Source organism: Sphingobacterium sp. Mn56C (genome assembly GCF_049319645.1).
Taxonomy (GTDB): domain Bacteria; phylum Bacteroidota; class Bacteroidia; order Sphingobacteriales; family Sphingobacteriaceae; genus Sphingobacterium.
Genome location: NZ_JBMOUC010000002.1, coordinates 345,204 through 402,874, shown reverse-complemented (window position 1 = coordinate 402,874; position 57,671 = coordinate 345,204). Strand labels below are relative to the sequence as shown.

General features: G+C 40.4%; 55 protein-coding genes and 1 tRNA gene (1 of these 56 only partly in view). 39 read left to right on the top strand and 17 right to left on the bottom strand.

Annotated elements, in window-relative coordinates; genetic code table 11:
- From ACL9RF_RS09180 to ACL9RF_RS09150, 7 genes are all read left to right on the top strand, one after another.
- Positions 1-2,032: the 3' portion of a TonB-dependent receptor plug domain-containing protein gene (locus ACL9RF_RS09180; RefSeq protein WP_422800314.1), read on the top strand. 311 nt of this gene lie to the left of the window's left edge; 2,032 of the gene's 2,343 nt are visible here — the last part of the coding sequence; its start codon lies off the left edge, out of view; its stop codon occupies positions 2,030-2,032.
- A gap of 23 nt (positions 2,033-2,055) precedes the next feature.
- Positions 2,056-3,279: a DUF4374 domain-containing protein gene (locus tag ACL9RF_RS09175; RefSeq protein ID WP_422800313.1), complete on the top strand. Its 1,224-nt coding sequence runs from the start codon at positions 2,056-2,058 to the stop codon at positions 3,277-3,279.
- Between the two features lie 103 nt (positions 3,280-3,382).
- On the top strand, positions 3,383-5,803 hold the full coding sequence (locus tag ACL9RF_RS09170) for a TonB-dependent siderophore receptor (RefSeq protein ID WP_422800312.1): 2,421 nt from the start codon (positions 3,383-3,385) through the stop codon (positions 5,801-5,803).
- Between the two features lie 118 nt (positions 5,804-5,921).
- Complete coding sequence (locus tag ACL9RF_RS09165; RefSeq protein WP_422800311.1) at positions 5,922-6,254, top strand: hypothetical protein; 333 nt, start codon at positions 5,922-5,924, stop codon at positions 6,252-6,254.
- Between the two features lie 18 nt (positions 6,255-6,272).
- On the top strand, positions 6,273-6,554 hold the full coding sequence (locus ACL9RF_RS09160) for a hypothetical protein (RefSeq protein WP_422800310.1): 282 nt from the start codon (positions 6,273-6,275) through the stop codon (positions 6,552-6,554).
- A 9-nt stretch (positions 6,555-6,563) separates the two neighbouring features.
- Entirely contained in the window at positions 6,564-8,228 is a 1,665-nt protein-coding gene (locus ACL9RF_RS09155) for a PepSY-associated TM helix domain-containing protein (RefSeq protein ID WP_422800309.1), read from the top strand.
- A 60-nt stretch (positions 8,229-8,288) separates the two neighbouring features.
- On the top strand, positions 8,289-8,606 hold the full coding sequence (locus ACL9RF_RS09150; protein WP_422800308.1) for a hypothetical protein: 318 nt from the start codon (positions 8,289-8,291) through the stop codon (positions 8,604-8,606).
- 134 nt (positions 8,607-8,740) lie between these two features.
- Here the strand turns inward: ACL9RF_RS09150 and ACL9RF_RS09145 are convergent, their stop codons facing one another.
- Together ACL9RF_RS09145 and truA are read right to left on the bottom strand one after the other, a co-directional pair.
- The gene (locus ACL9RF_RS09145) at positions 8,741-10,438 is read right to left on the bottom strand and encodes an ABC transporter ATP-binding protein (RefSeq protein WP_422800418.1); all 1,698 of its coding nucleotides are present in this window, start codon (positions 10,436-10,438) and stop codon (positions 8,741-8,743) included.
- A gap of 72 nt (positions 10,439-10,510) precedes the next feature.
- Positions 10,511-11,269, bottom strand: coding sequence for a tRNA pseudouridine(38-40) synthase TruA (gene truA / locus ACL9RF_RS09140; RefSeq protein ID WP_422800307.1), 759 nt, complete (start codon positions 11,267-11,269; stop codon positions 10,511-10,513).
- 71 nt (positions 11,270-11,340) lie between these two features.
- Between truA and ACL9RF_RS09135 the strand changes: the two genes are divergently transcribed.
- On the top strand, positions 11,341-11,916 hold the full coding sequence (locus ACL9RF_RS09135) for a DUF4293 domain-containing protein (RefSeq protein WP_422800306.1): 576 nt from the start codon (positions 11,341-11,343) through the stop codon (positions 11,914-11,916).
- Positions 11,917-12,375 carry a hypothetical protein gene (locus ACL9RF_RS09130; protein WP_422800305.1) on the top strand — a complete coding sequence of 153 codons (459 nt, stop codon included), beginning with the start codon at positions 11,917-11,919 and terminating at the stop codon, positions 12,373-12,375.
- An 88-nt stretch (positions 12,376-12,463) separates the two neighbouring features.
- Here the strand turns inward: ACL9RF_RS09130 and ACL9RF_RS09125 are convergent, their stop codons facing one another.
- Positions 12,464-13,003 (bottom strand): DUF2892 domain-containing protein, encoded by a 540-nt coding sequence (locus ACL9RF_RS09125; RefSeq protein WP_422800304.1) that lies wholly within the window; start codon positions 13,001-13,003, stop codon positions 12,464-12,466.
- Between the two features lie 95 nt (positions 13,004-13,098).
- On the opposite strand from ACL9RF_RS09125, the gene ung reads away from it, so the two are divergent.
- A complete protein-coding gene (gene ung, locus ACL9RF_RS09120) occupies positions 13,099-13,773 on the top strand; it encodes a uracil-DNA glycosylase (protein WP_422800303.1) in 675 nt (224 codons plus the stop codon).
- Here the strand turns inward: ung and ACL9RF_RS09115 are convergent.
- Together ACL9RF_RS09115 and ACL9RF_RS09110 are read right to left on the bottom strand one after the other, a co-directional pair.
- Positions 13,770-14,849 carry a DUF6695 family protein gene (locus ACL9RF_RS09115; RefSeq protein ID WP_422800302.1) on the bottom strand — a complete coding sequence of 360 codons (1,080 nt, stop codon included), beginning with the start codon at positions 14,847-14,849 and terminating at the stop codon, positions 13,770-13,772. The two genes, ung and ACL9RF_RS09115, sit on opposite strands and share 4 nt — an antisense overlap.
- Before the next feature lie 17 nt (positions 14,850-14,866).
- Positions 14,867-15,337: an Lrp/AsnC family transcriptional regulator gene (locus ACL9RF_RS09110; protein ID WP_422800301.1), complete on the bottom strand. Its 471-nt coding sequence runs from the start codon at positions 15,335-15,337 to the stop codon at positions 14,867-14,869.
- 406 nt (positions 15,338-15,743) lie between these two features.
- On the opposite strand from ACL9RF_RS09110, the gene sufB reads away from it, so the two are divergent.
- The 3 genes from sufB to sufD all read left to right on the top strand — a co-directional run bounded on the left by sufB (position 15,744) and on the right by sufD (position 19,502).
- On the top strand, positions 15,744-17,195 hold the full coding sequence (gene sufB, locus ACL9RF_RS09105; RefSeq protein ID WP_422800300.1) for a Fe-S cluster assembly protein SufB: 1,452 nt from the start codon (positions 15,744-15,746) through the stop codon (positions 17,193-17,195).
- A 190-nt stretch (positions 17,196-17,385) separates the two neighbouring features.
- Positions 17,386-18,144 carry a Fe-S cluster assembly ATPase SufC gene (gene sufC, locus ACL9RF_RS09100; protein ID WP_422800299.1) on the top strand — a complete coding sequence of 253 codons (759 nt, stop codon included), beginning with the start codon at positions 17,386-17,388 and terminating at the stop codon, positions 18,142-18,144.
- 50 nt (positions 18,145-18,194) lie between these two features.
- Positions 18,195-19,502, top strand: a complete 1,308-nt coding sequence (gene sufD / locus ACL9RF_RS09095; protein WP_422800298.1) for a Fe-S cluster assembly protein SufD — start codon at positions 18,195-18,197, stop codon at positions 19,500-19,502.
- Between the two features lie 135 nt (positions 19,503-19,637).
- Here sufD and ACL9RF_RS09090 read toward each other — a convergent pair.
- Both ACL9RF_RS09090 and ACL9RF_RS09085 read right to left on the bottom strand, forming a co-directional pair.
- Positions 19,638-19,713: transfer RNA gene (locus ACL9RF_RS09090), tRNA-Gly, on the bottom strand.
- A 59-nt stretch (positions 19,714-19,772) separates the two neighbouring features.
- On the bottom strand, positions 19,773-21,320 hold the full coding sequence (locus ACL9RF_RS09085) for an NAD(P)/FAD-dependent oxidoreductase (RefSeq protein WP_422800297.1): 1,548 nt from the start codon (positions 21,318-21,320) through the stop codon (positions 19,773-19,775).
- Positions 21,321-21,476: 156 nt separating this feature from the next.
- Between ACL9RF_RS09085 and ACL9RF_RS09080 the strand changes: the two genes are divergently transcribed.
- The 4 genes from ACL9RF_RS09080 to ACL9RF_RS09065 all read left to right on the top strand — a co-directional run bounded on the left by ACL9RF_RS09080 (position 21,477) and on the right by ACL9RF_RS09065 (position 24,594).
- Positions 21,477-22,055, top strand: coding sequence for a LemA family protein (locus ACL9RF_RS09080; protein WP_422800296.1), 579 nt, complete (start codon positions 21,477-21,479; stop codon positions 22,053-22,055).
- 88 nt (positions 22,056-22,143) lie between these two features.
- Positions 22,144-22,578: a TPM domain-containing protein gene (locus tag ACL9RF_RS09075; RefSeq protein WP_422800295.1), complete on the top strand. Its 435-nt coding sequence runs from the start codon at positions 22,144-22,146 to the stop codon at positions 22,576-22,578.
- Positions 22,553-23,431 (top strand): TPM domain-containing protein, encoded by an 879-nt coding sequence (locus tag ACL9RF_RS09070; RefSeq protein ID WP_422800294.1) that lies wholly within the window; start codon positions 22,553-22,555, stop codon positions 23,429-23,431. The genes ACL9RF_RS09075 and ACL9RF_RS09070 overlap by 26 nt, the downstream gene beginning before the upstream one ends.
- Positions 23,432-23,466: 35 nt before the next feature.
- Positions 23,467-24,594 carry a redoxin domain-containing protein gene (locus ACL9RF_RS09065; protein WP_422800293.1) on the top strand — a complete coding sequence of 376 codons (1,128 nt, stop codon included), beginning with the start codon at positions 23,467-23,469 and terminating at the stop codon, positions 24,592-24,594.
- A gap of 60 nt (positions 24,595-24,654) precedes the next feature.
- On the opposite strand, the gene ACL9RF_RS09060 is transcribed toward ACL9RF_RS09065, so the two are convergent.
- Together ACL9RF_RS09060 and mfd are read right to left on the bottom strand one after the other, a co-directional pair.
- Complete coding sequence (locus tag ACL9RF_RS09060) at positions 24,655-25,839, bottom strand: trans-sulfuration enzyme family protein (protein ID WP_422800292.1); 1,185 nt, start codon at positions 25,837-25,839, stop codon at positions 24,655-24,657.
- A gap of 277 nt (positions 25,840-26,116) precedes the next feature.
- Positions 26,117-29,461, bottom strand: coding sequence for a transcription-repair coupling factor (gene mfd / locus ACL9RF_RS09055; protein ID WP_422800291.1), 3,345 nt, complete (start codon positions 29,459-29,461; stop codon positions 26,117-26,119).
- Positions 29,462-29,645: 184 nt separating this feature from the next.
- On the opposite strand from mfd, the gene ACL9RF_RS09050 reads away from it, so the two are divergent.
- The 3 genes from ACL9RF_RS09050 (at position 29,646) to ACL9RF_RS09040 (ending at position 31,564) form a co-directional block, all read left to right on the top strand.
- Positions 29,646-30,176: a hypothetical protein gene (locus tag ACL9RF_RS09050; RefSeq protein WP_422800290.1), complete on the top strand. Its 531-nt coding sequence runs from the start codon at positions 29,646-29,648 to the stop codon at positions 30,174-30,176.
- Between the two features lie 109 nt (positions 30,177-30,285).
- A complete protein-coding gene (locus ACL9RF_RS09045; protein WP_422800289.1) occupies positions 30,286-31,152 on the top strand; it encodes a helix-turn-helix domain-containing protein in 867 nt (288 codons plus the stop codon).
- A complete protein-coding gene (locus ACL9RF_RS09040; RefSeq protein ID WP_422800288.1) occupies positions 31,142-31,564 on the top strand; it encodes a DUF983 domain-containing protein in 423 nt (140 codons plus the stop codon). The genes ACL9RF_RS09045 and ACL9RF_RS09040 overlap by 11 nt, the downstream gene beginning before the upstream one ends.
- Positions 31,565-31,789: 225 nt before the next feature.
- Here the strand turns inward: ACL9RF_RS09040 and galE are convergent, their stop codons facing one another.
- The gene (gene galE / locus ACL9RF_RS09035) at positions 31,790-32,818 is read right to left on the bottom strand and encodes a UDP-glucose 4-epimerase GalE (RefSeq protein ID WP_422800287.1); all 1,029 of its coding nucleotides are present in this window, start codon (positions 32,816-32,818) and stop codon (positions 31,790-31,792) included.
- An 11-nt stretch (positions 32,819-32,829) separates the two neighbouring features.
- Complete coding sequence (locus tag ACL9RF_RS09030; protein ID WP_422800286.1) at positions 32,830-33,786, bottom strand: UDP-glucuronic acid decarboxylase family protein; 957 nt, start codon at positions 33,784-33,786, stop codon at positions 32,830-32,832.
- A 59-nt stretch (positions 33,787-33,845) separates the two neighbouring features.
- Here ACL9RF_RS09030 and ACL9RF_RS09025 point away from each other — a divergent pair, with 59 nt between their 5' ends.
- Positions 33,846-35,096 carry a 3-deoxy-D-manno-octulosonic acid transferase gene (locus ACL9RF_RS09025; protein ID WP_422800285.1) on the top strand — a complete coding sequence of 417 codons (1,251 nt, stop codon included), beginning with the start codon at positions 33,846-33,848 and terminating at the stop codon, positions 35,094-35,096.
- 98 nt (positions 35,097-35,194) lie between these two features.
- On the opposite strand, the gene ACL9RF_RS09020 is transcribed toward ACL9RF_RS09025, so the two are convergent.
- Complete coding sequence (locus tag ACL9RF_RS09020; protein ID WP_422800284.1) at positions 35,195-36,643, bottom strand: glyceraldehyde-3-phosphate dehydrogenase; 1,449 nt, start codon at positions 36,641-36,643, stop codon at positions 35,195-35,197.
- A gap of 158 nt (positions 36,644-36,801) precedes the next feature.
- Entirely contained in the window at positions 36,802-37,929 is a 1,128-nt protein-coding gene (hemW, locus tag ACL9RF_RS09015; RefSeq protein ID WP_422800283.1) for a radical SAM family heme chaperone HemW, read from the bottom strand.
- Between the two features lie 183 nt (positions 37,930-38,112).
- On the opposite strand from hemW, the gene ACL9RF_RS09010 reads away from it, so the two are divergent.
- Together ACL9RF_RS09010 and ACL9RF_RS09005 are read left to right on the top strand one after the other, a co-directional pair.
- Positions 38,113-38,289, top strand: coding sequence for a hypothetical protein (locus tag ACL9RF_RS09010; RefSeq protein WP_422800282.1), 177 nt, complete (start codon positions 38,113-38,115; stop codon positions 38,287-38,289).
- Positions 38,286-38,534, top strand: coding sequence for a hypothetical protein (locus ACL9RF_RS09005; protein WP_422800281.1), 249 nt, complete (start codon positions 38,286-38,288; stop codon positions 38,532-38,534). The genes ACL9RF_RS09010 and ACL9RF_RS09005 overlap by 4 nt, the downstream gene beginning before the upstream one ends.
- A 50-nt stretch (positions 38,535-38,584) precedes the next feature.
- Here the strand turns inward: ACL9RF_RS09005 and ACL9RF_RS09000 are convergent, their stop codons facing one another.
- From ACL9RF_RS09000 to ACL9RF_RS08990, 3 genes are read right to left on the bottom strand one after another with little or no spacing between them, the layout of a single operon-like run.
- Positions 38,585-40,456 (bottom strand): M1 family metallopeptidase, encoded by a 1,872-nt coding sequence (locus tag ACL9RF_RS09000; protein ID WP_422800280.1) that lies wholly within the window; start codon positions 40,454-40,456, stop codon positions 38,585-38,587.
- 43 nt (positions 40,457-40,499) lie between these two features.
- Positions 40,500-40,931 (bottom strand): hypothetical protein, encoded by a 432-nt coding sequence (locus ACL9RF_RS08995; RefSeq protein WP_422800279.1) that lies wholly within the window; start codon positions 40,929-40,931, stop codon positions 40,500-40,502.
- Positions 40,932-40,979: 48 nt separating this feature from the next.
- The gene (locus tag ACL9RF_RS08990) at positions 40,980-41,831 is read right to left on the bottom strand and encodes a M23 family metallopeptidase (protein ID WP_422800278.1); all 852 of its coding nucleotides are present in this window, start codon (positions 41,829-41,831) and stop codon (positions 40,980-40,982) included.
- Between the two features lie 128 nt (positions 41,832-41,959).
- Between ACL9RF_RS08990 and mutY the strand changes: the two genes are divergently transcribed.
- The 15 genes from mutY to groL all read left to right on the top strand — a co-directional run bounded on the left by mutY (position 41,960) and on the right by groL (position 56,117).
- Positions 41,960-43,021 (top strand): A/G-specific adenine glycosylase, encoded by a 1,062-nt coding sequence (gene mutY, locus ACL9RF_RS08985; RefSeq protein WP_422800277.1) that lies wholly within the window; start codon positions 41,960-41,962, stop codon positions 43,019-43,021.
- Positions 43,022-43,027: 6 nt separating this feature from the next.
- Positions 43,028-43,471: a single-stranded DNA-binding protein gene (locus ACL9RF_RS08980; RefSeq protein ID WP_422800276.1), complete on the top strand. Its 444-nt coding sequence runs from the start codon at positions 43,028-43,030 to the stop codon at positions 43,469-43,471.
- Between the two features lie 60 nt (positions 43,472-43,531).
- Positions 43,532-44,569 (top strand): phenylalanine--tRNA ligase subunit alpha, encoded by a 1,038-nt coding sequence (gene pheS, locus ACL9RF_RS08975; protein ID WP_422800275.1) that lies wholly within the window; start codon positions 43,532-43,534, stop codon positions 44,567-44,569.
- 130 nt (positions 44,570-44,699) lie between these two features.
- The gene (locus tag ACL9RF_RS08970; RefSeq protein WP_422800274.1) at positions 44,700-45,275 is read left to right on the top strand and encodes a TetR/AcrR family transcriptional regulator; all 576 of its coding nucleotides are present in this window, start codon (positions 44,700-44,702) and stop codon (positions 45,273-45,275) included.
- 91 nt (positions 45,276-45,366) lie between these two features.
- A complete protein-coding gene (gene rlmD / locus ACL9RF_RS08965; RefSeq protein WP_422800273.1) occupies positions 45,367-46,773 on the top strand; it encodes a 23S rRNA (uracil(1939)-C(5))-methyltransferase RlmD in 1,407 nt (468 codons plus the stop codon).
- 11 nt (positions 46,774-46,784) lie between these two features.
- Positions 46,785-47,183 (top strand): hypothetical protein, encoded by a 399-nt coding sequence (locus ACL9RF_RS08960; RefSeq protein ID WP_422800272.1) that lies wholly within the window; start codon positions 46,785-46,787, stop codon positions 47,181-47,183.
- 65 nt (positions 47,184-47,248) lie between these two features.
- A complete protein-coding gene (locus tag ACL9RF_RS08955) occupies positions 47,249-48,007 on the top strand; it encodes a hypothetical protein (protein WP_422800271.1) in 759 nt (252 codons plus the stop codon).
- Between the two features lie 130 nt (positions 48,008-48,137).
- Positions 48,138-48,821, top strand: a complete 684-nt coding sequence (locus tag ACL9RF_RS08950) for an OmpA family protein (RefSeq protein ID WP_422800270.1) — start codon at positions 48,138-48,140, stop codon at positions 48,819-48,821.
- A 153-nt stretch (positions 48,822-48,974) separates the two neighbouring features.
- On the top strand, positions 48,975-50,408 hold the full coding sequence (gene miaB, locus ACL9RF_RS08945; protein WP_422800269.1) for a tRNA (N6-isopentenyl adenosine(37)-C2)-methylthiotransferase MiaB: 1,434 nt from the start codon (positions 48,975-48,977) through the stop codon (positions 50,406-50,408).
- A gap of 36 nt (positions 50,409-50,444) precedes the next feature.
- On the top strand, positions 50,445-51,719 hold the full coding sequence (locus tag ACL9RF_RS08940; protein ID WP_422800268.1) for a sigma 54-interacting transcriptional regulator: 1,275 nt from the start codon (positions 50,445-50,447) through the stop codon (positions 51,717-51,719).
- A 60-nt stretch (positions 51,720-51,779) separates the two neighbouring features.
- A complete protein-coding gene (locus ACL9RF_RS08935) occupies positions 51,780-52,262 on the top strand; it encodes an LptE family protein (RefSeq protein WP_422800267.1) in 483 nt (160 codons plus the stop codon).
- Between the two features lie 17 nt (positions 52,263-52,279).
- Positions 52,280-53,422, top strand: coding sequence for a hypothetical protein (locus tag ACL9RF_RS08930; RefSeq protein WP_422800266.1), 1,143 nt, complete (start codon positions 52,280-52,282; stop codon positions 53,420-53,422).
- Between the two features lie 17 nt (positions 53,423-53,439).
- Positions 53,440-53,799: a preprotein translocase subunit SecG gene (secG, locus tag ACL9RF_RS08925; protein WP_422800265.1), complete on the top strand. Its 360-nt coding sequence runs from the start codon at positions 53,440-53,442 to the stop codon at positions 53,797-53,799.
- Between the two features lie 307 nt (positions 53,800-54,106).
- A complete protein-coding gene (locus tag ACL9RF_RS08920) occupies positions 54,107-54,382 on the top strand; it encodes a co-chaperone GroES (protein ID WP_093364408.1) in 276 nt (91 codons plus the stop codon).
- Positions 54,383-54,482: 100 nt separating this feature from the next.
- Positions 54,483-56,117, top strand: a complete 1,635-nt coding sequence (groL, locus tag ACL9RF_RS08915) for a chaperonin GroEL (RefSeq protein ID WP_422800264.1) — start codon at positions 54,483-54,485, stop codon at positions 56,115-56,117.
- 71 nt (positions 56,118-56,188) lie between these two features.
- Here the strand turns inward: groL and ACL9RF_RS08910 are convergent, their stop codons facing one another.
- Positions 56,189-56,722 (bottom strand): CD225/dispanin family protein, encoded by a 534-nt coding sequence (locus ACL9RF_RS08910; protein ID WP_422800263.1) that lies wholly within the window; start codon positions 56,720-56,722, stop codon positions 56,189-56,191.
- Between the two features lie 48 nt (positions 56,723-56,770).
- Here ACL9RF_RS08910 and ACL9RF_RS08905 point away from each other — a divergent pair, with 48 nt between their 5' ends.
- Positions 56,771-57,562, top strand: a complete 792-nt coding sequence (locus ACL9RF_RS08905; protein WP_422800262.1) for a zinc-dependent peptidase — start codon at positions 56,771-56,773, stop codon at positions 57,560-57,562.
- Positions 57,563-57,671 lie beyond the last annotated feature (109 nt).

Below are 57,671 nucleotides of genomic sequence, written 5' to 3'. Positions count from 1 at the left end.
AGCAATTGAACAGGTAAAAGTTTTAGGACTCACCAAGGTTCAAGAAGTCAATAAGCTGGCTTTTAATGTTACGGCTATTGATGCTACTAAACTTTATAATACCACCTTAGATATTGCTGGGGCTTTGAATAAAACGGCTGGAATAAAGGTTCGTGAAAGTGGTGGTGTTGGCTCTAATTTTAATTTATCACTGAATGGCTTTTCTGGTAATCATGTGCGCGTATTTATCGATGGTATTCCCATGGATAATATGGGAACGGCGTTTCAAATTAACAATATCCCCATTAATTTGGCCGATCGTGTTGAGGTATATAAGGGGGTTGTACCCATTTGGTTAGGTTCTGATGCCTTAGGCGGCGCCATTAATATTATTTCGGGTAATAGATCTCGTACTTATGTGGACGCCTCTTATTCTTATGGCTCTTTTAATACGCATAGATCGGTTATTAATACTGCGGTAACGAGTAAAAATGGTTTTACTATACAGCTTAATGCTTTTCAAAATTACGCGGATAATAATTATAAGGTTTCCATTCCTGCATATGAAAATCGTTTGGATAATTTTCAACGTGCAACTAAAGTAAAACGTTTTAATGACACTTACCATAATGAAACTGTTATCGCAAACCTAGGCGTTGTCGATAAACCGTATGCTGATAAATTGTTAGTTGGTGTGGTCTTGGGAAAAGACTATAAAGAAATACAGACGGGTGCACGTATGCAGTCGGTATTTGGTGAACGGCACCGCAGAGGAAGTCTGGTGATGCCGACTTTAAAATATAGTAAAACAGACCTGATAAAAGGGTTGGATGTACAAGTAACTGCTAACCTGAATCTGGGTTGGAGCCAGAATATTGATACAGCCAATAGGCGCTACGATTGGTTTGGTGTTACGACGGTGCTGAGCCCCACAAGCGGGGAGGCGCAAAGTAAAACCCGCTATAAGTTTCGCAACAACGAAGGGATAGTGACCAGTATGGCGAAGTATAGTATCGGCCAAAGGCAAGAGATCTCCTTAAATAATGTATTTACTACCTTTAATAGAAAAGGGAGTGACCCCTTAAACCCTACAAATGCGGAGTACGAGAAAACAAAAAAGACGCAGAAGAATATCCTGGGCTTAGGTTATATAATCAAAGCAAATGATCAGTTTGATTTTACGGTTTTTGGAAAACTTTTGACACAGAACTTGCTGGCGGAAGGCCTGCGCGATGAGAAAATGAATCGTTTGGGTTATGGTGCTGCCGCAAGTTATTTTATAAACCCTCAATTGCAGGTAAAGGCTTCCTATGAATTGACCAATAGGTTGGCAACAAACGATGAAATTTTTGGCGATTTGGAAATACAGGCGCCTAACCCAAACCTTAAGCCGGAATCGAGTAATAATGTGAATGCTGGGCTTGCCTACAATTTTAATCTAGCGAGTAACCATCATTTTAGGGTTAATTCAAACTTGATTTACAGGTATGCGCACAATTTTATTTTTACACGATTTGAAAGTAATCAGGCACGCATTATTGCCGACAATAGAGATGGGGTACGCACTTGGGGTGTTGATGCAGATATCCGTTACTCCTACAAAAACTTTATTAGTGCGGGAGGTAATATAACCTACCAATATCTGCAAAATATGCAGAAAATTGAACCCGATTACACGGGTATTAGTCCGGTGTATAAAGACCAGATGCCTAATATTCCTTATTTATTTGCCAATGCAGATGTGTCCGTGTTTTTTCGCAATGTTGGCCGTCCCGATAATAACCTAAATATCGGGTATAACTTAATGTACATGAATAAATTCTATTTGTATTGGCCAAGCCGCGGTGGTCGTGCTGCCGAGGATGAAAAACGCGGTATACCCAACCAGCTCAGCCATGATATTAATATGGTATATAGCCTGGCAAAAGGAAAATACAATATTGCTTTGGAGGCTAGAAATATTACCGACGAACTGTTGGTAGATAACTTTAGTCTTCAAAAACCAGGGCGTGCTTTTTATGTTAAACTGCGCTATTTCTTTAGTAAAAAATAATAACACATAAATTTTATTTAACAATGACAATCAAACAATCATTACTAGCCTTAGCCATTTCTGCTTCTTTATTTTCTTGCTCCAAGGATGATAATGCAACACGCAATCCAGGGAACTTTGTTGTCGCCGTTTCTCCAGTTGCTGCGACAGGAGTTGCTGATTATTTGTTAACTGCCGCGAGTTTAGAAGAGGGGACAATTTCTAACGCTGGGCAGGGTGTAGAGCAAGATGGTACGTATCGTTATTATGTAACCACGAATAATAAACTCTATAGCATGTTGTATGGTCAGGGTAACCCTGGCGCCATTACTGTCTATAATATCCTCGGTGGAAATTTAAATAAAATAGCCAATACCGTTACCGAAACGGTGCAGGCATTCACACCTGTAAAGGATGATATCTTAATGATGAAAATCTCCAGAAATATTACCAATCCAGTTACTACATGGTATAGGTTTAATACCAATGGCTTAAAAATCGATGGGCAGGGGGATATTAATACAGCAGAGATTACTAAAAATGGAGAGCTGGCGTTCTTTAGCTGGATTAAGCAAGTAGGCGATAAGGTTTATGCGCCATTTTTCTCCGTTAAAGGCTGTTGTAGCGCTACTTTCGGTACCGCTTTTCCGGATAAGGCTTGGGTTGCCATTTTTTCTTACCCAGATATGAAATTAGAAAAGGTGATAGAAGATACGCGTACGAGTTTTATCGGCCGTTACTTCACAGATGCTATTGAGCCTACAGAAAATGGTGATGTATATACCTTCTCTTCGGCCATTGCTTCGTCGGGAGGTACGGATGCAACGATTAATACCACAAAGCCTTCCGCGGTGACGCGTATAAAAGCTGGAACTACAGTTTTTGACTCTTCGTATTTATTTGATATCGAGGCCGCTACTGGTGGATTAAACATTACAAACTGGAAGTATTTAGGGAATAACAATTTTATTATTTTCTCTAATACTAAGGCAGAAAAGGGGCTTTATAAAACTGGAAATATTGTTGGGGTAATTAATGTGGCGAATAAAACGTATAAAGCTGTTACGGGCTTGCCTGCAGCAGAGGAAATAAAGGGTTTCACAGGAACCAATAATTATGCAGTTAAAGATGGCCGTACAGGGCATATTGGGGTTAACCTAAAATCGGGTGTCGGTTATATTTATAAAATTGATGCTACTACTGCTACGGCAACTCGTGGTTTAAAGGTCGAAGGCGGAACAATTACGGCTATAGAGCATTTAAACTAGAAAATCTATTCTTTTAATTGGTGCTCCTTAGAATGCGTATAGCAAAACCTCGCTTTGTGGGTTTATTCTAAGGGCACCTTATATTTTTAATCCTACATCAGACATGAAAAGATATACTTATTTCGTATTTGTTCTTCTTTTAATAGCGACAAGTACTAATGTATGGGCACAAGTAGGCATTACTATAGATGGGTATTTGCGTTCTAAAAATATGGACCCTATTCGTGGAGCAACAGTTTCTCTTGAAGGAGGAAACATCAAAGGGGTATCGGATAAAAATGGTTTTTTTAAACTGTCGAACATTAAGCCTGGGAAGTATGTGTTACGCATACAGGGGGTAGGCCTACAGCCATATACAGAAAATATAGTGCTCGTAAAGGATGATGTACATCTTAAAACGTTAACCATAGATGCCTTGGGCGTTTCAATAGATGAGGTGGCCGTATCGGGTAAATATTATCAAAATTATAAGTTCGATAGCATTTCCGGATCCTTACGTTTGCAATCGCCAATTCTTGAGCTGCCACAAAATATTCAGGTTATTTCTTCGGATCTTATGGCCGATCAGCAGGTGTTTGATATCCTGGACGGGGTAACACGCAACATCAGTGGTGCTTCCAGGCAAGGGCATTGGGATAATCAATATGCTAATATCAGAATGCGGGGTTCTAAATTGCCTGCATTTCGAAATGGAATGAATATCGAGGCCTCGTGGGGCCCTACTGCGGAGGATGCCTCGGTTATTGATCGTATTGAGTTTGTGAAAGGCCCTGCCGGGTTTATGCTAGCGAATGGTGAGCCTGGAGGGTTTTATAATGTGGTTACTAAAAAACCAACGGGACATCAGAAGGGGTCTGTACAGTTTAATATGGGAAGTTTTAGCACGTATAGAGGCGCCCTCGATCTGGATGGAAAATTAAGTGCGGATGGCAGGCTGTTGTATCGATTAAATGTCGCAGGTCAGAAGAAGGACTTTTTTACGAAATATAATTATAGCAATCGTATATCCATAGCGCCGGTGGTTAGTTATAAGATTGATTCCCTTACAACGTTAACATTGGAGTATACGTTTCAGGGATCTACTTATTTAACAAACGGCAATTATACCTTCTCGCCAAAGCAGTTTGCCGATCCGGGAATTCGTAATGACTTTTTTTATGGTGATCCTTCTTTTGATCCTGGAAAATTACGCGATCATAGTGCGTATGTATACCTGGACCATAAATTAAGTCCGACCTGGAAGTTCCATGGTCAGCTGGCATACTTTAATTTTAAGATGGATGCAACCAGTACATGGTTAAATTATATGAAAGCAAATGGCGATGCTCCTCGTTATTATAGCATTGCCGATGAGGTCGGCGAAAATGCTTTCGGACAGTTTTCCTTTGCTGGTGAAGAATACACCGGAAAAATAAAACATAAAATTTTAGTGGGTGCAGATTTTGGAACAAAGAAATTTTGGGGTGATTTCAGATCGCTTCTAGATTCCATACCCTTTAAAGATTTAAACGTCTATAATCCAGAATATGGTATTCCGGGAAATGTCTTTGCACCGATTGATCGATCGGTAGATACTAAAGTCCGCGCCGGTGGCTCTGGATATGTAAGTTCTGTATCGTATATGTCGTTTTATGTACACGATGAGATGAGTTTAATTCCGGAGAAGTTACGCTTCTCTTTGGGTTTGCGTTATACCATGGCAGAAACCGTTGGTAAGGATAAAGTCGCAGAAATTAAGGATAAGGTCTTCACACCACGTGTAGGCTTAAGTTATTCCCTTAACAAGCAGACTTCGGCGTATGCTTTATTTGATCAGTCTTTTGTGCCTATTTCGGGTACGGATTGGGAAGGTAAAGCCTTTAAGCCTGTATTAGGGGATGATCTGGAGGTTGGTCTAAAAAGAGAATGGTTTAATGGTAAATGGATTTCTTCGATCAGCGCCTATACGATACGTAGAAAAAATGCTTTGGTAGAGGATCCTGATCCTGCACACGTAGTCGATGGAAAAACCTTTCAAGCGCAGCTTGGTGAAACACGTACGAAAGGGATTGAGCTGGATATTACAGGCGAAATTGTGCGAGGGTTGAATGTGGTGGCCAATTATGCATATACTGATGCTAAAATTAGTAAGGCTACGGATAAGAGTACCATCGGAAATATTACGCCTAACACGGCTAAACATATTACTAATCTTTGGTTAAACTACCATGTTTATCAGGGAAGTTTAAGAGGTTTAGGTATTATGGGGGGTGTCCAATCGATGATGGGCCGTGCTATCGGAGTAACGAAAACTTCAAATTTCAAAGATTATTTTAGAACTGACCTTGGTTTTGGATATCAAAAGGGGAGGTATAGTATTTCGTTGTTGGTAAACAACCTGTTGGATAATAGGTTTTTAATGACAGCAGGATCTATTAGTAGGGCCTCACAGAAATTAATCAAAGAGAAAGGTGCTGTAGATTATTACAGTTATATCGTGGAGGCAAGACGTAATATACGTTGTGGTATCGTGTATAAATTTTAGCATGCTCAAGCCCCTTGATTTCTTATACCTTAAATCGCATGTAAGCATTAGGGGTACCTGTATAAAAGGGTACCTCTAATGTGTTTTACAGGCTTAAATTGAAACACTTAATTTTATTATGTATACCGTACTTATAAGCATTATACTATTCGCTGCATATCTCTTTTACAACAGTAGCAAGCGCGTGAAATTTGGGAAACGCCCCGCATGGCTGGAGCAGCTAGCGCGAAAACCTTCTTTATTAAGGGCCCTTAGCTTGGCTTTATTGCTGCTCACGGTGCCCTTATTATTGCTGTATAATGGAATCGGAGCTGGTATTTTCGCGGTGGTTATCTATGCCATGGCTCTACTAAGCACTGTATTTTTGCTGCTTCCGTATCGTTATTTGCGTTGGACACATCTTATCTGTCTTTTCTTAATCGGCTTAGCCTTAGAACTATTTATATGCTAACTTTTATTTTACCAGTTTATGCCTGCTAATAAAAAATATTTAAGTACACCATTCCAGCGGTTTCTGAAAATTACGGCTGGTTTTATCGGTGGATATGCTGTCATGTTATCCTTCCATATTTTAATGACCTTTTTGTTTCATAAAAGTGATGTCATTATGACCGCTGCTTTTACCGGGTATATCCTGTGGGCGGTTTTAATGGTACTCGCATTTTTGGCTAAAAACGGTTGGAAGGTATGGGCAATTTATGTCCTGCTTACGTTGATTTTTTCATTACCCTATATTTTAAAACTAGGATAAATACCTATTATGAATATTAGAAACTATAATATTTTCTTTCATACGCATACCATTAGTGGCATTATTATTTGTGGGCTATTGTATGTTATCTTCTTTGCAGGCTCCTTCTCCTTTTTTAAGAAGGAGATATCAGCATGGCAGAAAAACACATCGTATACTACCTATGAAAAAGATCAGCATAGCTACGATTACCTGCTAGATTCCCTTAAAGGGGGCATGAATATGCATGGGCGTGATATTTCTATCTATATGCAGCGTACGGGTGTTGGCGCTTATTTTAACCTCTCAGCATCCAATGATAGTATATTGAATAAAGAGAATGTTGCCCATCTGGCAGCAAAAAAGAAAAGTGAGGGTGGCCAGCCGACCAAAGGTAGAAGGGGGCGTGGAGGTGAGGATAGCAAATACTTTAATTACGATTTTGTAAAAAAGAGTAGTGGCGATTATGCCACAAACTATGATATGGGCGAATTTCTATATAGACTTCACTTTTTAGCGCAGCTGAATGAGGTTCCTATTCGCATGGGTATTGCCCCTTTTGGGTATTTTGTGGCTGGGGTAACCTCTTTTTTATTCCTTTTTGCACTAATTACGGGCTTGTTATTGCATTGGGATAAAATTGTGAATAACTTTTTCGTCTACCGCCCTTTTAATAAATGGAAAACGGTATGGACCGATATGCATACTGGTCTGGGGGTTATTGGATTTCCATTTCAATTTTTATATGCCGTAACAGGAATATTCTTAATTATAAATTCGGTACTTGTACTTCCGTTTAGTAATCTGCTGTATAAAGGCGATACGGATAAAATGTACCAGGACTTGGGGTACTCCCGCAACGTAACACATGCGTATTCCTATCAGCCTATGGAGCATAATGTCCGTATTGCCGATTACTTAAGTTTGGCTGAACAAAAATATCCCGATGCTGATGTAACGCGTTTTTTTATTAAGAATTATGCCGATTCGAATATGCATATTATTATGGAATTAGAAGCTAAACATCCTAAAAGTTTTGCCGGTGTAGGCATGGTAGATATCCGTGTACATGACCAAAAAATAATGCACGAAAAATCGCCTACCCAAAACCTGACTTATGTCGACTGGATTAAAGCTTTAATCTATAGGTTACATTTTGGAGATTTTGGCGGTCTGCCGTTGCGCGCGCTGTATTTTGTTTTAGGCATCATGGGTTGCCTGGTAATTACCTCAGGGATTTTAATTTGGTTAGTGGCACGCGATAAGAATAATGTGCTGCCGTATAAAAGGAAATTCAATGCTTGGCTGGCAAACTTCTTTATGGCGGTATGTTTAACGATGCTGCCGGTTACTGCATTAACATTTATTGCAATTAAAGTAAGCCCTGTGGTCGATCAAAGTTTTATCTACCGCGTTTATTTTATCTGCTGGCTGCTGTTTACCCTCTATTATACCCTTCGTAAAAGTATAAACCGTACCAACCGGGAGTCTTTATTGCTGGGTAGCGTTTTGGCATTTCTAGTTCCCCTAACCAACGGTATTGTAACAGGAAACTGGTTTTGGAAGACTTTATTTTATAGACAAACGGATTTGTTCTTAATTGATTTTTTATGGATAATAATTGCTGTAATTGCTTTAACGGCATTTATGAAATCCCGACAGTTTTTTAAAAATTTAGCCCAGCAAAAAAAATAATTTAAAAAATTTGGGAATCTACTTTTATATTATTTATATTTGGTCTAAATAAAAACAAAGATGTGCAAGTCAACGACATTAAGCTCTAAAGGAAATACGACAGTAAGTTACTGTAGTGGTTGTCAGAGTCATTATATCTGGCAAAATTCTTTCATATTAACGTTTAACCCAGCACAGTACGATTGCTTTTTAGAAGAAATAAAAAGTAGAATGGGGGTAGAAGATTTTATGAAATTCCCGGATGGCGTTTACCGTATGATGTTGCCCACACCCATGCCTGAGGTTTTGTTCACTTTCTCGGAAGAGGAATGGCAGGATTTTACAAATGCTTTATTTGAGGCTTATTATATGCGCGAGGTATATCAACTGATAAATTAAAATATTAAGCCCTAGGGCCCTCTTCCATTTAGCACAATTTGGTAGAAGGTGTCCTAGGCACGAATTAAGTATCTATTTCACTCTCTTCTTTGTATGCTTAGTTCCCCCGATACGTTATGTATTGGGGGATTTTTTTATATACTGGCCGAATTAAACTGTAGGTCGTATAATTTTTTGTAATACCCGTCGATCGATAATAGCTCCTGGTGGCTACCCATTTCTTTTACCTCCCCCTTATCGAGTACAATAATTTTATCCGCTTTCTGTATAGTCGATAAGCGGTGTGCAATAACAATTGCTGTGCGGCCATCCATGAGGTTGTCTATGGCGGCTTGTATCATTTCTTCCGTTTCTGTATCAATAGATGAAGTTGCTTCATCTAAGATTAATATGCTTGGATTATGTACCAATGCCCGAATAAAAGATACCAATTGTGCCTGTCCAGCAGACAGGGTAGAACCACGTTCCTGTACCTGGTAGTTAAAGCCATCCGGCAATTTCTGGATAAACTCGTAAGCGCCTACTTTTTTCGCAGCATCGATAATTTGTTCCATTCCAATATCTGGGTTGTGTAGCGTGATATTATTGGTTACCGTATCTGAGAATAGGAATATATCCTGTAATACTGTAGCAATGGTATTACGTAAAAAAGTAAGATCATATTCGCGTATGTCTACACCATCCAATAAGATTTGTCCTTTTTGTATTTCGTAAAAGCGACTTAAAATATTAATGGTCGATGATTTTCCAGCTCCTGTAGCACCAACCAAGGCCAATGTCTCGCCAGGTTTTATAGAAAAGCTAGCATCCCGTAGCACCCAGTTTTCATCGTTATAGGCAAACCATACATTTTTAAATTCAATCTCGCCGCGTATTTGTGCGGGTTTATAGGTACCCGTATTGGGGGTAAATTCTTTGGTATCCAAAACCTCAAATATACGTTCTGCCGAGACCATCCCCATCTGTAAGGTATTGAATTTATCGATCAGCTCCCGTATCGGACGAAAGATCATACTGATATACATTATAAAGGCAACGACTACCCCCGGAGATATACTATCTGCAATAATCTGTTTTGATCCGTACCATACCAACAATCCAGTGGCAATAGCCATAATAATTTCAAGCACCGGAAAGAAAATCGAAAAATACCAGTTGGCACGGATATGTGCATTACGGTGTTCTTTATTGATGGTATCGAATTTACGCATTTCCTGTTCCTCACGGGCAAAATATTGTATAATGGCCATTCCTGATATATGTTCCTGTAAGAAGGTATTCAGGTTGGAAACCCAGGTACGTACTGCCTGAAAGGCAGATTTCATAGCTTCCTTAAAAATATAAGTTGCTGCAATCATTAGTGGCATCGGAATTAACACAATCAATGTAAGTTTCCAATCGGTATAAAACATAACCCCGAGAATAACAATTAGCTGCAGCAGGTCGCCAATAATCTGTATCAACCCTTCCGAGAAGATATTAGCAATGGTTTCCAAGTCCGAGATTGTGCGCGTTATTAATTTACCAATAGGCGTATTATCGAAATATTTTAAACGCAATTTCACAATATGGTCAAATATTTGAATACGTATATCCCGAATTACCGATTGTCCTAAAGTATTGGTCATCAGGGTATGGTAGTAGCGCACCGCTGTTTGGATAAGGAGCAAGGCAATCATTAAGATGAGCATGCCGTTTAACCCTTCGTATTGCCCCGCCAGAATATACTTATCCAGGGTATGTTCAATAAGCAAAGGGAGAGCTGGCGCCACTGCTGCCAATAGAATGGTCAAGACCACAGAGATCCAAAACGATGTACTATAGGGGCGCATATATTTAGCCAAACGGTTCAGTAATTTACTGTCGTAGGCAGAGCCGGTCACTTTTTCTTGTTTCAATGTTTTTTAATTAATATAAGGGTATATTACCTGGGTTAAATATAAGCCATGTGCTGGTACAGATACACCGGCTTTTGACCTGCTTTTACTCTCCAATACCTCGTTGACATACGTTATTGGTTTACCTTTCAACCCAACTTCCAATAGCGTACCCACCGTAGCGCGTACCATATTACGCAGAAAACGGTCGGCACTAATATGAAAAACAATAGAATCAGCATTTTGTTCCCAACGGGCCTCCGTTACAGTGCATATATTGGTGAAAACCTGTGTGTTGGATTTGCTGAAACAGGAGAAATCTTTTTTTCCTAATAACAGCTTTGCTGCCGCATTCATTTTTTCTATATCCGGAATATCGCGTATAAACCAGGATTTATGCACTAAAAAAGGGTCCTTTTTAAAGTGCACATGGTACGCATATGAGCGTGCTGTGGCATCAAACCGGGCATGCGCATCGTTTGCTACCGCATATATATTTTTTACAGCAATATCATAAGGTAGTAGCGCATTTAAAGCATGTATACATTTTTCCGGATTTTGCACTATACTTTTGTTGGCCGTATCCAAATGTAGATACAACTGTTTTGCATGCACACCGGTATCCGTTCTTCCGGCACCTAATGTTTCTATCGGCTCTCTAAAGAAGGTCGCTAATGCTTGATTCAGTTTTTCCTGCACCGTTATAGCATTGGGTTGTACCTGCCAGCCATGGTAGGCGGTACCATCATAGGCAATCTCTAAAAAGTATCGTCTTTTATCTTCCACGCAGCAAAGATAAGAATTATACTTTTCGACCTGATATAGATTTCTTGTTGCTATCGTTAGGGGCTTGAAAAATGACAACATTATGGGGTTTTATTGGCTTTACTGCAGAACAAAATCGTGAATTCTATGGTTTATGTTATATTTGTGTTATTATCGAATTATTAAAACAAAGTATGTTACAACGTATTCAGACGATTTGGTTGCTGCTGACAGCCATCACCATCTTAGGATTGTTTTTATTTCCCTATGTAAGCTACATTGATTTGGTAGGTTTAGGGCGCAAAATTATGGTTACAGGCGTTTATTCGGCCGTAAACAACGAAGTAGTAAAACAGGAGAGCAATGTATTGCAAACCATAGCTACGGTAATTTTGGGCTTTATACCGCTATTAACCATCTTTATGTTTAAAAACAGAAAAGCACAGTTGTTGCTTATCTATGTCGAGATTGTTTTAATAGCTCTTTTCGGGGTATGGTTATTTGTTGCTGCAAATCATACTTTAGGATTGATTTCTCAGCAAATTACAGCTTCCAACATTGGCGTAGGTTTGTTTTTATTGCCCGTAGCTATTATTTTTTTAGCTATGGCTATTGGTGGTATCCGTAGGGATGAAAAACTGATTAAATCAGCGGATAGACTACGGTAAATGAAAAGCGCTCTTATTTTCTTTATGTTGTGCTTCGGCATAATGCAAGGCCTGCAAGCGCAGGTTGTGGAGAAGTCTAGTTTGGATGTTGATGATATTGAAATCCTGGTTAAGGACGTTCTTTTTACAGGTAAAAAGGATACCGTTATAGTAGAGCTGTTTCTAAATTCGTATAAGAAGAACCCACGTGAATTTAAGCTTAATACCTTCGCAACGGGGATTATAGGGGTAGATGGAACCCCTCTTTTTTACAGTACAATACAGTTGGAGAAAGTTTTTGTCGACATTAAAGACCGCCAAAATTATATACATTATTTATTAAAAGGTGATGTGCCGGTGCTGTTACGTATTGCAACTGTGGGCTGGCAAAAGCGTTGGGGAAAACCACAACAGTTGAAGCTGACTTTTGAGGATAGTACGGAGGAGGGTAAGTTTCTAGACGTTTTGGTAGACTTGTAGCCGCTGTGTATAACAAATAATGTATAGGCCATAAGCATTACACAATAAAAAAAGGCGGAAGAGAATCTTCTGCCTTTTTTAGTATATATTATCTGGAATATCTGAACTGCTGTTTATCCATAAGTGCCATTTGATCCTTCATCATTTTGATTTGATCGGCAAGCAGTTTGTTTTTATCTGCGCGTTTTGCTTCTTGCAACAGCTTTTCGGCCTCACGTTTATTGTGCTTTGCCATCATGACACCGGCAAGGCTTAGTTTGGCTAAGGCAATATTATGGTCCATATGCAAACCTAAAGAAAGTGCCTTCTTAAAGAATTTTTCGGCCTGCATAGGAGCACGCTGCGACTCGATTAAGCCAAGTAAAAGGTGGTAATAACCATGCTGGGCCGCGACAAGTTGTTTTTCGTAGTTTTTAATTTTACCCAACCATTTTTCGGCTGCAGCGATATTTTGTTTACGAAAGAACCACTGTGCAATCAACATGTTTTCATTGAAAAATACAGTCACCCAAGCAATAATGCTAATCAAAATGCCTAATATTCCCCATCCCCATTGTCCAAACCAAAATAGGACCACAGTTCCGACTACCAAAAGACTGCTAAGTATAATACGAACTAAATTTGACATCTTTTCTTTTATAATTTCAACTGCAAATATCCGTTTATTTGCTAAGTAATCCAATACGTTTAGGCTATAAATATGTAAAATTGTACTTTTGAAGTATGGAAAAGTTATACGACGAAAGTTGGAATCATCTGTTTGAACCTTTGTTTAAGCAGGAAAGCATGCGCAAGTTATCGCATTATATTCAGCAGGAGCGTGCCTCTAAAACCGTTTTCCCCGCACGGGAATTTGTGTTTAATGCCTTCCGTTTGACCCCACTTCCGGAGGTAAAGGTGGTGATTTTGGGGCAAGATCCTTATCACAATTTCGGGCAGGCACATGGTTTGTCTTTTTCGGTTCCTGAAGGAATACCTCTTCCGCCATCCTTACGTAATATTTTTACCGAGCTTGTCACCGATATTGCGGGTTTTACCTATCCCAACCATGGCGACTTAACGGCTTGGGCAAAACAGGGGGTATTACTTTTAAATGCTACCCTTACTGTACGTGCCCACGAAGCGGGCTCTCATCAAAAAATGGGCTGGGAAGAGTTTACAGATGCGGTTATCCAAAAAATCTCTAAGGAGTTGGATGGCGTTGTGTTTTTATTATGGGGCTCCTATGCGCAAAAAAAGGCCGTATTAATCGATCCACAAAAACACCTGATCTTAAAAGCCGTACACCCATCTCCACTTTCCGTATATCGGGGCTTTTATGGTTCCAGACATTTTTCGCAGGCAAATGCCTATTTGGAACATAAAGGAAGAGCTGTAATCGATTGGCAGATCCGTTAAGCATAACGCTCGAAGGTCTGTGCGAACGTAAAGGACGAATTAGGCAGCTGCTTGGTATGCTGTATTTTTATCTTACGGCCCTTTTGTAGGATATGGGTAAACATAAGATGGCTATCGTATGTAATTTCAAATTCCAGTTTAGGGTCAAAATTATCGCTAGTTTCGCCGAGCACTACATATTCAAGCTTACCTGCAGTTGTAAACCTTTTGATGACAAAGTTCTTATTGTTTTCATGTTGTACGGTATACCAGGCACCATCACCTACGCCACCTAAATAAGTCGCCATTTTAGGCACAGTTATCGGTTTAGAGCGGTAGCGCATGGCACCAATGTTATGGTCAGGCGGTAGTAATTCCGCTTTCTTCTGGAAAACATTGTCGCCCAGCTGCTTGATTAAAAACCAAAACGACTGAAAGCGATTCATGGTAAAATTTACTAAACCCTGTTCTGGTGTGTAGCTAAACAATCCGTCGTCGCCTGCTGTATTAACAAGATTGCTTACCGGGCTACTTTTAATGGTTTCCGGTAAATTTACAGCATGCCAATAGGTATATTTTTCGGTAGCCTTGATTAACATCCGGGTAATAAAACGCGAGCAATTGTTGTTATTGCGTGCTACAGCACCATACGGATAGGTACCCTTTTCTACCCAGTAGTCGCCGAAAGCTTTAGCTTGTGTAAAGTCAAGGCCCTTCACCACAGCGAACATTAACTTTCCCTCTCCGTACATAGCCGGTTTTAAGGTTTCAAAGTATGCCGCTATTTCGCGTAGGTTTGTGATTTTACCCTCCTTAATTTCTGCTTTCAGCGTTAAATTTAATAAAGGGTCTGAACTTGCAGAGCGCGCTCTGCCATATCCGCGAGGTGTAATATATCTTCCGAAATCATAAAACTGCATATTACCATTGCGGTGGTCCACAATAACAACCCCCGTATGTCCAACCTTGAAGTTCAGGTTTTTTACAATACCGATTTTTTTGAAAAACATCATCCATTTTTCATCTCCTCGAATTGTAGCATCAGGCCATGTTAATATCAGGGCAAAATCTTGGTATTTTGGACTATCTTGGATCATAAGGTGTTTTTAATCTGCTAATATTCTAACGGTACAATAGGCTCTTTTTTTGAAGTAGACATAATCATCATCGTTTGAAACGTTTTGACCACAGCTATTTTGGATATTTTTTCCATAATGACAGCCTCATAGGCTTTGATATCTTTCACATAAACTTTCAGGATAAAATCGCAGTTTCCCGTAACATGGTGGCATTCCGTAACCTCTGGTATAGCACGTACGGCTTCCACAAAATCAGGAATAGCATTGTGCGTATGAAAGTCAAGTGATATTTGTATAAAAGACTTTATGCCTAAGCCCAGTTTCTCTTCGTCTACAAAGGCATGGTAACTACGTATAAATCCAGAGTTTTCTAGTTTACGCACGCGTTCTAAGGTCGGTGCTGGCGACAAGCCTATATTGGTAGCGAGTTGAAGATTGGTAATTCTTCCATTCTCCTGAAGCAGGCGTAATATTTTTAGATCTAATTTATCGGGTTGGTAAGACATAACACACTAATTTTAATATAAGGAATGTAAATGTACAAAATATTATTTTGTGCCGTACAATAATTATTGGCAATTACAGCTGTATTTGCTGGTATTTTAATAGTAAACCTATAATTAGTAGCTGCAGTCAATCTTTCCTTTTGTCCTGCATAAATAGGACAAACAAGCCGTAAGGGCAAATTGTTTTACGGTCTAAACTTTTCCTGCAGGAAATATGGGATCATATTAGCGTCATAAAAAGAAAATAAATGTCCTTCACGTTTAAATAAAATGATGTTTGTCATAATATTTAGCGAAACCTTGCTATATATAGCTAAAAAATGCTGTTTTATTGCTTTTTATGTCGTAACTTTGTATTCCTAAAAAGAGTTTAGGAATTGCCTAAACGCAAAAGGGAGAGAATGTTATGAGCACCAAAGACGACGAATTACTGAAAGAGCTGGAGCAAGAGGAATATAAATACGGTTTTACAACCGATATTGAAATGGATATTGCACCAAAGGGACTGAATGAGGACACTATTCGCCTAATATCTTCCAAGAAAAATGAACCTGAATGGCTGTTAGCATGGAGGCTAAAAGCTTTTCGTCATTTCTTGACTATGAAAATGCCAACCTGGCAAAACTTTGAAAATCCGGAAGTGGATTTTCAGGATTTGTCGTATTGGGCGGCACCAAAAGCTAAAAAGCAATTGGAGAGTATGGATGAGGTAGACCCTGAATTATTGTCTACTTTTGAAAAATTAGGTATTCCACTTGATGAGCAAAAAATATTAGCCGGCGTAGTTGCTGTAGATGCTGTATTTGATTCGGTATCTGTAAAAACTACCTTCCGGGAGAAACTGAAAGAAAAAGGCGTAATATTCTGCTCTTTTGGTGAAGCAGTTCAGGAATATCCGGAACTGGTTAAAGAATATTTAGGTACGGTAGTACCGCAAACCGACAATATTTATGCCGCATTAAATTCTGCTGTATTTTCGGACGGATCATTTGTCTATATTCCAAAAGGGGTACATTGCCCGATGGAGTTATCGACTTATTTCCGTATCAATGCGCAAAATACAGGGCAATTTGAACGTACGCTAATTGTTGCCGATGAGGGTTCTTATGTTTCTTACTTAGAAGGTTGTACAGCTCCTATGCGTGATGAAAATCAATTGCATGCGGCAGTGGTAGAGCTTATAGCGATGAAAGATGCAGAGATTAAATACTCTACGGTACAGAATTGGTACCCGGGTGATAAAGAGGGTAAGGGTGGTATCTATAACTTCGTTACCAAACGTGGTATTTGTAAGGGCGACAACTCCAAGATTTCATGGACACAGGTAGAAACCGGATCTGCGATTACGTGGAAGTATCCAGGGGTTATCTTAAAAGGTGATAATTCTGTAGGTGAGTTTTATTCTGTTGCTATGACACGGAATATGCAGGTGGCTGATACGGGCACAAAAATGGTTCACCTGGGCAAAAATACCAAGTCGAAAATTATTTCTAAAGGTATTTCTGCAGGACAGAGTCACAACAGTTACCGTGGTTTGGTGCGTATAGGTCCAAATGCTGATAATGCACGTAACTTTACGCAGTGTGATTCTCTGTTGATTGGCGACCGTTGTGGAGCACATACTTTCCCTTATATTGAAAACAAAAATAAAACTGCGAAACTTGAGCACGAGGCTACAACATCGAAAATCGGTGAAGACCAGGTGTTTTATTTAAACCAACGTGGTATCGATTCGGAAAAAGCTGTAGGGCTTATTGTTAACGGTTATGCTAAAGAGGTGTTGAACCAATTGCCAATGGAATTTGCCGTAGAGGCACAGAAGTTGTTGGCGATATCTTTAGAGGGCTCTGTAGGATAGGTTACCTATAGCAGCATCTAGAACGATTAAAACGATTAGAACGAGGTTGTTCCCGATATGCTGCGCTGTATAGCCTAAATTTTAGGCGCACACAGCGGAGAGTTTATAAAAATTATAAAAAAGACGAATAGAAAGGTGAAAATTTAAGGGTTAACGCTTTAGATTTTCACGTTTCCAAATTAATACTAAAATGTTAAGCATAAAGAATTTGCATGCGTCTGTTGACGACAAACAAATATTAAAAGGGTTAAATCTGGAGGTTAAGGCTGGCGAAGTTCACGCTATTATGGGCCCTAATGGTGCGGGTAAAAGTACATTAGGTAACGTTTTAGCTGGGCGTGACTCCTACGAGGTTACAGAAGGTCAAGCTTTGCTGGATGGGGTAGATCTTTTAGATCTTTCGCCGGAAGACCGTGCCCGTGAGGGGGTATTTTTAGCCTTTCAATACCCAGTAGAAATTCCGGGTGTTTCTAATATTAACTTCTTGAAAACTGCGGTAAATGATATTCGCGAGTACAAGGGGTTGCCAGCAATGGAGGCAAAAGAATTCTTGAAAATGGTGAAAGAGAAGCAGCAGTTGGTCGAGTTCTCGGCAAACCTAGCGAATCGTTCTTTGAACGAAGGCTTCTCGGGTGGAGAGAAAAAGCGTAATGAAATTTTCCAACTTGCGATGTTAAATCCAAAGCTTTCTATTTTGGATGAAACAGATTCTGGTTTGGATATCGATGCATTACGTATTGTTGCTAATGGTGTAAATCAGTTACGTTCAGAAAACAATGCTTTTGTAGTTATTACACACTACCAACGTTTATTGGATTATATCGTGCCTGACTTTGTGCATGTATTGTACAACGGACGTATAGTAAAAACTGGGCCTAAAGAATTGGCTTTAGAATTAGAAGAAAAAGGTTACGATTGGTTGAAAGAATTAGATACGCAGAATGCCTAATCGGTTTACGATAATATTTTAAGGTAATGAGCGGATTGATAACAAATAACATGAATTTAATAGTAGCAAACTCTTTATTTGAACAGTTAACTTCTACGTTTTCAGAACTTGAGGCAAGTCACGAACCCTTGGCATTAAAGGCTATTCGTTCGCAAGCTTTTGCTCGTTTTGAAGCGAAGGGTTTTCCAACAGTGAAGAATGAAGATTGGAAATATACTAATATCCATAGTTTAATAAATAAGACTTATTTATTAAATGAAGACGTTGATGTCGCAAACTTAGACCTAAGCCAGGCTGATATTCCGGGATTGGATGCGCACCGTATCGTTTTAATTAACGGGCAGTATGTATTGGCTTTTTCATCCTTGGCCGATGAGGTTGGTTTGGTGGTAAAACCGATTGAAGAAGCTGCAGAAGAACCTGCTTTTCAGCAACATTTTGCGCAGCATGCTGATAAAACGGATAGTGCAATGGTGGCTTTAAACACGGCTTTGTACACGTCGGGTTTATATCTTTATATTCCAAAGAATAAGGTTCTGTCAAAACCCATACAAATTGTACATGTTGCAACGGGTGGGGATGAATTTTTTGCGCAGACACGTAATCTTTTTGTATTGGACACGAATGCTGAAGCTGAGATTATTGAGTCTTTTGTAACCTTAGAAAATACAGCTAAAAACCTGCACAATAAGGTAAGCGAGATTGTGCTGGCAGACAATGCTAAGTTGCAGCATTATTATTTGCAGCTGGCGGATGTATCGGGTAATTATATTAACCATACTGAAATCTACCAATCGAAGGATAGTTTATACAATAATTACAATTGTAACTTCCCAGGGCCAGCATTTGTACGTAATGACATCAATATACGTTTAGATGCCGAGAATGTGGAGTCGCATTTATATGGTATTAATTTACTGGCCGACAAACAGCTGGTAGACAACCATACTATTGTAGATCATATGAAACCGCATTGTGAGTCGTATGAGTGGTACAAAAATATTCCTCAGGATGAATCTACAGCAGTATTTAACGGTAAGATTTTTGTGCGTGAAGATGCGCAAAAAACAAATGCTTTCCAGCAGAACAACAATATGTTGATCGGCGATAAGGCGACAGTATATACTAAACCGCAGTTGGAAATTTTTGCTGATGATGTAAAATGTTCCCATGGTTGTACTATGGGCCAGTTTGATGATGAGGCTTTGTTTTACTTACGTGCAAGAGGTATTGGCGAGGAATCTGCTCGGATTTTATTGGTGCATGCCTTTGCATTTGATGTAACCTCAAGATTTTCGAACGAAGCGGTTAGGGCTTTCGTTGAAGATTTAGTGGCCAAAGGCTTAGATAGAAGATAATAATAGTGTAGTTTTAATAACAAAGCGTCTGGGGATAAAATCTTAGACGCTTTTTTTATGATCTCCTTTAAAGGTTTAAAAAATCCCTAAAAACAGTTAGCATAAAAAAAGCCACCCTTTTGGGATGGCTTTAGCTGGAGCGAAAGACGAGATTCGAACTCGCGACCCCAACCTTGGCAAGGTTGTGCTCTACCAACTGAGCTACTTTCGCTTTTTTTGTGTTACAAATTTAGACTTTTTTCTAATTGCTGTCAAGAGAAAAGTTAATTTTTATAGCACATTTTTTATTGCATCTATACAGTTTATGCCGTCGATTGCAGCCGATACAATACCACCAGCGTAACCTGCACCTTCGGCACAGGGGTAAAGACCTTTTACCTCAGGGTGTTGCAAGCTGTCTTTATCACGGGGGATGCGGACCGGGGAGGAGGTGCGCGATTCTACGCCCACTAAAATAGCCTCATTGGTATAATATCCTTTCATCTTTTTCCCAAAAATTGGTAAGGCTCCACGTAGCGCTTGATGAACAAAGGATGGTAAAACCTCGGTTAAGTCGACTGACCTTGTGCCAGGTTTATACGAATTAATAGGGGTATCACGTGAAACCCTATGCTCCACAAAATCAACCATCCGTTGGGCTGGAGCAACGAGATTGCCACCACCGAGTAAAAAGGCCTGCTGCTCTATTTTACGTTGAAAATCTAATAGCGCAAATGGGTCTGTTAATGCTTGGGGTACATCTTCTAGATTAATCTGTATGACGGTTCCAGAATTTGCATGTGGATTATTTCGTTTGGATGGCGACCAGCCATTTACAACAATCTCATTATGGTCGGTAGCACAAGGGGCAATAATACCTCCCGGGCACATACAAAAAGAGAAAACACCTCTGTCGTTTACCTGCTCTACCAAGCTATAGTATGCCGGCGGAAGGTTTTCATGTCGTGTACTACAATGGTACTGCGCCTGATCAATAATTTCCTGTGGATGTTCAATACGCACGCCCAATGCAAAAGGTTTGGCTTCCAAAAGCCAGTTTTTGGACCTAAATAATTCAAAAATATCGCGTGCCGAGTGGCCTGTTGCCAGCACGATATGCTGGGCATCAAAACGCTTTCCGTCGGCTGTTTTGACAGCCGTAACCTGGCCAAACTGTGCTACGATATCCACCACCTTCGTATCGAAATGTACCTCGCCACCCATGTCGATTATTTTATTGCGCATATCTTCTATAATATGCGGTAGCATATTCGTTCCAATATGCGGACGTGCATCGACCATAATATCCGGGTCGGCGCCATGCTCCACAAAAATCGCCAGTACTTTTTGAACATCGCCTCTTTTGTTCGAGCGGGTGTATAATTTGCCATCCGAATAGGTGCCTGCACCGCCTTCGCCAAAACAGTAGTTAGACTCTGGGTTTACGACCCCTTCGCGGTTAATTTTGGCTAGATCACGACGGCGTTCACGTACGGCTTTTCCTCGTTCTATTACAATAGGTTTTAAGCCCAATTCTAAACAGCGATACGCCGCAAATAGGCCTGCAGGACCTGCACCTATAATAATGACGGGCTTCCCGTTATGTACTTGCTGTGTTGTCGAGGTGAAAGTTTGTATGACGGGCTCTTCGTCTATAAAGAAAACGATACGTACCCGATAGACCACTGCTCGGCTGCGTGCATCTATGGATCGCTTTCGGATATGAAACCCCTTGATACGGGTAAGAGATACCTTAAGTTTTTGCGCCCCTAATTGTTTTATATGTGCCTCATCGTAGCGGTACTCTGGGGCAATAGCCAATTCAATTTCTTTTTGCATACTTATGTTTTGCTGGGTATTTATCCCAAAATTTCAGCAAAAATAAGAATTTAAATACTATAAGTTAAGGTTTACTTTTAGCATTTGCTTGAAAGCATTTTATGGAATTCTTAAAACAATTTAGTATTTTAGAAGCATAGATTGAATTTATAACACATGAAAAGATTATTAATTGCAATGCTGGGTCTGTTTGCGGCCCTATCTTTCAGTTCTTGTGGTTACAATACCATGGTTTCCAAAGATGAAAATGTAAAAGCCAAATGGGCACAAGTGGAAAACGTATATCAGCGTCGTGCAGATTTAATTCCTAATTTAGTGTCTACGGTTAAAGGTGCTGCTCAACATGAGCAAGGTACTCTTACAGCAGTAGTGGAGGCACGCGCCGAGGCAACAAAGGTTACGGTGAATGCGGATAATTTATCGCCAGAAGCTGTTGCAGAGTTTCAGCAGAAACAAGACAATCTTTCCCAATCAATAGGCCGTCTATTGGTAAGTGTTGAAGCATACCCGGACTTGAAGGCTAATGCAAACTTTCAAGAGTTGCAGGCGCAGCTAGAAGGTACAGAAAACCGCATTTCTGTAGAGAGAAAAGCTTTTAATGACGCGGTTCAGGATTATAATACTACGGTACGTAGCTTTCCAAACAATATTATGGCTGGCATTTTCGGCTTTAAAGCCAAAGGAACATTCCAAGCTGCAGCCGGAGCAGATAAAGCTCCTACGGTTCAGTTTTAATCCTGTAAATACAGAATATTAGGGATAAAGATGAATATTGGAGCCGCCGGCTATGCCAATATTCATCTTTTTTTTATTTTTTATAATTATGGCAATTTTAACTGTAGAAGAGCAGGAGCGTGTAGCACATGCGGTAAGCTTGGCCGAAGGGCAGACCTCGGGAGAAATACGTGTCGTTGTAGAGCATATTGTGGGTAAGACATCGGCGCATGAGAAGGCGGTACAGTATTTCAACAAACTGAAGATGTGTAATACCCATTTACGAAATGGTGTATTGATTTATTTGGCTATTGAAGACCATCAGTTCGCCATTATTGGCGATGTTGGTATCCATCAATATGTAAATGCTGATTTTTGGGAAAATACTTCTCAAAAGATGCTGCCCTATTTTAAAGAAGCTGCCTATGTCGATGGCCTCGTTGCCGGAATACAGGAGGCAGGGATACAGTTGAAAAATTATTTTCCACGTGCGGACGATGACATAAACGAATTACCTAATGAGATTTATTTTGGAAATAACTAAAGCAGTAAAGGCTTCCTTACCAGTTTTTAGGCCTCACATTAAGACGGTATTTTTAACAACGCTGCTTATATGGTTTGCTGTGCTCCCTGGATTACCTGTACGGGCACAAGATTTTCCGGCAGCACCAAAGCGTTTGGTATCGGATTTTACTAATACCTTAAGTGCCGGGGAGGTAAACGCCTTAGAGGATAAATTACTTGCATTCCATGATAGTACAACTTCGCAAATAGCGGTGGTGCTGGTAAATACTACCCAAGGGTATGATGTGGCCGATTATGCCGTGAGGCTAGCCAACAAATGGGGGATAGGACAAAAAAAATATAATAATGGTATTCTGCTGCTGGTTGCCGTTGGTGATCGTAGTGTAACCATACAAACGGGTTATGGTATGGAGGGCGCATTGCCCGATGCTATCGCCTTTAGGATTATTGAAAACGATATTAAACCAGCCTTCCGCAATCGGGCGTATTATCAGGGCTTAGATCAGGCTACCAATTCCATTATTGCGTATGTCAAAGGGGAGTACAAATCGGATGGAAGCGTGCGTACAAATCAACGCCAGCCGGAAAATGGTGGCGGAAGTATTGGCATAGTTTTTATCATTATTATTGTCTTTATCATTATTGCAATCCGCTCTAAAGGTGGTGGTGGTAAGGGTGGTGGCCGTATGATAAATGGTCGGGGATCGTCGGATTTATTTTGGTGGACCTTATTAAATACATTAGGCAATGGCTCGAGGAGAGATGATGGAGGCTTCGGTGGCGGCGGCGGTTTTGGCGGCGGTAGCGGCGGTGGTTTCGGTGGCTTTGGTGGTGGCGGCTTCGGCGGCGGCGGTGCTAGTGGTCGTTGGTAGAAAATATATATCTTGGATTAAATTTATAGGAAAATATGAAAAAGTTAATAATGTTTGCGTTGGCTACCTTACCTGCTGTAGTCTTTGCACAAGAGGAGTTTACAGTTAAGGGAAAAATTGGGACCTTCAACGCTCCGGCGAAGGTATATATGCAGTATGCTGTAAATGGGCAGGGGAAACTAGACTCTGCAGATATCGTGAATGGTGCGTTTAAATTTAACGGTAATATTGCTGAACCAGCGAAGGCATATATTGTGTTATCTCCGGACGGTAAGCCTTTGCGTCAAATACAAAATCCAGATCTCAATACGGTTTACCTGGCTAAGGGGGTTATAAGTGTAGAAGGATCTTCCTTGAAAAACGCTAAGGTATCTGGAAATGCGTTGAATGTAGAAAATGAGAAGTATAAACTGGCATCAAAATCGATAAATGATGCTATGGAAGCTTTAAATCAGGAGTTTTATGCTGCTTCGGACGAGCAGAAACAGGATCCTGAATTTATTGGCCGCTTACAAGCCAAAGCAGAACCTTTATACGGGCAGCAAGAGGCTATAGATAAGGAATTCATTAAGAAAAACCCAAGTTCATATATCGCTCTTACACTTTTAGCATCGACACTAAGTGGTGAAAATGTTATCGAGTTGGAGCCTAGTTATACGGCTTTGGCCGCAAATTTAAAATCCAGTAAGCTGGGTAAAGAATTGGGAGAACGAATTGCGACCATGAAAACATTGGCTGTAGGTGCGGTAGCGCCAGATTTTACGCTGCCAAATCCTGAGGGAAAAGAGATCTCGCTATCGTCGTTAAGAGGGCAGTATGTGTTGGTAGATTTCTGGGCATCCTGGTGTGGCCCATGCCGACATGAAAACCCTAATGTCGTAGCGGCATACAATAAATTTAAAGCTAAAGGTTTTACCATTTTGGGGGTTTCTTTGGATAACCCCGGCAAGAAAGACAATTGGGTGAAAGCCATTGAGGATGATAAATTAGAACAATGGGCACATGTGTCTGACCTACAGGGCTGGAAATCTAAGGTTGTAGGTCTTTATGCAATTCAAGGTATTCCGCAAAACTACCTATTGGATAAAGAAGGGAAAATCTTGGCTTCTAATTTAAGAGGTGAAGAGTTGGAAGCTAAACTGGAAGAAGTCTTAGGTAAATAGATATTATATATACATGGAAAAAGTCGTTGTTTTATTTGTTAAACAACGACTTTTTTTTATTTATAGATTTTGCGTTGCCTGCTCAAAATCGGCTATAAGATCTGTTATATGTTCTATGCCAACGGAAATGCGCAACATACCTTTGGTAATGCCAGAGGCCTTTTTTTGGTCGTCGCTATGGTGCGACCCCCACATGCTTGCTGGATGTACAATTAATGATTCTACACCTCCTAAACTTGCGGCATTGGCAAACAGCTGCAGGGCATTAATTAACTTCTGTGCGTTCTGGAATGCGTTTTCCTCATCCTGCCCCTTAACCTCGATACTGATCATTCCTGTGAAGCCCCGTAGCTGGCGTTGTGCTAAGCTGTGTTGCGGATGTGAGGGTAAGCCGATGTAATTAACTTTCGCAATAGCGGGTTGTTTCTCCAACCACTCGGCAAGCTGTTGTGCATTTCTATTAATCTGCTGGACACGTAGAGAAAGTGTTTTTAACCCTCTTAAGAGGAGCCAGGAATCGAAAGGACTTAAGCTTGCGCCAAGGATAATGGAGCGGCGCCAGATGGTTTCTATCCATTTTGTATCGGCACATACTACGCCAGCGGTAAGGTCAGAATGGCCACCTAAGTACTTCGTGGCGCTATGTACAATAATATCAACACCAAAATCTGCTGGTGTTTGGTTTATCGGCGAGGCAAAGGTATTATCTACTACAGTTAAAATCCCCTTTTCTTTGCCCAGTGCACCAATATACGCTAAGTCGGTAAGCGCTAGGTTTGGGTTCGAGGGGGTTTCGATATAAATAAGCTTGGTGTGCTCTTGTATTGCTGCTCGAAAGGCCTCATTGTCGGTCTGCTCTACCTGGGTAACCTGCACACCAAAGGGAATTAAAAATTCTTTAAAAAATAAGGAGGTACCCGAGTATAAGGAATGTTGAGTAACAATATGATCACCAGGTTTTACAATGCTTAGGATGCTGGTACTGATGGCTGCCATACCCGTTGCGAAGACCAAGGCATCTTCCGTTTTTTCCAGCTTAGCCAATATAGCGGCAATCTGAGAATTTGTAGGGTTGCCATGGCGATGGTAAAACTCGGGATATTTCGGACTTGTAGCAGCGGTTATATATGCTTCGGGGTCGTTGCCGGCATGGTAAGTGGCGCTCTGAAAAATTGGTGTTACTACGGATCTTGTTGGGTTAAAATGTTCTCCTTCGTGTATTAGATTTGTCTCTAGTTTTGCCATTATGTTTAGGGTTTAACCAAAGCTAATAAATAATCTACTAATTAGGTAGTTTTTGGTGGGTCTTAACGGTCGTTTCTCGAAATTTCCGCGTATTTTTAACTTTTGTACTCCAGGTCCCTGCGCTTAACGGTTATCTTTTAAATGCCATTTTGGGCTTCGGTAATTACTTACAGTTGTCCTGAATGCAAGGCTCGAACAATAAACTTTGGTAAAGTACCAACAGCCAAAAAAAGGCTGTCTAGTTACATACTAAAGACAGCCCTGGAACCCTTGTTAATTATTTCGTAGCAACCATTTCCTTTAATAAATAGAGCGCATAATCGATATTATTGATATTACTAAGCGCCAGCCTCAGCTGCCCTTTAACCTCTTTTAAATTACTAATGTTGGCATTCCCTTGCACAAAGGCCAATACCTTACCGAATTGTTCCGATTCAAAATAACTCGATTTGGCATTACTGATAAAGTAACCCTTCAAAATATTTTTCTTAAAGGATATTTTTTCAAATCCTATTTCTTTTCCTAGCCATTGTAAGCGCAAGGTGTTGAACAGCTCGTATACCTGCGTCGGAATTGGTCCAAAACGATCCTGAAGCTCTTTTTCAAAGGCCTGCAACTGCGATTCATTATCGAGCTTGGCAATTTCATTGTACAAGTTATAACGCTCCGCAATATTCGTAACATATGCATCCGGAATAAGTACCTCCAGGTCGGTATCGATCTGCGTAAAGGTTACATACTTACGGTTATGGTCATCCGCAAAGAGCTCCTCGAATTCATCATCCTTAAGCTCCTGCACAGCTTCGTCCAATATCTTATTGTACATCTCAAAACCAATTTCAGCAATAAACCCCGACTGCTCGGCGCCCAGCAAGTTTCCGGAGCCGCGAATATCAAGGTCACGCATGGCCACATTAAAACCAGACCCCAGCTCAGAGAACTCTTCTATGGCCGAAAGACGCTTATACGCCTCATTTGTCAAGGTCGACATCGGAGGGCTTAACAAATAACAAAATGCCTTTTTATTGGAGCGCCCCACACGGCCACGCATTTGGTGCAGGTCGCTTAAGCCAAACATATGCGCATGGTTAATGATAATGGTATTGGCGTTTGGAATATCTAATCCTGCTTCAATAATTGTTGTCGCCACTAAGACATCAAATTCGTGGTTAATAAACTTCAGCATGACATCCTCCAAATCATCCCCTTCCAGTTGTCCATGTGCAACCCCCACGCGTGCGCCGGGAACCAGCTTTTGAATCATGGCCCCAAGCTGCTTTAGGTCCGCCACACGGTTATGGATGAAAAAAACCTGTCCGCCACGGTCCAACTCGAAGGCTACCGCCTCCTGTATCAGTGGCTCGTTAAACACATGCAATTCGGTTTGTACAGGCTGCCTATTTGGCGGCGGTGTAGAGATAATACTTAAATCTCGGGCCCCCATTAGCGAGAAGTGCAAGGTACGAGGAATCGGTGTTGCCGTTAATGTTAAGGAGTCTACATTGGCGCGCATCACCTTTAACTTCTCTTTCACCGAAACGCCGAATTTCTGCTCCTCATCAATGATCATAAGTCCTAAATCCTTAAATTTTACATCCTTACTCACCAAACGATGGGTGCCGATAATAATATCCAGCTTACCCTCCTCCAGTTTTTTTAAGGATTCTTTAATCTGTTTAGGCGTTTTAAAGCGGTTGATGTAATCAATATTTGCCGGCAAGCCCTTCAACCTTTCCGAAAAAGTGCGGTAATGTTGCAAGGCCAAGATTGTCGTCGGCACTAGTACAGCCACCTGTTTACTGTCGGCAACAGCTTTAAATGCTGCACGTATGGCGACCTCCGTTTTTCCGAAGCCTACATCGCCGCAAACCAGCCTGTCCATCGGATGAGGCGATTCCATATCACGTTTCACATCAGCCGTTGCCTTTTCCTGATCTGGCGTATCCTCATAGATAAAAGATGCTTCCAGCTCATTCTGCAGGTAGGTATCCGGACTAAAGGCATTTCCTGTTTGAGCTTTACGCTGGGCATATAACTTTATCAGGTCGCGGGCGATATCCTTAACTTTCTTTTTCGTTGTTTTCTTCAGCTTCTCCCAGGTATCCGTTCCCAATTTATTCATCTTAGGTACAGTACCTTCTTTTCCAGAGTACTTAGAAATGCGGTTTAGGGAGTTGATATTGACATAAAGAAGGTCGTTGTCGGCATAGATTAAACGAATCATCTCTTGGGTTTTTCCGTTTACATCCACCTTTTCTAAACCGGCATATTTTCCAACACCGTGATCAATATGGGTTATATAATCACCCGGTTTTAAGTCACGAAGCTCTTTAAGTGTGATAGCCTGCGTACGTTCGTAGGCCTTTATACGTTTATATTTATAGTAACGATCAAAAATCTGATGATCGGTATAACAAGCCAATTTCAGCATATCGTCTCTATAGCCTTCACGCAGGCCTTTATAAATGGGTGTAAAAGTAACCGATTTATCGAGGTCCTCTAAAATGGCATATATCCGTTCTATCTGTTTGTTGGAATCCGAGAATATCAGATTTTTAATGCGCTTACCTTCATTTTCCTTAAAATTATGGATTAAAAGATTAAAATCTTTATTGAACGAAGGCTGCGGATGGGTATCAAAAACAAGGGTTGTATCGGGCTTAAAGAACAACTGTTTGCCAAACTCGATATTCGGAAATTCGAAGAGTAAAGCGCCAAAGTTTTTATCGTCCGTAAAAGTAAAACGCGGGTCCAGCCAGTCTGGATTATTTTTCAGATCGGTTTCAGAAAGCGCTTTCCATAACTGAGAGGCCTTTTTATAGCCTTCCAGAATAACATCAAATGTAAACTGTACATCCTTTATCCATATAACCGAATCATGGTCTATATATTCCAAAATAGAAATGTGATTATTGGCTAGAAATTTCGCCTGTACATTAGGAACAATGGTTACGGTATGGATTTTTTTTACCGACAGCTGGCTCTCGATATCAAAGGTACGTATGCTTTCAATTTCATCGCCAAAAAATTCAATCCGGTAAGGTAAATCGTTGGAAAATGAAAAGATATCTACAATACCCCCGCGAATAGCAAATTGACCAGGCTCGTACACGAAGTCAACCCTTTCGAAATCGTATTCGTAAAGGAACTCGTTTATAAAATCTATGCTTAGTTTGGTATGCTGTGTTATAGGAAGGGTATTTTTCTCTAAATCGCTGCGGTTAATTACTTTTTCGGCAATTGCCTCCGGGTAGGTAACGACCATTTTTGGCAGCTCTGTGTTATGGTTCAGCGCGCTTAATGTTTCGGCACGCTGTAGTACATGGGCACTATCCAGCTGTGTGAAATCAAAAGCCTTACGGTACGATGCCGGGAAAAATAAAATTTGCTTTTCGAATAAACTCTCCAAGTCGCTTAAAAAGAAGGATGCCTCTTCGTGTGTTGGTAATATAAAGATGTAAGGCCTTTCTTGCAGTTTGTACGCTGCGGCGGCGACCATAGCATCTGCAGAGCCTATTAATCCTTTAAGCTGCACTTTTGGTTTTTTCCCTTGAATGGCTTTAACAAGCGAGGTTACCTGTTCTGTTTGACCGTATTGCGATAGAATTTCTTGTATGCCCACGTAGATTTAAATTTCGGCAAAGATAAGAAATTGAACCGTAGAAATTAAAATATTGCGGATTTGAAACTTCTATTCCAAGTAGATAAATCCATTAATTATAGTCGTAGAACAAGGAGAGGAGTACGCCAAATTTATTTATTTTTCAGTTGAAAGCAGCGTTTTTACTTAGTATCTTTAAGGCACTATGTCGCTACACAAAGACCCCGAATTAAAAGAAGCCGTACTTAGTCTACCAGCAAAGGAGAAAGACAAGCTGTTGGTACGCCTTATCGGAAAAGATAAAATGCTTATTAAACAGCTACATTTCCAGCTGCTAGAGGACGAAACAGATCTGGAAGAGCGTATCGAAAGATTGCGTGAACGTTTAAAGCAAGCATTAGATCCTAAATTTTCGGGTATACGCAATGAGGGTACCTACAGCAACTACAAAGCACTGATGGTATTGCTGCGCAATAGTTCTGGCCTAATAAACGAACACGAAAAGGTGACAAAAGATAAATTATCGGAAGTCGAGTTTCGCTTATTTATCTTGGCCGAGGCATTTCGCCGCTATCCAGTACTGTTTGAGCGTAATTTCTTATTGGCGGCTGATAAATTGCATCTTTATATTTCAGGGCGGAAGAAAATTACCTTGGCAAAATATGACAAGTTACATGAAGATTATCAATTTGATCTACGCGAGGATTGGGCGCTGATTAAGGAACTGCCTTTTTAATATTTTTACTACCTATCGATTTGATGTTTTTTGTGTTTAATAGGTAAAAAGTACCATTATCACAGCTTTTATTACCATTGTTTGTGGTAATATAGGGCTATCTTTGTGTATGATTACGAAAGTTCCTGTTATCGAGCAATGTACTGTATCCAACAGCTTTAATGGCGAAGTTATGGTAGAGGATATGGCCGCCTATTTGAATCGGAACAAAAACCTAGTTTTTCCGCATAGGCATAACTTTTACCATTTTGTATTGTTTACCAAGGGAGCAGGTTCGCATAGCATAGATTTTGAAACTTTTGAAATTGAGCCCTGGCAGATATACTTTATGACACCGGGGCAGATTCATACCTGGCAGTTTGCAGGCGATATCGAAGGGTATGTTGTAAATTTTGATCCCGATTTTTTTAAAACCATGCTGTTAAAGCCAGATTACTTAACAGGTTTTTCGTTCTTCTCGGGAATGGTACGCGATGAGGTTTTTGTGGTGCAGGCGGATAAGCAAAAGCTTTTGGTAGATATTTTGGAGCGTGTGCAAGAAAAGCTTAGCGACAGGGATTTTGTGGCGGTATCTTTATTGTATGTATTTCACCTGTTGGAACAACAGCACGGCCGTAGTAAGGTGGTCGATGGGAATGCCTATAATCATACGCTATTGCGTAATTATTTGGGTCTTATAGAAGCAAACTATAAAGATTTACACCTGCCAAAAGATTATGCCGCTTTACTATATATTACGCCCAACCATTTAAATGCGTTATGTAAAGAGCTGTTGGGGCAGGCATCAGGAGAGCTTATTCGAAATAGGGTTATATTAGAGGCTAAACGACTATTGGTATTAAACGATTACTCTATTTCGCAAATTGCTTATATGCTCAACTTTAACGATAATTCGTATTTTACGAAGTTTTTCAAAAAAATTGAAGGTGTAACACCGGAAGAGTTTAGAAAGAAACATTATAGATATGGAAAATAATAATAAAATGGCGACACAATATACAATACCTGGAGAATTTAAGAGCGCTGTTGAAGGTAAATGTCCGCGCTGTCGAAAAGGGGATATGTTTATGGCACCTCTATTAAGTTTTAAATCGAAAAAAATGCGTACCCACTGTCCGCATTGTGATTTGAAATTTGAAAAAGAGCCAGGATATTTCTATGTGGCGATGTACGTGAGTTATGCCTTTGTCGTTGCCGAGCTAATTACGGCATGTGTGGCGGCTTATATTTTTACAGGCGAGCTGGAGAGCCCATGGTTATATATGTTTGTTGCTGTAGCAGCCTCAATTATTATGGCGCCCTTCAATTACAGGTACTCCCGTGTTGTGCTTTTATATTGGATGACACCGCAGTTTAAATTTAAAGAGGAGTATTTTTTAAAACACTAACAGCTGCGCTGTATTCTCCTGGTAATGGATGAATTATGCAAAATGAAAATTCCTATACTACAATACAGGAATTTTCATTTTGCATTTTTTTCTTCCGACTATAGTTTCTAAATCATCTAAATCATCTAAAGCATCTATTTTAGGGAATAACGCTATAAGAGCTCCATTAAAAGCATCAGAAATAATAAATCCGAGGCAACCCATAGAAGACTACCTCGGATTATACTATGCTATAGGGTTTTCCTGTAAGTATTTTTCCCATTTCCATGCCGACGACATCATCTCATCGATCCCCAGCTTGGCATCCCATCCCAGTTCTTTCTGTGCTTTGCTAACATCACCCCAAACCTGCACGACATCACCATCACGACGTGGGCCTACCACATAATTAAGTTTCTGTCCTGATGCATTTTCAAATGCGGCGATAGCTTCTAAAACGGAGTAGCCATTACCTGTACCGATATTAAACACATCATATTTACCGTTCGGGTTGCCTTTTTCCAGCAACTGTATCGCAGCAACATGCGCTTTAGCTAAATCTACAACATGGATATAATCTCTGATACAAGAGCCATCAGGCGTATCGTAGTCGTTTCCATAGACTGTTAACTTCTCGCGTTTACCAATTGCTGTTTGTGTAATAAACGGCAGCAAGTTCTGAGGCACGCCATTAGGCAACTCGCCAATCAAAGCCGATTCGTGTGCTCCAACTGGGTTGAAATAACGTAAGGCAACAACATTATAGTTGCCATATGCTTTAGCTGTTTCCTCCAGTATTTCTTCGGCAATCTGTTTGGTATTACCATATGGCGATGTTGATTTTTTAACCGGTGCCGATTCTGTTACAGGCAAATTATCCGGCTCCCCATACACAGTACAACTCGAAGAAAACACAAAATTAATAGGCTTCTCGCGGTACTGGTTCAATAAATTGATTAAAGAGAAGAAATTGTTGTGGTAATATTTTAACGGATCTACTACCGATTCACCAACGGCCTTAGAAGCTGCAAAATGAATAATACCAGTGATATCAGGGTTTTCACTTATAAACTGTGCTGTTTTTTCTACATCACAAAGATCAAATTCTTGAAATTGAGGCTTTACGCCGATAATTTTTTCAATCTGATCGAGAATCTGGATGTTAGAATTAGAAAGGTTGTCGACGATAACAGGTGTATACCCGGCTTTGTGCAATTCTACTACAGTATGCGAGCCGATATATCCCGTTCCTCCGGTTACTAATATTTTACTCATGTTGTTATGTATTAAGCGGTTGAATATAATGTTTTAAAATATGCTATAGTTTTTGTTAATCCAGTCTCCGTATCGACTTGTGGTCTCCAATCCAAAAGCTTCTGGGCTAATGAAATATCCGGCCTTCTTTGTTTAGGGTCGTCCATAGGAAGCTGTTCGAAAACAATCGGTGAGGAGCTGTTGGTTAACCGTATAATGGTCTGCGCAAGACTTAAAAGGGTCATTTCTTCTGGGTTACCGATGTTTACCGGAGCATTGTAATCGGCAAATAAAAGACGGAAAATTCCTTCAATTTGATCCGAAATATAACAGAAAGACCGCGTTTGAGTGCCGTCACCAAATACGGTAATTGCTTTTCCGTGTAATGCCTGCTCGATAAATGTCGGTATCGCTCTTCCATCCTCAGGGCGCATACGAGCACCAAAGGAGTTAAAGATACGAACAATACGAGTATCCAAGCCATGGAAATTATGGTAGGCCATGGTCATGGCTTCCTGAAAGCGCTTAGCTTCGTCGTAAACCCCACGCGGACCTACCGGGTTAACATTACCCCAATACGTTTCCGCCTGTGGAGACACCAAAGGGTCGCCATATACTTCAGACGTCGACGCCACCAAGATACGTGCTTTTTTGTCTTTGGCAAGGCCCAATAAATTGTGCGTACCCAAGGAGCCCACCTTCAGCGTTTGTATAGGAATACGCAAGTAGTCTATAGGGCTTGCTGGCGAGGCGAAATGTAAGATATAGTCCAGCTTTCCGGGGACATGGACAAATTTGCTGACATCATGGTGGTGGAATTCAAAGTTGGCAAGATGGAAGAGATGTTCAATATTGGAAAGGCTACCAGTAATCAAGTTGTCCATGGCAATAACATGGAAATCCTCTTGAATAAAACGATCGCAAAGGTGTGACCCTAAGAAACCGGCGGCTCCGGTAATTAATATTCTTTTTCGATCTGTCGTCTGCACGTAGTCCTGAATTAGAAAAGGTTCTTTATCTTTGACGAATATAAGTATTATTTCATAATATGCGATTACTATACGATTTTGGAATTTGGATTTATAGCATTTTACTGCGTATTATAGCTCCATTTCATCCCAAGGCGAAACTGTGGGTCGACGGCCGTAAAGGTTTGTTAACACATATCAGTCAGCAACTTGAACAGGGGCAGGAGCACATCTGGTTTCATTTTGCCTCCTTGGGTGAGTTTGAACAGGGAAGGGCAATTTTGGAGCAAATCCGTAAAAGATTTCCCCATGAAAAAATTGTCATTACCTTTTTTTCACCTTCGGGATATGAGATTCGTAAGCATACCAATCTTGCTGATTATGTCTTTTATCTTCCTACCGACACGGCGAGCCATGCTAAGCGGTTTATTTCACTGGTAAAGCCCAAGTTTGTTGTATTTACAAAATATGAATACTGGTATCATTATTTTAAGGAGCTTAAAAAGCAGGATATCCGTTTGCTAATGATCTCTGCCATCTTTCGGGAGGAACAGATTTTCTTCAAGCCCTACGGAAGCTTTTTTAAGCAGATATTAAAAAATGTATCCTTTTTCTTTGCGCAGAATATTGCGTCGGTGCAAATGCTTAAAGCAATCGGTATTACCCAAGCCGGACTTGCTGGCGATACCCGTTTTGACCGGGTTATTGAATTGCCGAAGACACATACCCACATTCCCGGGATACAGCAGTTTCTCGGTGGGGCCAAAACCCTGGTTGCTGGTAGTACCTGGCGCCCTGATGACGAAAAGCTCCAGCTTTTGGCACAGCGCTATAGCGATTGGAAGTTTATTATTGCCCCTCACGAGGTACATAAGGATAATATTACCCAGCTTACCCACTTATTTCCGGGAGCAATTCTTTATTCCGAAATGGAACGCTTGACAGACGAGCAAATACAGCGTGCACAGGTATTGGTAATCGATAATATTGGTATGCTCTCCGCCTTATATTACTATGCTGATATTGCCTATGTTGGTGGCGGTTTCGGCGTGGGTATACATAATACCTTAGAGGCTGCAGCATATGGTATTCCCGTAATCTTTGGTCCGAAGTACGAGAAGTATCAGGAAGCAGTGGACCTTGTGGTCTTAGGAGCCGGTTTTTCCATTGACAGCCAGGCAGATTTATATGCTGTTTTTGAAGCCCTTATAAACGATGAGCGTCGACACATTGTTGCCTCGGCGGCTGGCACTTATGTGCAGCAGCGTGCTGGAGCCACACAGATAATAATGAAGTATTTAACCTCCGAGAGGTTACTGGTAGCGGAATAATCGCACAGGCGCTATTTACTAAAAAAGGTGTCTACAATGTGAGACACCTTCCTATAAAATTAAGCGTGAAAATTGGACAAATTTAAGTTCTATTGCTATTAATAGTAAGTATAACGTCGTACCCCTGCAATATGCCGGGCTAAACGCATTACCTGATGAGTATAACCATACTCATTGTCGTACCATACATACAGCACCACCGTTTTATTGTCGTTAGAAACTATGCTGGCGGGGCCATCCACAATAGCAGCTGCAGTAGTACCGATAATATCCGAAGAAACCAATTCCGCATTTGTCGAATACTTAATTTGCTCCACCAGTTGCCCATCTAAAGCACTGCTGCGGAGGAGCGCATTTAAAGCTTCTACTGTTGTTGTTGTCTGAAGTTCTAACTGTAATATGGCCAACGATCCATTCGGTACAGGAACACGGATGGCATTAGACGTTAGTTTCCCGGACAGTTCGGGGAGCACCTTGGCAACGGCACTGCCGGCGCCGGTTTCGGTAATAACCATATTGAGGGCAGCAGCACGGCCACGGCGTGCCTTGGCATGCATATTATCGACTAGGTTCTGGTCGTTGGTATAGGAATGTATAGTTTCGATATGACCTTTTACTATCCCTAAATTATCTTGCAACACCTTCAACACTGGTGCAATGGCATTGGTGGTACAAGAGGCAGCAGAAAACACCTGGCCAGTATGCTTATCGATAGCCGTATTGTTTACACCGTATACAATATTGGGTACACTTTTGCCAGGTGCGGTTAACAATACCTGTGCTGTACCTTTGGCGCTAAGATGCCTGCTAAGCTCCTGTTGATTTCTAAATGCCCCTGTATTATCCAGCACCAAAGCATTTTGGATGCCGTAGGCGCTATAATCGATATCTTCAGGCTGTTTTGCTGATATAATATAGACCGTAGTGCCATTGATAAGGAGTGCATTATTTTGTACATCAACCTCTACCTCACCTTCAAAATCGCCGTGAATAGAATCGTGGCGTAAAAGGTTGGCACGTTTGGAAAGGGTGTCCGCATTAACCTGATCACGTGTAACAATAGCCCTTAAACGCAACTGCATACCCGCCCCAGCTTTGCCAATCAGCTCGCGTGCTAACAGGCGGCCTATACGACCAAAACCGTAGAGTACAACATCTTTAGGTGTAAAACCCTCCTGTTGCATAGCACCATGAAGTTCATGTTTTATAAAATGATAAACCTCATCTTCCGCTATGGCCTGTTGTCGGATTTTTAAGGCTAGTTTTCCAATATCAATACGCGATGGAGCAAGCTCCAGTTCTTGAATAATCTCGGCAACCTTGAGGGTTTCGAAAATGGAAAGTGCCGGATCGGCAAATACCTTACTTTCAACATGTAAGTTTAGGATAAAGCTTACCCTTCTGTCAATAAGCTGGTCGCGGAATAATACAAGCTCTATAGATCTGTTAAACCATAGGTTGCTAACGATTTCAATAAGCTGTACGCTAGCATTTTGCTTGCTTTTATAACTCTTGATCTCTGCTTCAAAAGCTACTGTATTTATCATGATTATTTTTATAATGGGTTATTTTACAAACATAGCCATTAATCTTAAAAACTGGCGATACATTTGTAATTATTATAAAAATAATCCAATTTACGTATTGTTTTTTAATAAAAACGTAATTTAATACCTTAAATTTTGTTGTTTTTCAAACAATATAACTAGTCTACTAAAAATAACGCTGCAGCAATTTGGTCGGCAATAAGTTTACCTTTTGGCGTTAATACCAAAAAACGCTCTTTTTCCATGCAGATATCCTTATCCTCCAGGTACAGCGCAGCGTCTTTTTTAAGCTGTTTGCTGTAGTCAGCACCAAAGTTATTGTCTACAAAATTTATATCTACGCCCCATTTGGTGCGTAGGGAAGTCATAATATATTCGTTATAGCGGTCGTAAACACTGAGGTCTTCCGTTTCTAGCGGTAGATCATTATTAAAAATGCCTTTGATATAATGGGCATTATTGGCGACATTCCAAGCGCGGGAGTGCCCATTAAAAGAATGCGCCGACGGACCTATCCCTAAGTACGATTTGCCTTTCCAGTAGTTGGTATTATGTTTAGCATACCTGCCAGGTTTCGCAAAATTTGATATCTCATAATGCTCATAACCATTTCCCGTCATGCACTCTATTAACATTAACATCTGCTCGGCACTCTGGGCATCGCTGATTGGTGCCGTCTTACCCTGTTTTATTTGATGGTTTAATGCTGTTTTTTTCTCTACAGTCATGGCATAGGATGAAATATGAGGTACATCTAAGGCGATTAGTTTCTGCATATTTTCCTTCCATTTTATATCCGTCAGCAGGGGATAACCATAGATCAGGTCGCAAGTAATATTTTCAAAACCGGCATCTTGGACACGCTTTATCGAAGCGTCGGCCTCGGTAGCATTATGTGCGCGATTCATCCAACGCAGATCTTCCTCAAAAAAAGATTGTATGCCAATGCTAAAGCGGTTTATTGGCGTCTGTCGTAACGCTGTAACCTTCGTCGCCGTCAGATCATCCGGATTTGCCTCGAGTGTAATTTCGGCATCTGCTGCAATGTCATAGTGCTTCGCTACCTCCGCAATTAAACGTGCGATGTCGTCGGCCTCCATAATAGATGGCGTACCTCCACCAAAGTAAATGGAATGTATGCTGTTGTCGTTTAAATAGGGAGCACGCATCTTCAATTCCCTTTGCATGGCGGTAAGCATGTCAGCTTTGTAGTTTAAGGATGTGCTGAAATGAAAATCACAGTAGTGACATGCCTGCTTGCAGAATGGAATATGAAAGTATATCATGGGTGCAAATATAAGGATAGATAAATTATGATAGAAATTAATAGATTTTAAAATTAAACCTCTTATTATCAATTGAATAGTGCTATGTGTGCTGTGTTTTTTTATAATTTTATGTGAGGCTTTATTGAAGTTTTGTTACTCACCTTGTTACTTCTATATTGCAAAAAATACAAAAAGTAATACATGATTAAAGTACGTTTTAAACTACTGAAATCAGGTATGTTCAGTACGTATCTTGATATTTATTACAAGACTTCAGATAATAAATCTAAGCGAAGTTATGAATTTTTAGGTATTCATGTTCATAAAGCTTATTCAAGCTCGCGGGTTCGGATAATGGAAAAAAATCAGAGAATATGAAATTAGTACAAGCAATTAGAAATAAACGTGAAACTGATCTTAATTTTTCAAAGCATGGGTATGAAAAGCCAAATAGGCCAAGTCTTGAATTATTGGATTATATAAATCTTCGATACGCCCCTTTTTCTGACATACAAAAAGCCTCAAATAGACAAATTTACTATACAAAATTCAAGGTAAAAACAAGCGGTAAAACTCAATGTCCGACGGTAAAAATGCGAAAGTCCAGCACATCTATTACATAAAAAAACGGCTATCAAATTAAAGATAGCCGTTTTATTTATTTAAAATACGATTACAAATGCTCGCAGTAATTGTTGCCCGCATCTACATCAGCCAGACGTAAGGTCGGATCAATCCATACCTTAGCAGGCTTTTTGCCAAGCGGTAAGTTAAAAGTAGGTTTTGTCCAAAACCAATCCTCCACAACAGTTCTTTTTACATCCGTATAAAGGGTAAAATTTTCCTGTGGTTTTTCGCCCCGCATTTCACGAAGTGGAATATAAAACAGCTCCTTGCTTCCGTCCTGGTATTCAACCAACAAGTCTATAGGCATAGCGATATCACCCTTATTGCGCAAGGTAATGCCGCTGTCGGTTACATTTTCTATGGCATAGTCGATTTGCCTTGTGGTATTGACAAATAAATTAAAGTACCATTTTAAATTAATTCCAGAAACCTCTTCAGCAACACGCTTAAAATCATTAGGTGTAGGATGTTTAAACTTCCACTGGTCATAAAATGTTAAGAACGTTTTTTCCAAGTTCTGTTTACCAATAATATAACCCAGCTGCTCCGCCAATACAGCCCCTTTATTGTAGGCTTCATTGCTATAAGCATAATTACTTTTGTAGTAGTCGGCCAATAAGCTCATAGGTTCCTCTTTGCCAGATAAAGCAAGCTTATAATAGGCACGGTAAGCATCGATCATCGGGTTGCTTTCTACCGCCCCTTTTTTATAGAATAGCTGCTGCATACCCAGCTCCTCGACATAACTCGTAAAGCCCTCGTCGAACCACTCATCTACAGTCTCATTAATACCAAATAAATGCTGGTACCACGAGTGTGCAGCCTCATGAAATATCACACCCACTAAACTTTTAATATTTCGGAACCCTGTAATTAGCGTTGCGGTACCATATTCCATACCACCATCGCCACCCTGGATAATGGTATACGTAGGCCAAGGATAAGCACCGAAATTTTTGCTGGTAAGGTCAAAAAACTCCGTGGTTAACCCTAAAGCCTGTTTCCAATTGTTGGTAATAGAATCCGTTTTTGGGATAAAAACAGTATAAATAGTAACATCGCCTTTAGTTTTTGCCGAGTCGACAACAAATTTAGGATCTGCAGCCCATACAAAGTCATGGATATTATGTGCTTTATAGTGCCATGAAGCCTTATTTTCTTTAGCTTTTACTTTCGCTTTTTTATGATATCCTTTAACCTCATTTGGATTTTGCAATACACCAGAAGCGCCAAGGACATAGTTTTTGTCGATATGAATGGTTACATCAAAGTCTCCAAAGGGAGCAATAAATTCACGTGCCACATACTCATCCAGGTGCCAGCCAAACTCATCAAAATGCGCCATTTTAGGGTACCATTGTGCCATAGATAAGGCTACACCCTCGTTTGAATTGCGTCCATTGCGGCGGATTTGCTCCGGCAGCTGCGCCTGCCATTGCAGGTCAAAAACAGCGGTGCTACCGTCTTTTATGGCCGCAGGCAAAGTCACTTCCAGAATTGTGCCATCGGTTTTAAAATCTGCCGCAGCACCATCCATATATACCGACTGTATCTTTTGGTAACCGATTTGGTTCTGCTGTAATACTGAAATACGGCTTTCCCACTGAGGCTTTTCTTTCGTTCCTTTGTTGGTAGCCATACGTTTGTCAGGATCTTCGATATTCGTTAATCGGTAGTCCATCATACTGCCCGGCTGAAAAGCATTAAAATATAAGTGGAAATATACCTTAGACAACGATTGACCAGAATTGTTCGTGTACTTCAATGTCATTTTACCAGCGTACTGATAATTTTTTTCATCCACATTGATGTCCATTTTATAATCCACTTTTTGTTGCCAAAAGCCCTTCCGTTGTGCAAATGAGCTATTGATAAATAAAAGACTGGCTAGCGCCAATACACCTAATTTTAACTTCATAGGTCAAACATACAAAATTTAATAAAAGGAAAGTTTTTGTAACTTAAAACTTATAGTATTCTACGGGGCATTGCAACAGCGCTTCATGCAATAAGCTGTTGTCGTCGTCGCTTTGGAATAGTTTGTTGCGCCAATAGCGGCTAGGGGATTTTTTTCGACGATAAATTACATACAGGTTGCCACCAGAGCGTGTTAGACTTCGGATATGGTCGATGTCGTTAAAATCATAAGTGCTGGTTTTAGTACGTATCGTAACCTGTAGGCTGTCTGCTGTTAATGTCCAGTACGATGGCGATTTGCTAATTTTTACGGAAAGGTATAATATCCCTGGAATTGCGGCCAACACTAAAATTATTTTTATAATTTCCTGGAAAGGTACCAATGCGCTCAAGCCCCCAACGGCAAACAAAAGACCAAAGAAACAACACATATATTTGCCTCTATGCAGGGTATTGATGGTGAAAGTCTGTGTCATGCCGTCAAAAGTACAAAATGCAAGTGAAACCCTAACGCAGCAAGGCTGCTATAATTTAAAATGACTTTCCGGGTTAATTTTTTTATTGTCTTTCAGGATTTCGTAGTGCACATGAGGGCCCGTGCTACGCCCTGTGCTACCTAAGAGGCCTATCGTTGTGCCGACATCCACTTTTTGCCCTACCTTGGCAATGGTTTTGGAAAGATGTGCATAGCGTGTTTCATAGCCATTAGCATGTTTCACTTTTACTACTTTTCCATAGCCCCCTTCATAACCTGCGAAAATTACTGTTCCAGCTGCTGTCACCTTTATGGCATCACCAGTTTTACCTTTAAGGTCTACGCCGGCATGCAATTCACGACCACGGTTGGTGAATGGGTTTGCTCTATAGCTGAACTTCGATGTAATCGGTCCAGGGTGTGGAGTTCCCAAAGGAAAACTACTTAATTTTTTGTCTAACTCTTTAAGGACATTTTCGTAATATTCACCCAGAAGCTCTATACTACCCTCATCCGTCTCTACAGGGCCACCAACATTAGCCAAGGGAAGCGCTTTAAGACCACGGCGTTTCATCTTAGCGTTTATAATTTCTATGGTAGAATCAATTTTATTCAGTGACTCCTTAGCGAGCGACATATCTTTTTTCCTTTCCATACGATCCTGGTTAATGGCGCGTAGCTTCTCTTTTTCTTTGTTCAAGGAGGCCTCATACTGTAAGGATATACTATCTGTTTTTTGCTTTGCCGCTAAATAGAAAATACTGCTTAACAACATCGCTATTAAGGCTAGGGCAGAAACAGTTACCTGTTTCCAATATTGCAATAAAAAGGTGGGTACTTTGAGACTCTTGTCGGTAAATCCTTCTATGCTTATGGATACTTTTGATTTATTTTTTAACATGTTTTCCTTTACTCTTACTTCTAATAGGTAAAGCAAAAGTAGGGATTATGTGTTTAATAATCAATTTGTTGTTGTTGATTTTCAATAAGTTGTTGTTAAAGTATGTTAAAATTAATCATCTTTGTGTTATGTCTTTTTCGGAAAAGTTGATTGGATGGTATCATTCCTATGGGCGCGATTTGCCCTGGAGGAAAACGCAGGATCCGTATGTCATATGGCTGTCGGAGATTATTTTACAGCAGACCAGAGTGCAGCAGGGGATGCCCTATTTTTATGCATTTTTGGATGCATTTCCTACCGTTCAGGATTTTGCTGACGCCGACCAGGCGGAGGTTTTGCGACTGTGGCAGGGCCTCGGCTATTACTCACGCGCCCGCAATATGCATAAGGCTGCCAAAGAGGTGCAGGAGCGCTTTGATGGCCGCTTTCCGACAGCGTATTCCGATCTGCTAAGCTTGCCTGGGGTGGGTGAATACACCGCTGCAGCAATAGCGTCTTTCTCCAGTAATGCGGTACATGCCGTATTGGATGGAAATGTCTTCCGGGTGTTATCCCGCTACTTCGGAATCGACGAGCCCATAAACAGTACGGTGGGGAAGAAAATTTTTAAACAGCTTGCTCAAGAGTTAATTTCAACGCATAGCCCAGGGACCTACAACCATGCTATTATGGATTTTGGTGCCACGGTATGTAAGCCCAAAGCTCCCTTATGTATGGAATGCATCTTTGCGGACAGTTGTGTTGCTTTACAGGATAAACGTGTGGACAGGCTGCCTGTAAAACTAAAAGGAAAAGGTAGTAGGGATCGGTTTTTCCATTACTTTATCATAGAGCAAGATGGTGCTATACTGATGCATCAGCGGATGGAGGGCGATGTATGGGCTAGTTTGTATGAATTTCCGCTTATCGAGACGTCTAGTGATGTAGATATCGAAAAATTATTGGATACGGCTGATTATCAAAAATTTCTGTCGTCGGGATATCTTGAGCCTATTGGAGGGCGTGTAAAGCATGTTTTAAGCCACCAAAATATATATGCACGTTTTTACAAATGGAACGGACAATTAAAGGATGGTGAAAAAAAAGAGGGCTGGAATTATTTTTTATTAGAAAATTTGGATAAATTAGCTAAACACAAACTAATTTTCTCTTTTTTAGATAAATATTGTGAACAACTAATCAAAACCTAATTTTTTATGTCGAGCGTTAACAAAGTTATTTTAGTAGGGCACCTAGGCAAAGATCCTGAGTTGCGTTATCTTGAGGGCAATGTCAGTGTTGCCAGTTTCCCATTAGCTACTTCAGAGACCTTCAATAAGGATGGTAAAAAAGTAGAACAGACCGAATGGCACAATATTGTGATGTGGCGCGGTTTGGCAGATGTGGCAGCTAAATATTTAAATAAAGGGAGGCTTGTGTATATAGAGGGTAAACTCCGTACCCGTTCCTATGAAGATAAGGAAGGCATCCGTAGGTATACTACAGAGATTGTTGCCGAAAGCTTTAATATTTTGGGGCGCCGTTCTGATTTTGAAAGCCCACAGCAAACAACATCAACCAATGCCACTACAACGCAGCCTACAGAAGCAACCGTAGACTTTACAGAAAATGATAACGATGACGACGGTTTACCGTTTTAATCCTAATATTTTTAAGTCAGCTATCCTTAAAATACTATTTTTTGCTGTATCTTTGAAATTATGTTGCAAGATAAAATAGAGCAGTATAGCCAAGAGATACAGCAATTTGCTCCTACATCAGCCGCTGATGTGGAAGCTTTCAGATTGAAATTTTTAGTTTCTAAAGGTATTGTAAAAGCCTTGTTTGAAGAATTTAAGACCGTCTCTAGCGACGAAAAGCGCGTGTTAGGTAAGGTTTTGAACGAATTTAAGCAGTTGGCGGAACGCAAGTTTGAAGAAGCTCAAACTTCTTTTTCTATAGAGGTAAAAGAAAACCAGCGCAGCGAGGGTGACCTTACCTTGCCTGGGGAGGGTTTCCAGCTAGGATCACGCCACCCTATATCTTTAGTTCGTAAAGAGATTGTTGAGATCTTCAAGAAGCTCGGCTTTGTTGTGGCCGAAGGGCCCGAAATCGAGGATGATTGGCATAATTTCTCGGCATTGAATTTTGCGCCTGAGCATCCGGCAAGGGATATGCAAGACACCTTTTTCATTAAAAAACAAGAGGGTAATGATATTGCCTTGCGTACCCATACTTCTTCTGTACAGGTAAGACTGATGGAAGCCGGGAAGCCACCATTCCGCGCCTTAATGCCTGGAAGGGTATACCGTAATGAAGCTATTTCTGCGCGTGCACATTGTTTCTTCCACCAGGTTGAAGGTCTTTATGTGGATGAGAATGTTTCTTTTGCAGACCTAAAACAAACGTTGTTTCACTTTGTGCAGGAGTTATATGGCGAAGGCACGAAAGTACGTTTCCGGCCGTCGTATTTCCCTTTTACGGAGCCATCTGCTGAAATGGATATTTCATGTACCATATGTAAAGGAGCGGGATGTAACTTATGTAAATACTCCGGTTGGGTTGAAATTTTAGGCTGCGGTATGGTAGACCCTAATGTGTTGGAAAACTGTGGTATCGATAGTAAGAAATATTCAGGCTTTGCGTTTGGTATGGGTGTAGAACGCATTACAAACTTAAAGTATGTGATAAAAGATTTACGTCTTTTCTCGGAGAATGATACTCGTTTCTTATCGCAATTTGAAACAGAATTATTGTAAAATATAACAATAAGGCAGGCTTTTATGGTGTATGCTTAATCTGTTGATTACGTTATGCGTTAAACCGTTTCAGTAGAGTCTGCCTTTTTTTTTAATTAGCGCAATTTTTACCCTTATAAGATATATAACTATGCAGCAGGATCAGGTCAGTTTAGCGATAAAAAAATCAGCGCGAGAACTTTTCCGAAAATATGGTTATAATAAAACGTCGGTAAACCAACTTGCCAAACAAGCCAATATCTCCAAAGCTACATTTTACAAACATTTTACCTCTAAAGAGCTGATTTTGCATGAGGTGCTGATGGATTATATACGGGAGAACGTAGATGATATTTTGGGTAGTGGTCTATGGCAGAAAGATTTAAGTAATTTTTTGGCCACCACCATCCTTCGTGTCAGCCGCGTTACCTATACCGTTTGTAATGAATTTGTAGGCTGGGAGTTTATTCGCGAATCTACCAATGCGCAAGAATACTTAAAAATATTATCCGACGATTTAGAGTTTCTGCTGCTGAGCTCCTTTATAAAGAATAAGTATATAGGCACGACCATATCCGAAGATAAACTTACATTTCTGATTAAAACCAGCAAAAATATTGTGTTTTCTTTCGCCTTTACGGCTGTAACAGAGGCTGATGTGCGCAAGAATTTTATTTCCTTCCAAAAAGAAATCCTTCCTTTTCTAGTTCAGGCGACCTTATCCTAAGCTGCGCAGGCGAGCTAGGCTTTACGAGCTTTATTTCCCATTTTTTGGGTATTATATTTATTTGTTGCGAAAAGTGTATTTTTGCAGCACTATGGGAAGAAGAATACCTCAAGATAAAAAAAGCCTTAGTAATATTGAGATTGTTGATATTGCGGAAGAAGGTAAAGGTGTTGGCCGACATGAAGATTTAGTTCTTTTTGTCGAGAGAGCCGTACCTGGTGATGTTGTAGACGTTGAACTTCAGCGCAAAAAGAAGAATTTTGCTGAGGGGCGTGTTACGGCAATACATACCCCATCTCCGTACCGTATTGAGCCTTTCTGTGCACATTTTGGTGTTTGTGGTGGGTGTAAATGGCAACATATGCAGTATGATGCGCAATTGAAATTTAAACAACAGTATGTAGATAATGTGTTGACCCGAATAGGTAAGGTGGATGTTTCGGCGATGGAAGATATCCTGCCTTCTGCAGAGGTGCAGTATTATCGCAATAAGCTGGAATATACGTTCTCCAATAAACGCTGGTTAACAAACTTGGATGATGGTAATAATGTCGGTACTATGGATGCACTAGGTTTTCATGTTCCGGGCAGATTTGATAAGATTTTAGATATTGACCACTGCTTTTTGCAGCAGGATCCTTCGAATAACCTGCGTAATGCAATACGTGATTTCGCAATACAGCAGGGGATTTCATTTTATGATTTACGGGAGCATGAAGGGGCATTGCGTAATTTAATTATCCGCACCTCTTCTACGGGCGAAACTATGGTTATCGTTGTTTTTGCCTATCCACAAGAGGGGCAGGTTACGCTGTTGATGGATTTCATCGCACAGCAGTACCCAGAGCTGACATCCTTGTTATATATCATTAATCAAAAACGTAACGATACCATCTTCGATCAAGATATTCATGTTTTTAAAGGGCGTGATTTTATTTACGAAGAGATGGAGGGTTTAAAGTTTAAGGTAGGGCCAAAATCCTTTTATCAAACCAATTCCCGTCAAGCCTATGAACTGTATAAGGTAACCCGGGATTTTGCAGACCTTCAGGGGGATGAATTGGTATACGATTTGTATACCGGTGCAGGTACCATAGCTAATTTTGTGGCCCGTAGTTCGAAACAAGTGATTGGTGTGGAGTACGTGCCATCGGCAATTGAGGATGCTAAAATAAACTCACAGATTAATGACATCCATAACACTACATTTTACGCCGGCGACATGAAAGATGTATTGACAGCAGAATTTGTAGCCCAACATGGGAAGCCTGATGTTGTAATTACTGACCCTCCACGTGCTGGAATGCATGGCGATGTAATTCATAGAATATTGGAGATGGAAGCACCAAAAGTGGTTTATGTAAGCTGTAATGCCGCTACACAGGCGAGAGATTTGGAGCTGTTATCCTCGAAATATAAAGTTGTGCGTATAAAACCTGTGGATATGTTTCCGCAGACACAGCACGTAGAAAACGTGGTATTACTACAATTGAAATAATAGGAAAACGTATGGATTTATCTGAATTATTACAAAACCCTTCGCAGGATGATGGAAAGGCCAATGAAAAGCCTAGTCCATTGCAAAGCTTGAAATTGGACCTGGATTTTTATAGCGAGTCTATTAAGGAAATATCCACAGAAATGGTTGCCGAGGGGTATACCTTGTTTCCCATATTTGTAGCCCATCAACATGAGGTTAGTTTAGGTGAGGTGATTTTAGATCGCAGTGAATTGGGTACGAATTGGTCTGTTAATGCATCCTCCTTAGAAGAATTTGTGGATCGGGGCGTTATTGAAGAGGCAAAGAAGGCACGCTTTGAAAAGAATTTTAAAAAGGCAAACGAGTATATGTGTTTGTTTGTTATAGTTCCAGAAGGGGCGAATTTTGTTTTTTATCCTTTTAAATAAATAATTAAATAGGGTTTAAAACTTTTTAACATTCTGCAGTCCAATATTTTTTTAATTTAGACTCGATGATTCGATTATTATTTAAAACGGCGTTTTTAGTCCTGCCTTTATTTTTTGTGTTTTCTACGGGAAAGGCGCAGGTTTCTGAAGCGCCAAAGGTGTCGGGCTTGGTTTTGGAAAAATCAACAGGCATACGATTGGGCGATGTTAATATTGTAAACCTTCGTACAAACAGAAAGGTTACTTCTAATATATATGGTGTATTTTATATTGAGGCAACTCCAGGAGATAGTTTGTCCTTGTCGAAGATAGGATATGGCCCATTAAAAACGGTATTGTATTCCATGGATGATATTCTCTTAGAAATGCAGCCAGGATTGCAAATCGAAACCGTTGTTGTTGCCCGTAGAACACGTCAGCAAGAGATGGATGATATATTACGCGATTACAGCAAGAAAGGGGTTTATAATGGTGGCCATAACAAGGTGACAACCTATATTGCCAGTCCGGCCACAGCCTTATACAACTTATTCGGCAAAGAAGCTAAAAATATGAAGCGCTTCGAAAAGTATATGGATCGTGAGGTAGATGAAATTGCCGTAGATAAAATTTTTACTCGACAGGTGGTTGCAGAAAGTACAGGCCTCGAGGGGCAAGAGCTGCAGAATTTTATGCTAATGTATAGACCATCCTATGCGGTGGCAAGAAATTGGGGGCGATATGATGTCTTGAATTACATTAACCGTTCATTTCGAGCGTGGGATAAACAGGGGCGACCTGCTCCTGTAGAATTGCCGAAATTGGAAATTCCAGAACAAAATTAACCTGCAGGCTTTAATTATGTAAATAAAGGTCTACAGCCATTAATTTGATTAAACATTTTGGCATAACCTTTGTTTTTACTTAACAGGAAACAAATTAAAAGTTATTATTACTAAGAATTAAGATATGAAAATGAATAGAAAACTTGCCGTTTATGGTTTGTCTTTAGCAACATCTGCGATGTTGTTGGGAAGCTGTACTACCATTCAGAATGCTAGTAACACGACTAAAGGTGCAACTATAGGTACAGCAGCAGGTGCCGGATTAGGGGCTTTGATAGGTGGAAAAGCGGGTAACACGGCTATTGGTGCGTTGGCAGGTGCGGTTATTGGTGGTGCTGCCGGTACATTAATCGGAAAGAAAATGGACAAGCAGGCTAGAGAAATCGAAAATACCGTTGCAGGCGCGCAAGTTGAGCAGGTGGGCGAGGGGATCTTAGTGAAATTTGACTCTGGAATTCTTTTCGACTTCAACAAAGCTGATTTAAAAGCGGATGCTAAAGTTAATATTGCCAAGTTGGTTGAAACTTTAAATAAAGAGCCAGATACGGAAATCTTGGTTTTAGGACATACAGATAATGTGGGAACTTTAGCTGCCAACCAAAAGGTATCTGAGCTTCGTGCGAATGCGGTTAAAACCTTTGCTGTGTCAAAAGGTTTAGCTTCAGGCCGAATTAAAACCGAAGGTAAAAACTATTCGGAGCCACTTTCTTCGAACGATACTGAAGCAGGAAGAGCTGAAAATCGCCGTGTAGAGATTGTAATTGTGGCGAGTAAAAAAATGCAGGATGAAGCTAAAAGATCTGTAGGCAATTAAGCCGTAAACGATAGTGTTTGTGAAATAAGGTGCTCCAATAGAGCACCTTATTTTTTTTGTCGGTTAGCGATTGTTAAATTTTAGTCATGTGCTGACAAACTGTCATTGAAAACAAGTTTTTATTCTTAACTTTGTGTTCTTTTAGAATAAGCTATGTTAGAATTATCTCATACTACAAAAACGCACGATGAATCCCGCCAAGGCGAAGCACTGGAATTGGTGCCGACCGGGAAATCGGATGGTAGAAAATTATATATTGAAAGTTATGGCTGTCAGATGAACTTCTCTGACAGTGAGATTGTTGCTTCAATTTTAATCGATAAAGGTTTTGAAACAACAAAAGACTATAAAGAAGCAGATGTAGTTTTTATAAATACATGCTCCATTCGTGAAAATGCTGAACAGCGCGTTCGTAAGCGTTTAAAGGAATTTGAGGCTGCAAAATCGAAAAACCCAGGCATGATTGTCGGTGTTTTAGGTTGTATGGCAGAGCGCCTAAAAGCAAAATTTTTAGAAGAGGAGAAATTGGTAGATGTGGTGGTAGGCCCTGATGCATACCGTGACTTACCAAACCTGATTGATAAGGTAGACGATGGCAATAAAGCCGTTAATGTTTTGTTATCCCGCGAGGAAACCTATGCCGATATCAGTCCGGTGCGCTTAAATACCAATGGTGTTTCGGCATTTATCTCCATTATGCGGGGTTGCGATAATATGTGTTCGTTTTGTGTGGTGCCGTTTACGCGTGGTCGTGAGCGTAGCCGTGATGCAGATTCTATTGTTAAAGAGGCGAAAGAGCTTTTCAACGCTGGTTACAAAGAGGTTACCCTTTTAGGGCAGAATGTCGATTCGTATAAATATACAAGTCCTGTAGCTGAAAGTGAACTTCCAAAACCTACCATAAACTTCGCGCACTTACTGGCCTTGGTAGCAGAGGTTAGTCCGGAGTTGCGTATTCGTTTTTCTACTTCACATCCTAAAGATATTACCGACGAGGTATTGCATACCATGGCACGGTACGATAATATCTGTAAATACATCCATTTGCCTGTACAATCTGGAAATTCACGCGTATTAGATCTTATGAACCGTACCTACGATAGGGAATGGTACATGGAACGTGTGGATGCTATACGCCGTATCATTCCGGAATGTGGCATTTCTACCGATGTTATTACAGGTTTCTGTACCGAAACGGAGGAGGAGCATAAAGAAACCTTGTCGATGATGGAATATGTGAAGTATGATTTTGCCTATATGTTTGCCTATTCAGAAAGACCAGGTACATTGGCAGCAAAACGCTATGCCGATGATATTCCGGAGGAAATTAAAAAACGTAGACTTACCGAGGTCGTAGACCTTCAGCGTGCGCATAGCTTATACCGGGTAGAGAAGTTTGTCGGAAAGGTACACCGCGTATTAATCGAGGGCCTTTCTAAACGATCTGATCAGGATTTCTGCGGTAGAAATGACCAGAATACAATGGTTGTTTTTCCTGTAGATGCTCGTTATAAAGTGGGCGATTACGTAAATGTTATAGGTGAAAGCTGTACATCGGCAACCTTAATTGGTCGTATTGTAGACTAATTTATCACGTTAACAATTTTAATACATCGTGTAACAGTGGATATTCAAGATATAAAAAATAGATTTGGCATTATTGGCAACTCTCCTTTGCTGAACCGAGCAATCGATGTTGCTAAGCAGGTGGCTCCTACAGATATATCTGTGTTAATTCAAGGAGAAAGTGGCTCTGGAAAGGAAGTGTTCTCGCATATTATTCATCAGTTAAGTACACGCAAACACGGGCCTTTTATTGCTGTAAACTGTGGCGCTATTCCTGAAGGTACTATAGATTCGGAGTTGTTTGGCCATGAGAAAGGGTCTTTCACAGGAGCACATGAAGCGCGTAAAGGATACTTTGAAGTTGTAGATGGTGGAACGATTTTTTTAGATGAGGTGGGCGAGCTGCCTTTGAATACACAGGCACGTTTGTTGCGTGTACTGGAGTCTGGAGAATATATCCGTGTGGGCTCTTCAAAGGTACAGAAAACAAATGTTCGCGTTGTAGCGGCAACTAATGTTGATGTGTATGAGGCGGTAAAAAAGGGCAAGTTTCGGGAGGATTTATATTACCGTTTGAATACTGTACCTTTACGTATACCGCCGTTACGGGAACGTAAGGAAGATGTCTATTTGTTATTTCGGAAATTTGTTGTTGATTTTTCGGATAAATATAGATCTCCAGGTGTGCAACTGACCACAGATGCTCAGGAGCTTTTAACCAACTATAATTGGCCCGGAAATATCCGACAGTTAAAAAATATCGCCGAGCAGATTGCTGTGCTGGAGAAAGAAAGACTTGTAGATGCTGTCATTTTAAGTCGTTACCTCCCGGTAGAAGGAACTGCATCGAGCAGTCTTCCCGTTTTTGTGAAGGAGCAGGCTAAGGAGAATGATTTTTCGGAGCGTGATATTCTGTATAAGGTTCTTTTTGATATGAAAAAGGATATGGTTGATTTAAAAAAATTAGTAGTTGAATTGCTACAAAGTGGCGCTAACCCAGCGTCATTTGACCAGAATTCATCGTATATTAATCAACTTTACCAAGAGGTGCAGCCTTCTACACCGCAGTTGTATAAGGAAGAGGCAGCAGCAGCAACCCTTACCATTCATAACCCGCTAAATGTAGGTAACACGAATGTAGGTTATGTTACGATCGATGATACACAAGATGCCGAAGAGGTGGAAGAGTCTTTATCCTTAATCGATAAGGAGTCTGACCTCATAAAAAAAGCGCTAAAAAAACATAAAGGTAAGCGTAAAGCTGCCGCAAATGAGTTGGGGATTTCGGAACGTACTTTATATAGAAAGATAAAGGATTTAAATTTAGATTAATACTAACAGTTTATGTATAACAGGTCAACTCTTGTTAAAATATCTTGCCTTCTACTCTTTATGACGCTGCTAATTCAAAGTTGTGGGGTAAAGTATAGTTTCACCGGGGGCTCTATTCCGAAGGATATGAAAACGTACTCCGTTTTATATTTTGAGAATTTATCGCCTATGGTATATCCGACCTTAAGTCAGAACCTTACGGAAGGGTTAAAGGAACGTGTGCGCACGCAATCTAGCCTTAGTCAGGTAAACAACGATGGAGATGCTATATTCGAAGGTACCATTACTTCATATGCCATAACGGCGGCGGCGGCTGGCGCTGGGGCCTTGCAACGCGCAGAGAATAGCCGTTTAACCATTACGGTAAAAGTGAAATATACGAACCGTCTGGATCAAACTGGCGAAAGCAATTTTGAAGAGTCTTTCACTCAGTTTAAAGAGTTTGCCGGCTCGAATATCTCGGCCGTTGAGGCACAGTTAAATCAGGATATTATTAAGATGTTGACGGAAGATATTTATAACCGTGCTTTTGCCAATTGGTAGCCGTTAGGAGCTTTACTATGAGAAATCTTAATTACTCTTATCATGTTTTATACCGGCAAGCTATTGTAGATCCATCAAAGCTTACGGAAGAAGATTTGCTCGAACTTATGGTTCGATACCCGTACTCACAGCCCCTTATTTTGGCCTATGAAAGACGGAAAAAGCTGATTAACCAGGAGTCTGATAATAAAGAATTAGCCCTTTTATACTCCCCAAATGCGAGCTGGCTGTGGAATTATGTAAACCGCCCGGTTCCCTATGTGGAAGAGATTCAACCCGAGGAGGAAGATTATATCTCTTTTGAGGAATGGGAGAAGCAGCAGGTTGTAGATGATTTTACGGCGTTAGATGCTGAACCTGAAATTCAACCCGAATCCGAAACTGTGCAGGAACCCGAACAAGAAGCCGTAACAATTGCGGATGATGCGGAGGCCGAGTCTATACCGGAGGAAATCGATGAGGTGCCTACGCTGCAGCATTCGAAAGAAGACGATGACCTGGCGAAGCTTGTGCTTGCTGCGGGTGTCGGTGCGGATTATTTTTTCTTTAATACAAATGAAAAAAAGGATGTACAAGGGGTAGAGACTGTAAAACCATCGGCAGAAACTGCGGATAAAGAGGAAAATGAGAATATCAGTTTGTATAACGATGATCTTATGCCGTATAGTTTTCGGTGGTGGTTGCATAAAACTAGACTTGAATATGCAGAATCGTATAAGCCCTTTGCAACCGTAAATATTCCGACAGAAAAACATAACCAAGGCTTTGATACCAAGATTATTGAAGAGAATATTCTTGATCAGCAAATTAAAGAAAGCATAATTCATTTTCAAGATCCGGAAATGAAACTTAGCGATGCGGTAAAACGTAAACCCCTTCAACCCATTGAACCCAAAAGAAGCGATGATATTATTGAGCGTTTTATCCGCGAAGAACCGGTAATACAACCTCCGGCTCCGGATAACCTGAATAATGAAAATATGGCGCGTCAGAGTGCGGAGTACAATTTTGATCTGGTAACCGAAACATTAGCAAACATTTATGTGGATCAAGCCATGTTCTTAAAAGCTATTGAGGTATTCAAAAAATTAATTTTGAAATATCCAGAAAAAAAATCGTATTTTGCGACCCGAATTAGAGAAGTAGAAAAAAAATTATAATATATTAAACTAAAGAAATGACAACGTTATTTATTATCCTGATTATCCTTGTTAGTGCGGTATTGGCATTTTTCGTGTTAATACAGAACCCTAAAGGAGGTGGTTTATCATCAGGATTTGCTGGTGGCAGTAACTTAATGGGCGTGCAACGTACCGGAGACTTTTTAGAAAAAGGTACTTGGACCTTGGTTATTGCGCTTATGGTTTTATGTTTGGGTATAAACATTGTAGGGCCTTCAGCAGGCGGTAAGTCGGGCGGTTTATCCGACAAAATTGAAGCACCTGCACAGGCGCCTTCCTTAAATCTGAATAATACGGCTCCGGCAGCAGGAAATACAGCTCCTGCAGCGCAAACGCCAGCAGATTCTACAAAATAATAAAAATAGATTATTTTAAGACAATACACGAAGCTCTCCATCTGGAGGGCTTTTTTTGTGTTAAACACCTCCATAATCCTGGCTATGCACTATCTGGATTGTATAACTTCCAATTTCGTATGCTGTCAGCCTGAATTTAGGAGCTCAACTGTCATCCTGACACGACGAATTTTCAAATACGTGACATGGAAACTGCATAAGTGTGCAATTATGGCAAGGCCCGATTGTATTTTGTGTTTGGCATAATTGCTGTTAGGACTATTATGAATTTTTGATTATAAAAACTGATAATAAAAATTATATAACTATGGCATTAAGCATTAAACCTATTGGTGATAGAGTAGTAGTTGAAGCTGCTCCTGCAGAAGAAAAAACCGCATCTGGTATCTACATTCCTGATACCGCAAAAGAGAAACCTTCGCAAGGAACTATTGTTGCGGTAGGTACAGGTAAACCTGAAGAACCTCTTACGGTAAAAGTTGGCGATAAAGTGTTGTATGGTAAATATGCAGGTACAGAGATTACCTACGAAGGAAAAGAATACTTAATTATGCGTGAGTCAGATATCTACGCTGTTCTATAAGTAATTTAATTTTTAATTTATTAAGACAGATAAACGCGTATGCGGTTAGGGGCACGCCCTTAAGCGGCATACTGTTCTAAGAATCTAAAGAAAATAAACAATGGCAAAACAAGTAAAATATAATGTTGAAGCGCGTGAAGCCCTTAAAAAAGGGGTTGACACCTTAGCTAATGCGGTAAAAGTAACCTTAGGTCCAAAAGGTCGTAACGTTATTATCGAGAAAAAATTCGGTTCTCCATCAATCACCAAAGATGGTGTTTCTGTTGCTAAAGAAATCGAATTGAAAGATGCGTTGGAAAACATGGGAGCTCAAATGGTGAAAGAAGTAGCTTCGAAAACGGCTGATCAGGCAGGTGATGGTACGACAACTGCTACGGTATTAGCACAGGCTATTGTTGCTCCAGGTATTAAATCTGTTGCTGCAGGTGCTAACCCAATGGACCTTAAACGCGGTATTGATAAAGCTGTTGCTGCTGTTGTGGCGAACTTGAAAACACAGTCGCAAACTGTAGGTCAAGACAACAATAAAATTAAACAAGTTGCTGCAATCTCTGCAAACAACGACGAGATTATCGGTTCTTTGATTGCTGAAGCAATGCAAAAAGTAGGTAATGATGGTGTAATTACGGTTGAAGAGGCTAAAGGTACCGAAACAGAGGTGAAAACTGTGGAAGGTATGCAATTCGATCGCGGTTACTTATCTCCATACTTTGTTACCAATTCGGATAAAATGGAAGCTGAATTAGACAGCCCGTACATTTTAATCTACGACAAGAAAATCAGCAACATGAAAGAATTGTTGCCAATTTTAGAAAAACAAGTGCAAACAGGTAAACCTTTGTTGATTATTGCAGAGGATTTAGATGGAGAAGCTTTAGCTACTTTGGTCGTAAATAAAATCCGTGGTTCCTTGAAAGTGGCAGCTGTTAAAGCTCCAGGTTTCGGCGACCGTCGTAAAGCTATGTTAGAAGATATCGCTATCCTTACTGGCGGTACTGTAATCTCGGAAGAAAGAGGTTATAAATTAGAAAATGCAGAATTGTCTTACTTAGGACAGGCAGAGAAAGTGGTTATCGATAAAGATAACACAACTGTGATCAATGGATCGGGTAATGCTGATGATATTAAAGCGCGCGTTGCACAGATTCGTTCTCAGATTGAAACAACAACTTCAGATTACGACCGTGAGAAATTACAAGAGCGTTTGGCTAAGTTGTCTGGTGGTGTTGCTGTTCTTTATGTAGGTGCTACTACTGAAGTAGAAATGAAAGAGAAGAAAGACCGTGTTGACGATGCTTTACATGCTACACGTGCAGCCGTTGAAGAAGGTATTGTTGCTGGTGGTGGTGTTGCTTTCATCCGTGCTACAGAGGCTTTAACAGGTCTTAAAGGTGAAAATGAAGATGAGCAAATTGGTATTGATATTATCAAACGTGCTATCGAAGAGCCTTTACGTCAAATCTGTTTCAACGCAGGTATTGAAGGTGCAGTGATTGTGCAAAAAGTAAAAGAAGGTACTGCAGACTTTGGTTATAATGCACGTACAGATAAGTTTGAAAACTTAATCGGTGCTGGTGTTATTGACCCGACTAAAGTTTCGCGTGTGGCCTTAGAAAATGCGGCTTCTGTAGCGTCGATGTTATTGACTACAGAGTGTGTATTAGCCGACGAGCCTGAAGAAGGTGGCGCTGCTCCTGCTCCTGCAATGGGCGGTGGTATGGGCGGAATGATGTAATAAATTGTTCATTTCATATATACGTAAAAGCCCCGGTTCAATTTTGAACCGGGGCTTTTTTATCGTGCCAATTAGAGAGCAAAATTACTGTTTTGTTGTATGGCGCTAAAGATTGTTAAACCGAAGATACTAAATATCACGAGGTAAAATAATAACGTTACAATAACGTTAATAAGAATCCATTTCTTCGCATTTGCCGAGTCGCTGTACGCGCCTTGAATATCGCCCATATTAAATTTACGCTCTACGCGTGACGCGTAAACAATAGACGGTATGCCCAAAGGCCAAAAGAAAAATATGGTCGTTAGAATACTCGCCACTAAATATGTTTTAGGGCGTTCCTTATTTATTGCAGACTGCTGGTAATGTGTTGGTTGTGCCGGAGGAACATAGGAGCCCGACAAGGGTGGCACATTGGAGTCAGCAGTGCTGGCTTCTGTGTTAGCAAATAAATCTGCTAATTCTGGAACGTGCTGTGCCTGTGTCCAGTTCACTAATTCGGCTGTCCATATTAATGTATCTGGTTTTATGGCCAATGTTCTTAAATCTTCTAAAGATGTTGGGCCAAAGGATCGTTGTCCATCTGAATAGTGATATTGTTTCATTTTCAAAACTTTTTATTAACTTAAAGTTATAAATATAGAAAATTAACAATGTACAATCCTTATTTAATAACAGGGATAATTTTTATTATAGGATTATTTCTTATTTATCTGGTTTTACGGAAGGGAAAAGCAGAAATTCCGCAAATTAATTTTTCGGAGGAAGAAATTGGCGCAATACTAGATTTAGAAGTTTTATTTTATAAAAAACTAGCTACGGCAGACAAAGATATATTTCGAAAACGGGTGTTATATTTTTTACGTCGAACAAAAATTTCTGCGGAAAAAGGGGCTGTGGTTACCGTTACCGATAAGGTCCTTGTAGCCGCAAGTGCTACTATACCCTTGTTTCATTTTAAAAATTGGGCGTACGAAAATTTGGATGAGGTATTGATTTATCCAGATTTTTTTACGGAGAAGTTTGATACGCAGGAGGGGCATAGAAATGTTGCAGGCATGGTTGGCACTGGGGCGTTAAACCATAAGATGATCCTTTCTCAGCCCGCCTTGCGTGCCGGATTTAAGAAGAATGCAGACGGGAATACCGCTATTCACGAATTTGTACACCTTATAGATAAAGCCGATGGAGCTATCGATGGTATTCCTGAATACCTTATTCCCAAAGAGCTTATCCAACCCTGGTTACATGAAATGAATAAAACCATACGCGAAATACGCACGACAGATTCCGATATCCGCGATTATGCGGCAACTAATCCAGCCGAATTTTTAGCCGTTATATCCGAGTATTTCTTTGAAAAGCCGCAGCTTCTAAAAGAAGATCACCCGAAGTTATATGCTTTATTAGACGAAATATATACAAATACCGATGCCAAAGCCTAAGGATAATCTCAGGTGTCAGCATCAATACATACCTAAACCTTAACCTACACCTAAACCTACACCTAAACCTACACCTAAACTTTGCCGTACCTACAATATGCTGAGGCAC

Bases quoted from the DNA above. Each gene is read 5' to 3' on its own strand.
- ACL9RF_RS09175 (WP_422800313.1), top strand. From the start codon at position 2,056: ATGACAATCAAACAATCATTACTAGCCTTAGCCATTTCTGCTTCTTTA.
- ACL9RF_RS09170 (WP_422800312.1), top strand. From the start codon at position 3,383: ATGAAAAGATATACTTATTTCGTATTTGTTCTTCTTTTAATAGCGACA.
- ACL9RF_RS09165 (WP_422800311.1), top strand. From the start codon at position 5,922: ATGTATACCGTACTTATAAGCATTATACTATTCGCTGCATATCTCTTT.
- ACL9RF_RS09160 (WP_422800310.1), top strand. From the start codon at position 6,273: ATGCCTGCTAATAAAAAATATTTAAGTACACCATTCCAGCGGTTTCTG.
- ACL9RF_RS09155 (WP_422800309.1), top strand. From the start codon at position 6,564: ATGAATATTAGAAACTATAATATTTTCTTTCATACGCATACCATTAGT.
- ACL9RF_RS09150 (WP_422800308.1), top strand. From the start codon at position 8,289: ATGTGCAAGTCAACGACATTAAGCTCTAAAGGAAATACGACAGTAAGT.
- ACL9RF_RS09145 (WP_422800418.1), bottom strand. From the start codon at position 10,438: ATGCGCCCCTATAGTACATCGTTTTGGATCTCTGTGGTCTTGACCATT.
- ACL9RF_RS09135 (WP_422800306.1), top strand. From the start codon at position 11,341: ATGACAACATTATGGGGTTTTATTGGCTTTACTGCAGAACAAAATCGT.
- ACL9RF_RS09130 (WP_422800305.1), top strand. From the start codon at position 11,917: ATGAAAAGCGCTCTTATTTTCTTTATGTTGTGCTTCGGCATAATGCAA.
- ACL9RF_RS09125 (WP_422800304.1), bottom strand. From the start codon at position 13,003: ATGTCAAATTTAGTTCGTATTATACTTAGCAGTCTTTTGGTAGTCGGA.
- ung (WP_422800303.1), top strand. From the start codon at position 13,099: ATGGAAAAGTTATACGACGAAAGTTGGAATCATCTGTTTGAACCTTTG.
- ACL9RF_RS09115 (WP_422800302.1), bottom strand. From the start codon at position 14,849: ATGATCCAAGATAGTCCAAAATACCAAGATTTTGCCCTGATATTAACA.
- ACL9RF_RS09110 (WP_422800301.1), bottom strand. From the start codon at position 15,337: ATGTCTTACCAACCCGATAAATTAGATCTAAAAATATTACGCCTGCTT.
- sufB (WP_422800300.1), top strand. From the start codon at position 15,744: ATGAGCACCAAAGACGACGAATTACTGAAAGAGCTGGAGCAAGAGGAA.
- sufC (WP_422800299.1), top strand. From the start codon at position 17,386: ATGTTAAGCATAAAGAATTTGCATGCGTCTGTTGACGACAAACAAATA.
- sufD (WP_422800298.1), top strand. From the start codon at position 18,195: ATGAATTTAATAGTAGCAAACTCTTTATTTGAACAGTTAACTTCTACG.
- ACL9RF_RS09085 (WP_422800297.1), bottom strand. From the start codon at position 21,320: ATGCAAAAAGAAATTGAATTGGCTATTGCCCCAGAGTACCGCTACGAT.
- ACL9RF_RS09080 (WP_422800296.1), top strand. From the start codon at position 21,477: ATGAAAAGATTATTAATTGCAATGCTGGGTCTGTTTGCGGCCCTATCT.
- ACL9RF_RS09075 (WP_422800295.1), top strand. From the start codon at position 22,144: ATGGCAATTTTAACTGTAGAAGAGCAGGAGCGTGTAGCACATGCGGTA.
- ACL9RF_RS09070 (WP_422800294.1), top strand. From the start codon at position 22,553: ATGAGATTTATTTTGGAAATAACTAAAGCAGTAAAGGCTTCCTTACCA.
- ACL9RF_RS09065 (WP_422800293.1), top strand. From the start codon at position 23,467: ATGAAAAAGTTAATAATGTTTGCGTTGGCTACCTTACCTGCTGTAGTC.
- ACL9RF_RS09060 (WP_422800292.1), bottom strand. From the start codon at position 25,839: ATGGCAAAACTAGAGACAAATCTAATACACGAAGGAGAACATTTTAAC.
- ACL9RF_RS09050 (WP_422800290.1), top strand. From the start codon at position 29,646: ATGTCGCTACACAAAGACCCCGAATTAAAAGAAGCCGTACTTAGTCTA.
- ACL9RF_RS09045 (WP_422800289.1), top strand. From the start codon at position 30,286: ATGATTACGAAAGTTCCTGTTATCGAGCAATGTACTGTATCCAACAGC.
- ACL9RF_RS09040 (WP_422800288.1), top strand. From the start codon at position 31,142: ATGGAAAATAATAATAAAATGGCGACACAATATACAATACCTGGAGAA.
- galE (WP_422800287.1), bottom strand. From the start codon at position 32,818: ATGAGTAAAATATTAGTAACCGGAGGAACGGGATATATCGGCTCGCAT.
- ACL9RF_RS09025 (WP_422800285.1), top strand. From the start codon at position 33,846: ATGCGATTACTATACGATTTTGGAATTTGGATTTATAGCATTTTACTG.
- ACL9RF_RS09020 (WP_422800284.1), bottom strand. From the start codon at position 36,643: ATGATAAATACAGTAGCTTTTGAAGCAGAGATCAAGAGTTATAAAAGC.
- hemW (WP_422800283.1), bottom strand. From the start codon at position 37,929: ATGATATACTTTCATATTCCATTCTGCAAGCAGGCATGTCACTACTGT.
- ACL9RF_RS09010 (WP_422800282.1), top strand. From the start codon at position 38,113: ATGATTAAAGTACGTTTTAAACTACTGAAATCAGGTATGTTCAGTACG.
- ACL9RF_RS09005 (WP_422800281.1), top strand. From the start codon at position 38,286: ATGAAATTAGTACAAGCAATTAGAAATAAACGTGAAACTGATCTTAAT.
- ACL9RF_RS09000 (WP_422800280.1), bottom strand. From the start codon at position 40,456: ATGAAGTTAAAATTAGGTGTATTGGCGCTAGCCAGTCTTTTATTTATC.
- ACL9RF_RS08995 (WP_422800279.1), bottom strand. From the start codon at position 40,931: ATGACACAGACTTTCACCATCAATACCCTGCATAGAGGCAAATATATG.
- ACL9RF_RS08990 (WP_422800278.1), bottom strand. From the start codon at position 41,831: ATGTTAAAAAATAAATCAAAAGTATCCATAAGCATAGAAGGATTTACC.
- mutY (WP_422800277.1), top strand. From the start codon at position 41,960: ATGTCTTTTTCGGAAAAGTTGATTGGATGGTATCATTCCTATGGGCGC.
- ACL9RF_RS08980 (WP_422800276.1), top strand. From the start codon at position 43,028: ATGTCGAGCGTTAACAAAGTTATTTTAGTAGGGCACCTAGGCAAAGAT.
- pheS (WP_422800275.1), top strand. From the start codon at position 43,532: ATGTTGCAAGATAAAATAGAGCAGTATAGCCAAGAGATACAGCAATTT.
- ACL9RF_RS08970 (WP_422800274.1), top strand. From the start codon at position 44,700: ATGCAGCAGGATCAGGTCAGTTTAGCGATAAAAAAATCAGCGCGAGAA.
- rlmD (WP_422800273.1), top strand. From the start codon at position 45,367: ATGGGAAGAAGAATACCTCAAGATAAAAAAAGCCTTAGTAATATTGAG.
- ACL9RF_RS08960 (WP_422800272.1), top strand. From the start codon at position 46,785: ATGGATTTATCTGAATTATTACAAAACCCTTCGCAGGATGATGGAAAG.
- ACL9RF_RS08955 (WP_422800271.1), top strand. From the start codon at position 47,249: ATGATTCGATTATTATTTAAAACGGCGTTTTTAGTCCTGCCTTTATTT.
- ACL9RF_RS08950 (WP_422800270.1), top strand. From the start codon at position 48,138: ATGAATAGAAAACTTGCCGTTTATGGTTTGTCTTTAGCAACATCTGCG.
- miaB (WP_422800269.1), top strand. From the start codon at position 48,975: ATGTTAGAATTATCTCATACTACAAAAACGCACGATGAATCCCGCCAA.
- ACL9RF_RS08935 (WP_422800267.1), top strand. From the start codon at position 51,780: ATGACGCTGCTAATTCAAAGTTGTGGGGTAAAGTATAGTTTCACCGGG.
- ACL9RF_RS08930 (WP_422800266.1), top strand. From the start codon at position 52,280: ATGAGAAATCTTAATTACTCTTATCATGTTTTATACCGGCAAGCTATT.
- secG (WP_422800265.1), top strand. From the start codon at position 53,440: ATGACAACGTTATTTATTATCCTGATTATCCTTGTTAGTGCGGTATTG.
- ACL9RF_RS08920 (WP_093364408.1), top strand. From the start codon at position 54,107: ATGGCATTAAGCATTAAACCTATTGGTGATAGAGTAGTAGTTGAAGCT.
- groL (WP_422800264.1), top strand. From the start codon at position 54,483: ATGGCAAAACAAGTAAAATATAATGTTGAAGCGCGTGAAGCCCTTAAA.
- ACL9RF_RS08910 (WP_422800263.1), bottom strand. From the start codon at position 56,722: ATGAAACAATATCACTATTCAGATGGACAACGATCCTTTGGCCCAACA.
- ACL9RF_RS08905 (WP_422800262.1), top strand. From the start codon at position 56,771: ATGTACAATCCTTATTTAATAACAGGGATAATTTTTATTATAGGATTA.